The organism is Rathayibacter sp. AY1B8 (genome assembly GCF_002932775.1).
In the GTDB taxonomy this organism is placed as follows: Bacteria; Actinomycetota; Actinomycetes; order Actinomycetales; family Microbacteriaceae; genus Rathayibacter.
Window position 1 is genome coordinate 1 of the sequence record NZ_PSWJ01000006.1, and the last position, 57,671, is coordinate 57,671.

Genomic DNA, 57,671 nt, shown 5'->3' on the forward strand with positions numbered 1-57,671 from the left:
TGGCCCGTCCGCCCCGCCGCCCCTCCGCTCCCGGGAGCGGAGGGGCGGCGGGGCGGACGGGCCATGGGCGGGTGCCTCCTCGATCGCGGCGGGGGAAGTGGAGCGGCCCCGGCGCCCGCACCGAGGTGCTGGGCTCCGGGGCCGCTCCGGCGTGCCGAGACTACGCGGAGAAGCGCGGGAAGGCGGAGCGACCCGCGTAGGTCGCCGCACCTCCCAGGATCTCCTCGATGCGCAGCAGCTGGTTGTACTTCGCGACGCGGTCCGAGCGGGCCGGGGCGCCGGTCTTGATCTGGCCGCCGTCCACCGCGACCGCGAGGTCGGCGATGGTGGTGTCCTCGGTCTCGCCGGAGCGGTGCGAGAGGATCGCGGTCATGCCGTTGCGCTGGGCGAGGGCCACGGCGTCGAGCGTCTCGGTGAGCGTGCCGATCTGGTTCACCTTGACCAGGATCGAGTTGCCGGCCTTCTCGGCGATGCCGCGGGCGAGGCGCACCGGGTTGGTGACGTACAGGTCGTCTCCGACGAGCTGCACCTTGTCGCCGATGGCCGCGGTGAGGTGGGTCCAGCCGGCCCAGTCGTCCTCGTCCAGCGGGTCCTCGATCGAGACCAGCGGGTAGTTGGCGACGAGGTCGGCGTAGTAGGAGGAGAGCTCCTCGGCCGAGAGCTTCTTGCCCTCGAACGTGTAGGCGCCGTCCTCGTAGAACTCCGAGGAGGCGACGTCGAGCGCGAGCCCGATGTCCTTGCCGGGGGTGAATCCGGCGGCCTCGACGGCCTTGAGGATGAAGTCGAGCGCCTCGCGGTTGGTGGGCAGGTCGGGGGCGAAGCCGCCCTCGTCGCCGAGGCCGGTGGCGAAGCCGGCCTTCTTCAGCTGCGCCTTGAGCGCGTGGTAGATCTCGACGCCCCAGCGCAGGCCCTCGGAGAAGGACTCGGCGCCCAGCGGGACGGCCATGAACTCCTGGATGTCGACGCCGGTGTCGGCGTGCGCGCCTCCGTTGATGATGTTCATCAGCGGCACGGGCAGGGTGTGCGCGTTCGGGCCGCCGACGTAGCGGAACAGGTCGAGGTCCGACGACTGCGCGGCGGCCTTGGCCACGGCGAGGCTGACGCCGAGGATCGCGTTCGCGCCCAGGCGGGACTTGTTCTCGGTGCCGTCGAGCTCGATCAGCTCGGCGTCGACGAGGCGCTGGTCGGTGGCGTCGAAGCCCTCGATGGCCGGGCCGATCTCGTCGATGACGGCGTCGACGGCCTTCTGCACGCCCTTGCCGAGGTAGCGGTCGGAGTCGCCGTCGCGGAGCTCGTACGCCTCGAACGCGCCGGTGGAGGCGCCGGACGGGACGGCCGCTCGCGAGGACGCGCCGTCCTCGAGCAGGACCTCGACCTCGACCGTGGGGTTGCCACGGGAGTCCAGAATTTCTCGGGCGACGACTGCCTCGATAAGGGCCACAACTATCTCCTCTTGACGGGTGGGCTCCCGGAGACGGGAGCGGTCGGGAAGGAGTCTACTGACCGCCTCCGAAGCGCAGGAGACCGCGGCCGGTCGTAGACTCCCAGGGCCCGATCGCCGGACGGCCCGGGCGCACCCGCCGACCCGGAGGTTCCCCGTGACCACGACCGCCGCCGACCACGTCGACCGTCTCACCGCCGTCGTCCCGGACTTCCCGAGCCCGGGCATCCTGTTCCGCGACCTCACGCCGGTCTTCGGCGACGGCGAGGCCCTGCGGGCGGTGGCCGACGCGCTGATCGAGCCCTACCGCGGACGGATCGACGCGATCGCGGGCGTGGAGGCGCGCGGCTTCCTGCTCGCCGCGGCGGCCGCCTACTCGGCCGGTCTCGGCGTCGTGACCATCCGCAAGCCCGGCAAGCTGCCGCGGGCCGTGCTGCGCGAGCAGGCGACCCTCGAGTACGGCGAGACGATGCTGGAGGTGCACGAGGACGCGGCGCCCCGCGGCGCGCGCCTGCTGCTGGTCGACGACGTGCTGGCGACCGGGGGCACGCTCGACGCGAGCCGCCGCCTGATCGAGCGCGCCGGGTGGAGCCTCGAGGGGATCGCGGTGGTCATGGAGCTCGACGGGCTCGGGGGCCGCGAGATGCTGGCCGGCCACCGCGTCGACGCGATCGTCACCGTCTGACCCGGCCCCGTCGCTCCGCTCCCCCTGCCCTCCCCCTTCCCGCGAGACACCACCGGGGTATGCGACCCACCGGGCGAGCCGCACTCGAATGGCGTCCCGCGGAAGGGGGAAGCGACGGGGTCAGGTGAGGGAGAGGGACATCCGGGAGAGGACGAAGGTCTCGAGCACTTGCACGAGCATGTAGAGCACGAGCGAGACGCCGGTCACGAGCACGACCGCCGACCAGACGTCCGCGAACCGGGCCTGGGCGGACCAGGCGTTGATCGCCCCGCCGATGCCCGCACCGGTGGAGAGCCACTCGGCGAGCAGCGCGCCCGTGATCGCTCCGGGCACCGAGATGCGGATCGCGGCGAAGAGCGAGGGCAGCGAGCCGGGGATGGCGACCTTGCGGATCGCGGTGAGGGTGCTGCCGCCGTAGACCGCGACCACGTCGAGCATCTGCGGGGAGGCGTTGTTGAGGCCGAAGGCGATCGTCACCAGCGCGGGGAACAGGACGACGATCCCGCCGATCACCGCGACCGAGGCGATCGAGCCGGTCCCGAAGACGAGGATGATCAGCGGCGCCATCGCGATCAGCGGCACCGAGCGCAGCAGCATCGCGAACGGCATCAGCGCGTGCTCGATGCCCTTCGACAGGCGGAACAGGATCGCGCCGAGGATCGCCACGACCAGGCCGGCCGCGAAGCCGATCAGTGCGTCGCCCATGGTCACGGCGAAGAGGCCGCCCAGCTCGGCGCGGTGCTCCGCGGCCTTCGCATCGGTCACCAGGTGCTGCCAGACGTCCCACGGGCCCTTGACCACGTAGGGCGAGACCCCGCCGAAGAGGACCACACCGATCCAGATCGCCAGCACGATCACGATCGTCGACAGGGCGACGAGCAGGCTCTTGCGCAGGCTCTTGAGAGTCGCGCCGAGGGCGGCCGTGCGCAGCTGGCGCCGCAGCTCGTCGACCGCGAGGATCGACGTGGCCGTGGACTGCTCCGTGCGGTCGGGGACGGTGGTCGTCATGGTCATGCCCGCTTTCCGGAGGACCAGGGCGCGATGAGGCGCCCGATCAGTCCGACGATGCCGTAGCCGAGGAGCGCGACGCCCGCGCAGAGGAGGAAGAGCGCCCAGACGCGGGGCGAGTTCAGCGAGACCTGCGCCGCGACCAGGATCGGGCCCACGCCCGTCTCGATCTTGCCGAAGTACTCGCCGAGGATCGCGCCGAGGAAGGCCGCGGGCACCGCGATCTGCAGCGCCGACAGGATGTTGGGCAGCGCCGCGATCAGACGCACCTTGCGCAGCTGGGTGAAGCGCGAGCCCCCGTAGACCGTGACGACGTCGAGCGCCGCCTTGTCGGCCGCCTTCAGCCCGAGGAGGCTGCCGACGACCGTGGTGAAGAACACCGAGAGGCCGGCCAGGAAGATCGCCGTCGCGCTCGCCTTCCCGGGAGCGTCCGCACCACCGAGGATCAGCAGCACGATCGCTCCGATGGCGACGATCGGCACGCAGTAGGTGATGACCGCGAGCTGCGAGACGACCCCCTCCAGCCAGGGCAGGACCAGCACGAGCGCCGAGAGCACCAGCGCGAGGAGGTTGCCCCAGAAGTAGCCGACGGCCGCCTCGCCGATCGTGACGGAGAAGTTGCGCCAGTAGAAGCCGGCGCCGTCCTCCATCGCGGTCTGCACGACCTGCACGGGAGTGGGGACGGGCGCGTAGGTCGCGGCGCCGGTGGGCGCGGTGACGAGCGCCACGATCCACCAGACGGCGACGATCGCGGCGACGCCGATCAGCCCGGTGAGCCACGGAGGCAGGGACAGGGTGCGGCGCGGGGCCGCGGGGAGCGTGGTGGCCACAATGCCTCCTAGACGCGGTCGTCCGCGGCCGCGCCGCCGTCGCCGAACAGCAGCTCGGAGGCCTGGTCGACGTAGGCGTGGAACTCGGGGGTGCGCTGCATCTCGGGGGTGCGCGGGCGGGGGAGGTCGATGTCGATGATCTCCTTCACCCGTCCCGGGCGCGGGCTCATGACCGCGACGCGGTCCGAGAGGAAGATCGCCTCCGAGATGCCGTGCGTGACGAGGAGCGTCGTGGCGGGCTTCTCGGTCCAGATCCGCAGCAGCTCGAGGTTGAGCTTCTGCCGCGTCATGTCGTCGAGGGCGCCGAACGGCTCGTCGAGCAGCAGGACCTCGGGCTTGAGGATCAGGCACCGGGCGATCGACACGCGCTGGCGCATGCCGCCCGAGAGCTGGGCCGGCTTGGCCTTCTCGAAGCCGCGGAGACCGACGAGGTCGATCAGCTCGTCGATGTAGGACTGGTCGACGCTCTTGCCCGCGATCTCGAACGGCAGGCGGATGTTCGCCATGACGCTGCGCCACGGCAGGAGCGCGTGGTCCTGGAAGGCGATGCCGAGCTTGTTGTCACGGCGCAACTCCTGGGGAGTGCGGCCGTCGACCCGGATGGAGCCGGACGTCGGCTCCTCCAGTCCCGCGAGGATGCGCAGGATGGTCGACTTGCCGCACCCCGACGGGCCGAGCAGGGCGAGGAAGCTGCCCTGGTCGGTGTGGAGATCGGTGTCCTGCAGCGCCGCGACGCTGCGCGAGCCCATCCGGAACGTCTTCGACAGGCCGTGGATCTGGATGCCGGTGCCGCCGGCACCCTGGTCGCGCAGGGTGTCGGCGTCGGTCGTGTCGGTCACGAGTGGTGCCCTTCGTGGATCAGGATCAGGCCGCGTACTTCATCAGCTCGGGGTTCTCCTCGTAGACCTCGTCGAGGAGGGTCAGATCGAAGAGGTCCTCGGCCGTGACGTCGATCCCGGCGCCCGCGAGGGACGCGATGGTCTCGGACTGCAGCGTCTCGGAGATGGTGAAGAGGCCGTTCGAGACCGTCTCGTCCGAGACGACCAGTTCCTCGGCCTGGATGGTGGCGCCCTTCTTGGAGGACTCCTCGTTGAGGCCGAGGTCCTTGCCGTAGTTCTCGACGGCGAGCATCGCGCCCGCCTCCGGGTCGTTGACCGCGTCGGTCCAGCCCTTGATCTCGGCGACGAGGAACGCCTTCAGAGCGTCGCGCTTCTCGGCGATCGCCTGCTCCGACACCGAGAAGGTCTCGGCGACGAAGGGGAGGCCGTTGTCGGCGAAGGGCAGGTTGACGACCTCGTAGCCCTCGGCCGCGACCGTGATGGCCTCGTTCGTCAGGTAGGCGATGAAGCCGTCGACGGTGCCGTTGACGAGGACGGAGGGGTCGTACTCGACGGGGACGACCGTGAGGTCCGACTCGGAGAGGCCGTTCGCGGCGAGCAGCGCCTGGAACAGGGAGGTGTTCGAGGCCTGGACGCCGATCTTCTTCCCGGCGAGGTCGGCCGGAGTGGCGATGTTCCCGGCGGTCTTGATCGAGAGGACCGTGAAGGGGTTCTTCTGGTAGGTCGCGCCGATGATCTTGAGCGGGGCCTCCTGCTGGGCGATCGCGGTGCCGATCGAGACGGCGTCGCTGAGCGCGACGTCCGCGCTGCCCGAGAGGAGCTCGGCCACGCCCGTCGAGGGGCCGGGGGTGAGCGTCACTCCCGCCAGGCCGGCCTCGGTGAAGTAGCCCTTCGAGTCGGCGAAGAACTCGCCCGCGAACTCCTCGTTCTTGATCCAGGAGAGCTGGACCTTGAGGGTGCCGAGGTCGCCGCCGTCCGCGGCGGACGCACCGGAGGAGTCGGAGGCGCAGGAGGCGAGGACGGAGGCGCCGCCGATCGCGAGGCCGGCGACACCCGCCAGGCGGAGGAGGCTGCGGCGGTCGAAGGCCGGGAGGGAGCGGAGGGGCGACAGGGTCAAGGGGACTCCTCGGGTGGGGATCGTCAGGGCTGCTGCGGTGGGGTGCGCGGGGTCGCGACGGGGTGCCCGTGCAGGCGCGCCAAGCCGCGCCGATCGGGTGCCTCGACGCTATCCGGGGGAGATTTCTCGGGTGTGTCCGCAGATTTCGCGGGTATTAAGGCTCTCACGGATCCGACAAGGATCCGACCAGATCGGCATGATCCCCTGACGGATCGGCTGAGACCCTGTTCAGGCCCGACAGGACGGCCCCGGCCCCTCCCGCGGACATGGCCCAGCGCCGGCAGCCGGCGACGCTCATCCCGAACAGCCGGTGCAGCTCAGCCGAGGTCCTTGAAGGAGAGGTCGGCGGCGGAGGCGGCGTCGCGCGGGACGAGCGCGAAGCGGGTGAATCCCGCGGCGGCCGCGCGGTCCAGCAGCGGGGTGAGGTTCTTCGCCCGGCGCTCGAGGCGCACGCGCGAGCCCCGGGCGATCAGCTCCTGCTTGAGCGCGAGCAGCAGCTCGGGCGCCGCGTCCCGCTCGTGGACGAGGACGACGGCGTCGGGACGCTCGACGACGGCACCGCCGATCAGCTCGACGATCCGCTCGAAGCCGATCGAGAAGCCGCAGGCCGGCACGTCCTGACCGAGGAAGCGGCCGATCATCCCGTCGTACCGCCCGCCTCCGCCGACCGAGGAGCCCGAGGACGGGTGCGCGATCTCGAAGATCGTGCCGGTGTAGTAGCCCATGCCCCGCACGAGCGTCGGGTCGAAGCGGAGCGAGACGCCGGCGGGCAGCGAGCGCAGCGACCGGGCCAGGGTCTCGAGCGCGAGCACCGCCTCCGGGTCGATGCCCTCGGGCAGCACGTCGAGGATCGCGGACTGCTCGAGCGCCACTCCCCCGGCGGCGACCGCCTGCTCGATCCGCGCGAGGTAGCCCCCGAGGACCGCGGCCGCGTCCGGCCCGTCGGCCTCGAGCTCGGCGACGACACCGGTGGCGCCGATCTTGTCGAGCTTGTCGATCGAGATCAGCGCCGGGCCGAAGCGCTCGGGGGCGAAGCCGCAGTGCTCGAGGATTCCGGTGAGGATGCGGCGGTCGTTGATCCGGATGGTGCAGTCCTCGAGGCCCAGTGCGTCGAGCGCCGCCGCGGTCGCCGTGATGAGCTCGACCTCGGCCAGCTGCCCGGGCTCGCCGACGATGTCGATGTCGCACTGCACGAACTGGCGGTACCGCCCCTTCTGCGGGCGCTCGGCGCGCCACACCGGCGCGATCTGCACCGAGCGGAAGACGGCCGGCAGCTCGGCGCGGTGGGAGGCGTAGAAGCGGGCGAGCGGCACCGTGAGGTCGAAGCGCAGGCCGAGGTCGGCGAGGGCGGACGCGTCGTCGACCGCCGCCAGGTCGTCGCGGGTGAGCCCGCGGCGCAGGACGCTGAAGGCGAGCTTCTCGTTGTCGCCGCCGAGCCCGGAGTGGAGGCGGTCGAAGTCCTCGACCACGGGCGTCTCGATCTCGTCGAACCCGTGGGAGGCGTACACGCGGCGGATGACGCCGAGCGCGTGCTCGCGCTTCGCCTTGTCGGCGGGGAGGAAGTCGCGCATGCCGCGGGGCGGGGTGATCGGGGAGGCCATGACGGCGATTCTCCCAGATCGGCCGGGGCGGGCCCGCGGGCGCCTCAGTCCGCGCGCCGCTCCTGCTCCACCGCGCGGATCTCGTCCTGCAGGTCGCGCGTCGCGGTGCGGAGCGCACGCTCGGCGTCGAGCCCCTGGGCGCGGGCGGAGGCGACGATGGCCAGCAGCAGCGGGCCGAGGTCCTCCTCCGACTCGATGGGAAGCGGGCCCTGGCCGGCGTCCACGACGCCCAGCGAGGTCGCCTTGCCGATCACCTTGTCGGCGAGCGCGAGGGCCGGCATGCCCTGCGGGATCCCGTCGAGCACGCTCGTGCGGTGCGGCTTCTCGGTGCGCTTGAGCTCGTCCCACACCGCGATGACGTCGTCGGCCGTCTCGGCCGTGGCGTCGCCGAACACGTGCGGGTGGCGGCCGATCATCTTGGCGTTCATGTGCGCCGCGACGTCCTCGATGGTGAAGGGCTCGGCGCTCTCGGCGGCCAGGTCGGCGTGGAAGAGCACCTGGTAGAGGACGTCGCCGAGCTCCTCGATCAGGTCGGCCCGGTCCCCCGCCTCGATGGCGTCGACGAGCTCGTGCGACTCCTCGATCAGGTAGCGCACGAGCGACTCGTGGGTCTGCTCGGCGTCCCACGGGCAGCCGCCCGGGGCGCGGAGGACGTGGACGGTGCGGATGAGCTCGTCGAGCCGGGGATGCGCGGTCACCCCGCCATCCTCGCATCCGGTCCGGCCGCCGCCGCGGACATCCGGGCGGCGCGGGCGCCCGGGAGCCTCAGGCCCGCGCGAGACGCCGCCGCGCGACGAGGAGGCAGCCGCCGGCGACGAGCGGCACCGCGGCGAGGAGACCGGGCGACGCCGCGACGGACACCGCGGTCGAGGCGCTGACCAGTGCACCCGCCAGGTTCCAGAGGGCCACCGCGACTCCCGCGCCGTCCCCGATCGGGAGCGGCACCGGGCTGAGCAGCTGCGGCGGCAGCGGACCCCGGGTCGCGTCCATCGCCCGCGCGGCGACGGCGGCGACGGCGGTCGCGGCGGCCACCGGCACCGCCGCGCCCGGGAGCAGCAGCGAGGCGGCGAGGGCGCCGAGCATCGCGACTCCGACCGCGAGCACCAGCGGGAGGACGGCGTGCAGGAGGAGCAGCTCGAACGGGCCGGGCGCGAGGAGCGCCGGCTGTCCCGCGGTCGCGGCGGCGTGGCGGAAGCCGTCGCTCCAGACGCCGGCGCCGAGGTAGGCGAGCACGCCCGCCGCGGCGGCCGGGAGCGCGAGGAGGGAGGACGGCACGACCGCGGCGAGCACGGCGGCGGCGCCGGCGGCGGCCAGCGCGACGACCGCGACCGCCGAGCGTCCGGGAGTGCGCAGCGCGCCGATCGCGTCGCGCACCGGCACCGCGAGAGCGAACGGGGAGAGGCGGACCGCTCGGAGCCCCCGCCCGACCGCCGGGAGGGCGCGGTACCCGTCGAGCGACTCGGCGAGGTCGCCCGTCGCTCCGAGCCGGGCGGTCGCCGACCACTGCCGGGCCTGGGCGAGGAGCCGAGATCCGCGCGCGGCGTCGAGCAGCCGGGGCGCCGCGGCCAGGAGGACCGCGGCCGACGCGAGCAGCACGGTCGCGGCGCGCACCTCCTCCGTTCCGCTCACGGCCGAGGCGAGGAGGCCGCCCGGCGTGGGCGCACCGGGCACGAGGGCCCCGAGGACCGCGAGGGAGACGAGGAGGCCCGCCGCGAGCGCGGGGAGGCGCGAGGGCAGGCACTGACCGGCGAGCCAGGCGACGGCGAGGAGGCCGGCGAACGCGGCGCCGCCGAGGACGGCCGCGAGGAGCGGCGCGGAGGCGGCGAGGGCGAGGAGCGACGCGCCGGCGGAGCAGCCCGCCACGAGACCGGCCGACGCCCGGACCACGGGTCGGCGGAGCACCGACCAGCGGCGCAGATCGGTCGCGAGCAGCACGGCCGTGGTGTGCGGCTCGCCCACCGCGGGTCCGCGCACCCGGCCCAGGAGCACGGCGGCGGGCAGGGCGAGACCCGCGGCGAGGGCGATCAGCGGCTCCGGCACGGCTCCCGCCTCGGCGGCGAGGAGCGCGAGGGCCCGGGCGACGGGGAGGACGACGACGAGGACGGTCATCGCGGCGAGGTAGCCCGCGTAGGCGCGCGGACTCGGCGGAGCCGCGGCGCGGTGCCGATGCAGAGCCCGCACCTCGGCGACGCGGGCCCCCTCCGTGCGCGTCACGCCCGCTCCAGCTCGACGACCCGCGCGCCCAGACCCTCGATCAGCACGGGGCTGTGGGTCGCGACGACGAGCGCCCGGGACGCAGCTGCGCGCCGCAGGACCTCCGCGACCAGCGGCACCCGCTCGACGTCGAGCCGCTGCTCCGGCTCGTCGAGCAGCAGCACCGCGGAGGGGCGGGCCAGCACGAGCGCGAGGGAGAACAGCTGCGTCTGCCCGGAGGAGAGCTCGTGCGGGAAGCGGCGGGCGAGCGGAGCGAGCGCGAGCGCGTCGAGACCAGCTGCGGCCTCGCGGCGGGCGTCGGCGACCGGCGCCCCCCACGAGACGGCCACCATCGCGAGGTGCTCCTCGAGGGTCAGATCCCGCTCGAAGGGCGGGGTGCCGATCAGGGCGGCGACGGCGCGGCGGTGGGCGGCGGAGCGCTCCTCCGGGGCGCGCCCGGCCACCGCCACGACTCCCTCGCTCGGAGCGGTGAGGCCGGCGATCACCCGCAGGAGCGTGGTCTTGCCGGTGCCGTTGCGGCCCGTCACCGCGACGCGCTCCCCCGCCTCCACCTCGAGCGAGCACGGGGCGAGCAGCTCGACCCCCGAGGCGCGGACCGCGACCCCGCGGACGGCGACCAGCGGGCCGGCGAGCGGCTCCGGCTCTCGAGGACGTCGGGCGGCGAGGAGCGGCATGCCCTCCATCCTGCCAGCGCGCCCTGCCGCAGCGGCGACGGCCGCCGGAGCGGGGCGGCGCGCCACCGGGGAGCGCCGCCCCGAGGACCTCAGACGGTGACAGGCTCCGGGAACAGCGAGTCCAGGAGCGACGCCACCCACTGGATGAGCGCCCGGTCGCCGAGCGGGACGCCGTCGAGCACGGGCATCGGCACGACGACCGCGTCGGCCTGCTGCAGGTACTTCGCGGTCGGGTACATCCGGCGCAGGCGCACCTGGACCGAGTCGGGCAGATGAGCGGGAGCCACGCGGACGTTCGAGCCCATCGCGACCACGTCGCTCAGGCCCGCCTTCTGTGCGCGCATCCGCAGCCTCGACACCAGGATGAGGTTCTCGACCGCCTCGGGCAGCTCGCCGTAGCGGTCGGTCAGCTCCTCGACCACGAGGTCGATGCTCCCCTCCTTCGCCGTCGGCGACGACGCGGCCGACAGCTTCTGGTACGCCTCCAGGCGCAGCCGCTCGCTGTCGACGTACTCCTCCGGGATGCGCGCGTCGACGGGCAGCTCGAGCCGCAGCTCCGTCTGCCCCTCGGCGACCTCGCCGCGGAAGGTGTCGACGGCCTCGCCGATCATCCGCAGGTAGAGGTCGAAGCCCACGCCCTGGATGTGCCCGGACTGCTCGCCGCCGAGGAGGTTGCCCGCACCGCGGATCTCGAGGTCCTTCAGCGCGATCTGCATGCCGCCGCCGAGGTCCGAGTTGGCGGCCAGCGTCTGCAGCCGGTCGTACGCGGTCTCGCTCAGCGGCTTCGTCTCGTCGTAGAGGAGGTACGCGTAGGCGCGCTCGCGGCCGCGGCCGACCCGCCCGCGCAGCTGGTGCAGCTGCGAGAGACCGTACTTGTCGGCGCGGTCGACGATCAGCGTGTTGGCGTTCGGGATGTCGAGGCCGGTCTCGACGATCGTCGTCGACACCAGGACGTCGAACTTGCGCTCCCAGAAGTCGACGATGATCCGCTCGAGCTGCGACTCACTGAGCTTGCCGTGCGCGACCGCGATCCGCGCCTCGGGCACCAGCTCGGCGAGCTGCGAGGCGACGCGGTTGATCGTCGAGACGCGGTTGTGCACGAAGAACACCTGGCCCTCGCGCAGGAGCTCCCGGCGGATCGCGGCCGACACCTGCTTCTCGGAGTAGGGGCCGACGAAGGTGAGGATCGGGTGGCGCTCCTCCGGCGGGGTCGCGAGGGTCGACATCTCGCGGATGCCGGTCACCGCCATCTCGAGCGTCCGCGGGATGGGGGTGGCGCTCATCGAGAGGATGTCGACGTTCTTCTTCAGCGCCTTGAGCTTGTCCTTGTGCTCGACGCCGAAGCGCTGCTCCTCGTCGATCACGAGCAGGCCGAGGTCCTTGAAGACGATGTTGTCGCTGAGGAGCCGGTGGGTCGCGATGACCATGTCGACGGTGCCGTCGGCCAGGCCCTCGATCGTCTCCTTCGACTCCTTCGCGCTCTGGAACCGGCTGAGCGCCCGCAGGTGGACGGGGAAGCCGGCGAAGCGCTCCTGGAACGTCTCGAGGTGCTGGCGGACGAGCAGCGTGGTCGGCACGAGCATCGCGACCTGCTTCCCGTCCTGGATCGCCTTGAACGCGGCGCGCACGGCGACCTCGGTCTTGCCGAAGCCGACGTCGCCCGAGAGCAGGCGGTCCATCGGGATCGGCCGCTCCATGTCGGCCTTGACCTCGTCGATGACGGTGAGCTGGTCGGGGGTCTCGGCGAACGGGAACGCCTCCTCCAGCTCGCGCTGCCAGGGGGTGTCCGGCGGGAAAGCGTGCCCGCGGGAGGCCATCCGGGCGGAGTAGAGCTTCACGAGCTCGACCGCGATGTCGCGGACCGCGCGGCGGGCCTTGCTCTTGGCCTGCGCCCAGTCGCTCCCGCCCATCTTGCTCAGCGCCGGAGCCTCGCCGCCGACGTAGCGGGAGAGCAGGTCGAGCTGGTCCGTGGGGACGAGCAGCTTGTCGCCGGGGAAGCCGCGCTTGCTGGGGGCGTACTCGAGCACCAGGTACTCGCGGCGCGTCTTGATCGCGTTGCGGCCCCCGCTGGAGACCTCGCGCTGCGAGAGCTCCACGAACCGGCCGATGCCGTGGGTGGCGTGCACCACGAAGTCGCCGGGGGTGAGCTGCAGCGGGTCGACGACGTTCTTGCGGCGCGACGCGAGCTTCTTCACCGCGCGGGAGTCGTAGCCGACGGTGCGGCCGTAGAACTCCGTGTCGGTGACCAGGGCGAGCTTCGCCTCCTCCACCTCGAAGCCGTGATCGACGGAGGCCTGGACCACGTAGGCCAGACCCGTCTCGAGCCCTGCGGGGAGGTCGGCGACGATGCGGGCGGCGACCTCGTGCTCGGCGAGGACCTGGTCGGTGCGCTCGACCGTGCCGGTGCCGGGCGCGGTCAGGACCACGGTCCAGCCGTCGGCCAGGCGCGCGCGGACGTGGGCGAGGGCGCCCTCGACGCTCGCTCCGAAGCCGGGGACCGGCTCGCCCTCGACGCGGACGGCGAGGATCTCGTCGATCCCGAGCTCCTCCGGCAGCACCTCGGCCTCGCCCGCGGCGGGGCCCTGGCGGAACGTGCTCATCGTCCACCAGGGGTGGTCGGGAGCGTCGGCGCCCGGGGCGCTGAGCTTCACGGAGTCGCGGAGCGCGCCGAGCGAGATGAACTCGCCCGAGGCGAGGTCGATGGGGGCCTCGGCGCCGGCGGTCGCCGCGCTCCAGGCCGCCTGCAGGAACTCGCGGTTCGTCTCGGCGAGGCTGATCGCCCGCGTCGCCACGCGCTCGGGGGCGAGGACAGCGACGGCCGCCCCCTCGGGGAGGTAGTGCGAGATCGGGACCAGCCGCTCCAGCAGCGCGGGGGCGAGCGACTCCATGCCCTCGACCGGGATGCCCTCGGCGATCTTCGCGAGCATCGCCGACAGGCTCGGGAACTCGTGCAGCATCTCGCGGGCCCGCTGCCTCACCGCGGGCACCAGCAGCAGCTCGCGGCTCGGCGGGAGGACCACCGAGTCGGCCTCGCCCGGAAGCGAGCGCTGATCGGCCACGGAGAAGCCGCGGACGGAGTCGACCTCGTCGCCGAAGAAGTCCACTCGGCTCGGATGCTCGGCCACCGCGGGGAAGACGTCGAGGATGCCGCCGCGCACGGCGAACTCGCCGCGGCGCGTGACCATGTCGACCCGGGCGTAGGCCAGGTCGACCAGCTCGGCCGAGATGCGGCCGAGGTCGTAGCCGCGGGCGCCCTTCACGAGTCGGATCGGCTCGATGTCGGCGAGGTTGTCGGCGACCGGCTGCAGCGCCGCGCGCACGGAGGCGACCACCACGAGGGGCCGCTCGCCGGACCACTGCTTCATCCGCCGCAGCGCGTCCATGCGCCGCCCCACGATCTCGGCGCTCGGGCTGAGGCGCTCGTGCGGCAGCGTCTCCCACGCGGGGAACTCGACGACGTCCGCGTCCGGCAGCATGCAGCCGAGGGAGGCGCGCACGTTCTCGGAGTCGCGGCCCGTGGCCGTGACCACCAGCGCCGCCTGCGGGCGTCCCGCCTCCGCGCGCCTCTCGATCAGGCCCGCGAGCAGGGGGACCCGGAGGCCGTCGGCCACCGAGAAGTCGGCGTCCCGCACCGCGTACGCGAGAGCATCGTCGAACGTGGAGGCGCGCGACAGCGCCGAGATGATCTCGTTGAGGGGCACGGGTCCAGTTTACGGCCGCCCCGCGGGCCGACCGCCGAGGGAACCCCGAACCGTCGAGGGAGCCCGGGGCTGCGGTCTCCCTCGCCGTCCGGGGTCCCTCGGTGGAGGGCGGGTCAGGCGCTGGTGTGGAACTTCAGCTGGGCGGCGGAGAGGCCGGAGTCGGCGATGAGCTCGACGGCGTCGGCGGCGTCCGAGACCAGGATCGGGAGCGCCTCGCGCTCCGGGCCGGCGAAGTCCTTCAGCACGAAGTCGGCGGCCTGCTGGCGGCCCGGCGGGCGGCCGATGCCGACCCGCACGCGCAGGAACTCGGCTCCTCCGGTCGCCGCGAGGATGTCGCGGATGCCGTTGTGCCCTCCGTGACCGCCGCCCTGCTTGAGGCGCAGGGTGTCGAAGGGGATGTCGAGCTCGTCGTGCACGACGATCAGGTGCGCCGGGTCGACCGAGTAGAAGTCGAGCAGCTGCGCCGTCGGCCCGCCGGAGAGGTTCATGAAGCTGTTGGGCTTGCCCAGCACGAGCTTCGGTCCGCCCGGGCGGAGGAAGCCCTCGGCGACCACGGCGTTGGCGCGGTTGTGCCGGCGGAACGAGCCGCCGATCCGCGTCGCGAGCTCGTCGAGCACCATCTGGCCGACGTTGTGCCGGTTGCGCGCGTACTGCGCGCCCGGGTTGCCCAGTCCGACGACCAGCCAGGTGTCACCCATGTCGTTCCTCTTTCTCGGGGACGGCGGAGGGGCTCCCCCGCCGGACGCGGAACGGGCCCGCCGCGGCTGCGAGCGGGCCCGTTCCCGGGGTGGTGCGGACTACTCCGCGGTCTCGGCGACGACGTCGCCCGAGGCCGGGGTCTCGTCGTCCTCGCCCAGGTCCTGCTCGACCTCGGCGGTGACGTTGACGATGAGCACCTCGGCGTCGGTGACCAGCGTGGCGCCCTCGGGGAGCGTGACGTCGGCGGCGGTGATCTGCGTGCCGGCCTCGAGGCCCTCGACGGAGACGACGATGTTCTGCGGGATGCGCGTGGCGTCGACCTCGAGCGAGAGGGTGTTCGACTCGATCGAGACGAGGGTGCCGGGAGCGGCGTCGCCCTCGACGTGCACGGGGATGTCCACCTCGACCTTCTCGCCCTTGTTGATGACGACGAGGTCGATGTGCTCGATGATCTGGCGCACCGGGTCGCGCTGGATGTCCTTCACCAGGGTGGTCTGCGCGGCGCCCTCGATGTCGAGCTCGAGGATCGCGTTCGCCTTGCGGGTGAGCAGGAGCACCTGGTGGCCCGGGAGGGTGAGGTGCTGGGGCTCGGTGCCGTGGCCGTAGAGGACCGCGGGGATCTTGTCCTGCGCGCGGATCTTGCGGGCGGCGCCCTTGCCGAACGAGGTGCGGACCTCGACGACGACCTTGTTGGTCAGTTCAGCCATGATGTTCTCCTTGGGCGGCGCGCACGCCACCGGATCGGGTCGTGGCCTGCGGCCACGGACGGTTTGTCGACTCGAACGCATGTCAGCGTGAGGAGAAGTCCGTGGCGCCCCGTGGGGGCCTCGCCTGCTTCCACCGCGTCGATCACGGATGCACGTGCATCCCTCGCCGAAGTTCAGCTGCCGATCCTACCCGGCATCGCGGCCGCCCGCCAGCAGGCGGTCGCGCCGCCGGACTCGGAGCCGGACGTCCAGGCGGACCGCCTACCGTGCGGGTATGACGAGCGACGACTTCGGCTCCTACGTCGAGAAGAACGGCTTCCACCGCGACACGAACTACATCCCGACGCGGATCACCGCCGACGGCCGCGACGGGTACCCGGTGGAGGCCGGGCGCTACCGCCTCGTCGTCTCCCGCGCCTGCCCGTGGGCGAACCGCGCCGTGATCGTGCGGCGCCTGCTCGGGCTCGAGGACGCCCTCTCGATGGGCATCTGCGGGCCCACCCACGACAAGCGCAGCTGGACCTTCGACCTCGATCCGGGCGGGGTCGACCCGGTGCTGGGCATCCCCCGCCTCCAGGACGCGTTCTTCGCCCGCTTCCCCGACTACCCGCGCGGGATCACCGTCCCGGCCCTCGTGGACATCCCGAGCGGCCAGGTCGTCACCAACGACTACCCGGTGATGACGCTCGACTTCTCCACCGAGTGGACCGCGTTCCACCGCGACGGCGCCCCCGACCTCTACCCCGAGGAGCACCGCGAGGAGATCGACGAGATCGCCGAGCTGGTCTTCCACGACGTGAACAACGGCGTCTACAAGTGCGGCTTCGCCGGCTCGCAGCGCTCCTACGACCGGGCCTACGACCGCCTCTGGGCGCGGCTGGACTGGCTGGAGGAGCGGCTGAGCACCCGCCGCTACCTGGTCGGCGACACCATCACCGAGGCGGACGTGCGGCTCTTCACGACGCTCGCCCGCTTCGACGCCGTCTACTACAGCCACTTCAAGGCCAACCGGAACCTGCTGTCGGCGATGCCCGCGCTCTGGGGCTACGCCCGCGACCTCTTCGCCACTCCGGGGTTCGGCGACACGATCGACTTCACCCACATCAAGTCGCACTACTACGAGGTGCAGCGGGACATCAATCCGACCGGCGTCGTCCCCAAGGGCCCGGACCTCTCCGGCTGGCTCGTCCCCTCGCGCCGCGAGGAGCTCGGCGGCCGCCCGTTCGGCGACGGCACTCCCCCGCCGCCGCCGATCCCGTCGGAGCGCGTCCCCCTCGGCCACGGCGCCTGACCGGCTCCGGTCGCGGTCGTCGCGGCGCGCGCAAGACCGTGCGCGCGCCGCACGACCGATGTGCAGCCGGGAGACGGCTCGGACCCGGGCTCCCCGGAGCGACCCGGGGCTAGCCTGGGCTCGCCCCTGAACGCGAACGTCGAGGAGAACCGTGTCTGACAAGCCCACCGCCACAGCCAACATCGGAGTCGTCGGTCTGGCGGTGATGGGCTCGAACCTCGCCCGCAACCTCGCCAGCCGCGAGGGCAACACGGTCGCGGTGTTCAACCGCTCCTACGGCCGCACCGAGACCCTCATCACGGAGCACCCGGAGGCGGGCTTCGTCGCGTCCGAGACCATCGAGGACTTCGCCGCCTCGCTCGCCACCCCGCGCACCGCGATCATCATGGTCCAGGCCGGCCGCGGCACCGACGCCGTGATCGAGCAGCTGACGAAGGTCTTCGAGCCCGGCGACATCATCGTCGACGGCGGCAACGCGCTCTTCACCGACACCATCCGCCGCGAGAAGGCCGTCCGCGAGACCGGCATCCACTTCGTCGGCACCGGCATCTCCGGCGGCGAGGAGGGCGCGCTCAAGGGCCCGTCGATCATGCCCGGCGGCTCGGTCGAGTCCTACAGGACCCTCGGCCCGATCCTCTCGTCGATCGCCGCGGTCGCCGAGGGCGAGCCCTGCGTCACCCACATCGGCACCGACGGCGCCGGCCACTTCGTCAAGATGATCCACAACGGCATCGAGTACGCCGACATGCAGCTCATCGCCGAGGCGTACGACCTGCTCCGCACCGTCGGCGGACACGAGCCCGCCGCCATCGCCGAGGTCTTCGACGCCTGGAACAAGGGCGACCTCGAGTCGTACCTCATCGAGATCACCGCCGAGGTGCTCCGCCAGGTCGACGCCGACACCGGCAACCCCTTCATCGACGTCGTCCTCGACCAGGCCGGCTCGAAGGGCACCGGCGTCTGGACCGTGCAGAACGCGCTCGACCTCGGCGTCCCCGTCGGCGGCATCGCCGAGGCCGTCTTCGCCCGTGCCGTGTCCTCCCACCCCGAGCAGCGCGAGGCCGTGCAGGCCCGCGTCACCTCGCGCCCGACCCCGGTCGAGAAGTACGAGGGCTTCGAGGACGACGTGCGCGCCGCGCTCTACGCCTCCAAGGTCGTCGCCTACTCGCAGGGCTTCGACGCGATCATCGCCGGAGCCGAGAAGTACGGCTGGGAGATCGACAAGGGAGCGGTCGCCAAGATCTGGCGCGCGGGCTGCATCATCCGCGCCCAGTTCCTCAACCGCATCGTCGACGCCTACGACGAGAACGCCGGCATCACGACCCTCCTCGAGGACCCGTACTTCGCCGAGGCCGTCGCCAACGGCGAGACCGCCTGGCGCCGCATCGTCTCGACCGCCGCGCTCTCGGGCGTGCCGATCCCCGGCTTCGGCGCCGCGCTGTCGTACTACGACTCGCTCGCCTCCAAGCGCCTCCCGGCCGCTCTCGTGCAGGGCCAGCGCGACTTCTTCGGAGCGCACACCTACAAGCGCGTCGACAGGGAGGGCACCTTCCACACGCTGTGGTCGGGCGACCGCACCGAGGTCGAGCAGGACCCCTCCACGCACTGACCCGCGTCGCACGGGAAGGCGCCCCCGCCTGCAGGATCCTCGGATCCTCGGGCGGGGGCGCCTTCCGCGTCGGGGAGGGAGCTCCCCCGTCGTCAGCGGAGCCAGGCGATGGCGTCCGGCTCCCCGAGCGGGCGCTCGACGCCCGGGCCGGCTGACCCCTCAGGTCCGGAACGCCCGCGCGATCAGGAGCGCCGCCAGGAGCACCGCTGCGGCGGCCGCCGTGGCCGCCGGGAGGGCGAGCAGGAGCAGCAGCGAGACCGCGGCCGACGCGAGGGCCGGCCCGCTCGCCCCGGCCGCTCCGTGGTCGAGGCGCCGCACGATGGTCGCCACCAGCAGAGCGGCCACGGCGAAGGCGAGCAGCGCGTCGGCGTCGAGGATCACGACCGCGAGCACGGCGACCAGGCAGAGGACGAGCTGGGCCGCCGCCGGCACGCCGGTCCTGCGGTTCCTGGTGGCGAGCACTGCCGGGATCTCCCCCGCGCCGGCGAGACGGACGAGGGCGCGCGCATCCCTCCTCCCGAGGTCGAGGAGCGCGAGCAGGACCGCGATCACCGCGGCGGCCCCGACGAGCCCGGACGCGGGCGTGCCCCGGGTGACAGCGCTCAGGGGGGTCTCCGAGGACGCGAGGACCTCGGGACCGGCCGCCAGGAGCAGACCGGTAGCGAGCGCGGCGGCGGCCGCCGTGGCGATCCCGATGCGCAGCAGGGCTGGGCGGAGAGCCGTCACCGCGCCGGAGCGGGAGGTCGGCAGGAGGATCAGGAGCAGCGCCGCGGCGGTGCCGGCTCCCAGCGGCCCTCCGTCGCGCAGCGGGTCGAGCGGCGCGGGGTCCGGAGGGGACGCCAGCACGAGCACGGCGGCGGCGGCCAGCAGGACGACGACCGCGCCGACGAGGAGCAGGACCGGGCGAGCGGGGAGGCGCCCGCCGCGCAGGCCGAAGAGCGCGACGGCCACGAGCAGCAGGACGGCCAGGGGCCGGGCCGCTCCCCCGAGGACCGACTGGGCCGCGGTCAGGGCCAGCGCGGCCGAGGCGAAGGCGCGCCCGACGATCCCGAGCCACTCGGAGGAGGGGCCGTCGTGGACGGTGCGCCCGGCATCGGCGACGGCGCTCAGGGCCGCGGCGGCCGCAGCGACGGCGAGCCCGAGGAGCAGCCACCAGCCCGCTGCGGCGGCGGCCGGCGACCAGACCAGGAAGACCGCCGCCAGGGCGAGGGTCGCATCCGAACGCTGGGGCACGGCCTCACCCTAGGCGGTGGAGCCGGGGCGGGACCCGGGTGCGCTGTGCAGGGCGCACCCGGGGCGCGGGGTCCTACGCGTCGCCGTCGAACATCGACGTCACGGAGCCGTCGTCGAAGACCTCGTGGATGGCGCGGGCCAGCAGCGGAGCGATGGGCAGGATCGTCAGGCGGTCCCACGTCTTCTCCGCCGGCAGCGGCAGGGTGTCGGTGACGACGACCGAGTCGATGAACTCGGAGCTCAGGAGCTCGACCGCCGGATCCGAGAAGACGGCGTGGGTGGCCGCGACGACCACGCCGATCGCGCCCGCCTTCTTCAGCGCCTCGGCCGCCTTCGCGATGGTGCGCCCGGTGTCGATGAGGTCGTCGACGAGGAGGCAGACGCGGCCCTTCACCTCGCCGACGATCTCGTGGACGGAGACCTGGTTGGCGACCTTCGGGTCGCGGCGCTTGTGGATGATCGCCAGCGGGACGCCGAGCTTGTCGCTCCAGATGTCGGCGACGCGGACGCGGCCCATGTCGGGCGAGACGATGGTGAGGGTCGAGGGGTCGAGCTTCTCGCGGAAGTGCTCGAGCAGCACCGGCATCGCGAAGAGGTGGTCGACGGGGCCGTCGAAGAAGCCCTGGATCTGCGCCGCGTGCAGGTCGACCGACATGATCCGGTCGGCTCCCGCCGCCTTGAAGAGGTCCGCGACGAGGCGGGCCGAGATCGGCTCGCGGCCGCGGCCCTTCTTGTCCTGGCGCGCGTAGGGGTAGAAGGGGGCGACCACGGTGATCCGCTTGGCGGAGGCGCGCTTGAGCGCGTCGACCATGATCAGCTGCTCCATCAGCCACTCGTTGATCGGGGACGTGTGCGACTGGAGGACGAACACGTCGCCTCCGCGGACCGACTCGCCGTAGCGGACGTAGAGCTCGCCGTTGGCGAAGGTGCGCCCCTCGGTCGTGACGAGCTCGGTCCCGAGCTCGGCGGCGACCGCCTCCGCCAGTGCCGGATGCGCCCTCCCCGAGACGAGGACCAGGCTCTTCTTGTTGCTGGCGGTGATGCCGGTCACTGTGCTCCGCTTCCTCCGGTGGGCGCCTGGTCGGATCCGGTGGGATCCGACGCCAGGGCCGCCTCGGCGGCGTCGGCCGCTGCGGTGCCCGGACGGTGGGTCTGCACCCACCCGGCCATGTTGCGCTGCGGAGCGACGGTGATCCCGAGGGCTCCGGCGGGGATGTCCTTGCGGATGACCGTGCCGGCGCCCGTGTACGCTCCGTCACCGATTCTAACGGGGGCGACGAAGACGTTGTGCGACCCCGCACGCACGTGCGAGCCCACCACGGAGGACGCCTTGCTCACCCCGTCGTAGTTGGCGAAGATCGAGCCGGCGCCGATGTTCGACTCCTCGCCGATGACCGCGTCGCCGACGTAGGAGAGGTGCGGGACCTTCGATCCCTCGCCGATGACGGCGTTCTTGGTCTCGACGTAGGTGCCGATCTTGCCGCGGGCGCCGAGCACGGTGCCGGGGCGGAGGAACGAGAACGGGCCGACCTGGGCCTTCGCGCCGATGACGGCGAGCGTCGCGTCGGAGCGCTTCACGACCGCGTCCTCGCCGACCTCGCAGGAGTCGAGCGTGGTGTCCGGGCCGATGACCGCACCGGTGGCGATGACGGTCGGGCCCTTGATCTGCGTGCCCGGGAGGATCTCGACGTCCGGGGCGAGGACCGCGTCCACGTCGATCCAGGTCGTCGCCGGGTCCTGGATCGTGACACCTTCGAGCTGCCAGCGGCGCACGATGCGCGCGTTGAGCTCGAGCGCCGCGTCGGCGAGCTGGGCGCGGTCGTTGATCCCGGCCACGAGCCAGCGGTCCTGCACGGGGACGGCCTCGATCGCGCGGCCGGCGGCCTTGAGCGCGGCGGCGGCGTCGGTGAGGTACTTCTCCCGCTGGGCGTTCTCGGTGCCGATCGCGCCGATGACCGAGCGGAGCGCGGCGGCGTCGAAGGCGTAGACGCCGGCGTTGATCTCGGTGAGGTCGAGCTCGTCGGGGCTCGCGTCCTTCTGCTCCACGATGGAGGCGAAGGCGCCGTCGCCGCCGCGGACGATCCGGCCGAAGCCGGTCGGGTCCTCGAGCACGCAGGAGAGCATGGTGAGCGCGTTCGCCGCGGCGAGGTGCTCGTCGACCAGGCGGCGGAGGGTCGGCGCGTCCAGCAGCGGGACGTCGGCGCTCAGCACGACGACCGTGCCGGCGAAGGACTCCGGGAGCGCCGCGAGGCCCTGCTCGACCGCGCGGCCGGTGCCGGGCGTCTCGTCCTGGTCCACCACCAGCGCGGAGGGGGTGTGCTTGAGGACGGCCTCGGCGACCCGGTCGCGCTCGTGGCGCACCACGGTGACGACGTGCGCCGCGTCGAGCGAGGCGGCCGTGTCGAGCACGTGCCCGAGCAGCGGCCTCCCGGCGAGGCGGTGCAGGACCTTCGGGGTGCGGGACTTCATGCGGGTGCCCTGGCCTGCCGCCAGGATCACGACGGCGAGCGTGCTGTCTGCCATGTTCTTCGCGTTCTCCTCCGTGAGCGCACCGTCCTGGTGCCGCTCCGCCACCAGGATTCGAACCTGGACCGGACAGCTCCAAAGGCTGCCGTGCTGCCGTTACACCATGGCGGACCGCGCGATCGCGCGCCGTCCATCCTGCCACCCCCGCGCCCGAGGCGGGGCCGGGGGCGCGGGCGGCCGTCGCTCGGGCGGACGACGGCGGCCCGGGAGGTCCCCGCCTCCCGGCCCGTCCGCCTCCCGGCGTCCCGCGAGCCGCCCAGCCGCCACAATGGACGGGTGAGTGCGAATGACGAGGTCGACGGGATCGTCGACGCCTGGGTCCGGGAGCGGCCCGATCTCGATTTCACGCCGCTCCAGGTCTTCTCGCGGATGCGCCGGCTGGCCAAGCAGCTCGAGCGCGCGCGCGGCAGCGCCTTCGGCCGGTCGGAGCTCGAGACGTGGGAGTTCGACGTGCTCTCGGCCCTGCGGCGCGCGGGAGCGCCCTACCGGATGAGCCCCAAGCAGCTCCTCCAGGCGACCATGGTCACCAGCGGCACCATGACCAACCGCATCGACCGGCTGGTCGAGCGCGACCTGGTCGAGCGCCTCGACGACCCGAACGACGGGCGCGGCGTGCTGGTGCAGATGACGCCGTCGGGGCTCGCCCGGGTCGACGCGGCGATCACCCGCCTGGTCGACGCGGAGCAGCAGCTGCTCGGCGCGCTCACCCACGCCCAGCAGGAGCGGCTGGCGCAGCTCCTCCGGAAGCTCTCCCTCGACTTCGGCTGAGCCGGTCGGTACGGGCCCGCGACGGCGGCCCGCCCACGCGGTACGGGACAGCTGCCGGTGCCGCGGAGGAGAGCGGCGTCAGCCCTCGAGCTGCTCCGAGAGCTCCAGCCAGCGCAGCTCGAGCTCTGCCGTCTCGTCCTCGTAGCCGCGGAGCGAGGCGTTGAGCGCGAGGATGCCGTCGTAGTCGTCCTGGTCGTGCGTCGCCATCTTCTCGTGCACGGTCTTCGTCAGCTGCGTGAGCTTGTGCAGGCGCCGGTCGATCGCCGACACCTCCTTCTCGGCGGTGCGGCGCTCGGCCCCCGCGAGTCCGCTCGGCGCCGGCGCGCCGGAGGAGGAGCCCGACGAGGCCCCCGCGGGCGCGCCCTTCTCGAGCGCGCGGCGCAGGTCGAGGTACTGCTCGACGCCGCCGGGCAGGTGGCGGAACGCGCCGTCCATCACGGCGTACTGCTGGTCGGTGACGCGCTCGAGCAGGTACCGGTCGTGCGAGACGACGAGCAGGGTGCCCGGCCAGGAGTCGAGCAGGTCCTCGATCGCGGCGAGCATGTCGGTGTCGAGGTCGTTGGTCGGCTCGTCGAGGATCAGCACGTTGGGCTCGCTGAGCAGGATGAGCAGGAGCTGGAGCCTCCGGCGCTGACCGCCCGAGAGGTCCTTCACCGGCGTCGAGAGCTGCGCGCTCGAGAAGCCGAGGCGCTCGAGCAGCTGGCCCGGAGTCATCTCCTTGCCGCCGATGGAGTAGCTGGTGCGCTGCTCCGCGATGATCTCGCGGACGGGCCGGTGCTGGACACCGGTCAGCTCGCGCAGCTGCTGGTCGAGGATCGCGACGCGCACGGTGGTGCCGCGCTTCACCCGGCCGCTCGTCGGCTCCACGCTGCCCGCGACCAGGCCGAGGAGGGTCGACTTGCCGGCGCCGTTCACGCCGAGGATGCCGGTGCGCTCGCCGGGCGCGATCCGCCACTCGATGCGGTTGAGGACGGTCCGCTCGCCGTAGCGGACGGTGACGTCGAGCAGGTCGACGACGTCCTTGCCCAGGCGCGAGACGGCGAGCTGCGAGAGCGAGACCGAGTCGCGCACCGGGGGCTCGTCCTCGATCAGCTGGTTCGCGGCGTCGATCCGGAACTTGGGCTTCGCCGTGCGGGCGGGGGCGCCGCGGCGGAGCCAGGCGAGCTCCTTCTTCATCAGGTTCTGGCGCTTGGCCTCCATGGTCGAGGCCATCCGGTCGCGCTCGACGCGCTGCAGGATGTACGCCGCGTACCCGCCCTCGAACGGCTCGACGAGACGGTCGTGCACCTCCCAGGTGGCGGTGCAGATCTCGTCGAGGAACCACCGGTCGTGGGTGACGACCGCGAGCCCGCCCGACGACGCCGCCCAGCGGCGCTTGAGGTGCTCGGCGAGCCAGGCGATGCCCTCGACGTCGAGGTGGTTGGTGGGCTCGTCGAGGAAGACGACGTCCCAGTCGCCGACGAGCAGCTTCGCGAGGGCGACCCGGCGCCTCTGGCCGCCCGAGAGGGAGCCGACCACTCCGTCCCAGGGGACGTCGCGCAGCAGGCCCGCGATCACGTCTCGGGTGCGCGCGTCGCCCGCCCACTCGTGCTCCTGGAGCCCGCCGACGACGGCCTGGGCGACGGTGAGGTCCTCATCGACCGTGTCGGCCTGGTCGAGCATCCCGAGCGTGACGCCGCGGCGGTGCGTGACGCGGCCGCTGTCCGGCTCGATGCGCTGCGCGAGCAGGCGCAGGAGGGTCGACTTGCCGTCGCCGTTGCGTCCGACGATCCCGATGCGGTCGCCCTCCTCGATCCCCAGGGAGACGTCGTCGAAGATCACGCGTGTGGGGTACTCGAGTCGCAGCGCCTCGGCGCCCAGCAGATGTGCCATAGGGATCCAGCCTAGGCGGTGCCGCCTGAGCGGTCCGCCGCGGGTCGATCACAGTGCGGCCGGGTCGCGGCCCCCGGACCTCAGCCCGCGGGTGCCGGCTCCGAGACGGACACCGAGCGGCGGTGCAGTCCCGTGGCGCCGTCGGGGGCAGGCGGGCGCTCGACCGTGGTCTGCACCGTGCCGTCCGCGTCGGTGGCGCGCACGGTCACGACGTGGTCGCCGACCGTCGCGTCCCACTCGAGGACCCACTGGATCCACGTGTCCGCGGTGACCTGCTCGGCGAGGCGCGCCTCCTGCCAGGCGCCGCCGTCGATCTGCACCTCAACCTTCGCGATGCCGGTGTGCGGCGCCCAGGCGACTCCCGCCACGGCGACCGTCCCCGCCTCGACGGGCTGGCCCTGGCGCGGCACATCGATCCGCGACTCGATCTTGATCGGACCGCGCTCGGTCCAGCCGCGCGTCGACCAGTACGCCAGGTCCTCCGCGAAGGTCGTGACCTTCAGCTCGACGACCCACTTCGTCGCCGAGACGTAGCCGTACAGGCCGGGGACGACCATCCGGACGGGGAAGCCGTGCTCGACCGGGAGCGGCTCGCCGTTCATCCCGACGGCGAGCAGGCTCGCGCGGTCCTCGTCCTGCAGCACGTCGAGCGGGCTGGAGGCGGTGAAGCCGTCGATGCTCCGCGAGAGCACCATGTCGGCGCCGGCGGTCGGCCGGGCCCGGGCCAGCAGCTCGCGGATCGGGTAGCCCAGCCAGAGGGCGGTGCCGATCAGGTCGCCGCCGACCTCGTTGGACACGCAGGACAGGGTGACCAGGTGCTCCTCGAGCGGCAGTGCGAGCAGCTCGTCCCAGGTGATCTCGATCTCCTCCTCCACCATTCCGGTGATCATCAGCGACCAGTCGGCGGGCTCGACCGACGGCACCGAGAGCGCGGTGTCGATCCGGTAGAACGAGGAGTTGGGAGTGACGTAGGAGCTGATGCCGTCGATGTCGTCGAGCACGGCGCCGGCCGGGACGGGCGCGGCGGCCGAGGCGGGAGCCGGCAGGGACACGGCCTCGCGCACGGCCGTAACGGCGGCGGAGGCGGACGTGAGGAAGCGGGCGCCGATGCCGGCGGCGACCGCGGCGACTCCGGCGATCCCGACCAGGCGGAGGAACGACCGGCGGTCCGGGGAGTCGCTCTCGCGCTCCTCCTGCCAGCCGCGGAGGCGGACGGAGGCCGAGCGGAGCACCGCGGCACCGGCCACCATGCCCACGACGCTCGGCGCCGCGTCGATCCCGGACGCGCCCTCGCGGCTGACGGCGGCGAGCGCACCGGCGCCCGCGACGACGGCCAGCAGCAGCACGCCGAACGGCGGGCGGCGGTACTCGAGGACTCCCGCGCCGACGGCCAGCAGCGCGATCGCGAGGCCGATCGAGACCAGCAGCACGAGCTTGTCGCCGGTGCCGAAGAGCGCGATGACCGTGTCCTTCACGCCCGGGGGCACGATGTCGATGACGAAGCCGCCGACCGCGACCAGCGGACTGCCGCCCGCTCCGGTGAAGACCGCGACGACCTCGGCGGCCGCGAGGGCGACGACGGCGGCCACGATCCCGGAGAGGATCGCGAAGAGGGTGGCTCGGCGGGACATGAGCGGCACTCTAAGCCACGACGTCGGAACTTCTCTGCGGACCGTCTGTGGAGGGCGCCGGGCGCGAGGCTCGCGAGCCCCGCTCCGGAGGCACCGCCTCCGCGACTAGGTCGAGAGCAGGCGCGCCCCGTGGACCGGGCCGGAGACCCGCACGGCGCTCAGCCGCGCGGAGCTCAGCTCGCGCTGCAGGTCGGCCGCCGCATCGGCGTCCGGAGCGAGGAACGCCACGGTCGGTCCGGACCCCGAGACGAGGCCGCCGAGCGCTCCGCGGCCCTCGCCGAGCTCGAGGATGCGGGCGAGCCCGGGCTGCAGGTGCAGCGCCGGCGCCTGCAGGTCGTTGTGCATCGCGTCGGCGAGCATGGCGGCGTCGCCGGCGCGGAGGGCCTGCAGCACGTTGGGATCGATGGCGGGGGTCGCCGAGATCGGGCGGAAGTCGTGCAGGTGGCGCTCGCGGTGCCGGTCGAGCTCGCTGTAGACCTCGGGGGTCGACAGGCCCTCCTCCGAGAGGACCAGCACCCACTCGAAGCGGCCCTTGGCGAGCGCCGGGCTCAGCTCATCGCCGCGGCCGACCCCGATCGCGGTGCCGCCGGTGAAGGAGAAGGGGACGTCGGCGCCGAGGCTCGCGGCGATGCCGAGCAGCTGCTCCCTCGTGCAGGCCGTGCCCCAGAGCGCGTCGCAGGCGAGGAGGGTCGCGGCAGCGTCGGCCGAGCCGCCGCCCATGCCGCCGGCGATGGGGACGTTCTTCTCGATCTCGAGGTGCACGCCGCCGCGGTAGCCGGTCGCCCGGGCGAGCGCCCGAGCCGCCTTGATCGCGAGGTTGGAGCCGTCGACGGCCAGGCGGGAGGTGTCGATCGAGCCCGAGAAGGAGACCGAGAAGTCGGCCGCCTCCTCCGCGAACACGTCCTCGTAGAGGGAGAGCGACTGGAACGCGGTGGCCAGCTCGTGGTACCCGTCGTCGCGCACGGCGCCGACCTTGAGGAACACGTTGATCTTGCCGGGCGCCCGCGCGTGGACCCGGTTCGACGTCGCGCGGTGGGCCATGCATCCACGCTACAGGGTGGCGGAGGCGCCCTCGTCCGCACCCGGGACGGGCTCCCCGTCGCCGTCCGCGTCGTCCCCGTCGGTCTCCGCCAGCGACCCGTCGGGCACCGCCGCGCCGCGCACGGGGACCCTCGCCGGATCGAGCTCGCGGCCCAGGCGGACGAAGGCGGCGACGTCCAGCTCCTCGCCGCGCGCGGTCTGCGGGACGCCGGCCCGCTCGAGCGCGACGATCGCCGCGGCGCTGTCGCCGAAGAGGGTCGCGAGCGACTGGCGGAGCATCTTCCTCCGCTGCGCGAACGCCGCGTCGACGACCGCGAAGACGGCGCGGCGCAGGGTCTCGTCGCCCGGCTCCTCGCCGCGGTCGAACGCGACGAGCACGCTGTCGACGTTCGGCACCGGCCAGAAGATCTGACGCGAGACCGCGCCGCCCGTCGTCCAGGAGCCGAACCACGCCGCCTTGACGCTCGGGCCGCCGTAGACCTTGGAGCCGGGACCGGCGGCGAGCCGGTGCCCGACCTCGGACTGCACCATCACCACTCCGGACCGGATGCTGGCGAAGTGCTCGAGGAAGTGCAGGAGCACCGGCACCGAGATGTTGTACGGGAGGTTGGCGACGAGCCGGACCGGCTCCCCCGGCAGGTCGAGCACCTTCATCGCGTCGGCGTGCACGACCGCGAGATCGGCGCCCGGCGCCATCAGCTCGACGGTGCGCGGCAGCTGCTCGGCGAGGCGCCCGTCGATCTCGACGGCCACGACCTGTGCGCCCGCCTCGAGCAGGCCGAGGGTCAGCGATCCGAGGCCGGGGCCGATCTCGACGACGGTCTCCCCCGGGCGCACCCGAGCGAGCTTGACGATGCGGCGGACCGTGTTGGCGTCGTGCACGAAGTTCTGGCCGAGCTTCTTGGTCGGCGTGACGTCGAGGAGGCCGGCGAGGTCGCGGATCTCGGCCGGGCCCAGCAGGCGCGGGATCGCGGCGGCCGTCGGCTCGGCGGCGTGGCGGCCGCTCATGCGAGGGGTCCGACCGGCTCCGTCGGCTCGGAGCCGACCTCGCCGCCCCACTCGCCGTACACGGCCTCCGTGTTCGAGGCGATCGTCGCGGCCAGGTGGCCGACGTCGGTCTCGAGGGTCGCGGCCATCGAGCGCAGGGTGTGCGGGAGGAGGTAGGGCGCGTTCGGGCGGCCGCGGAAGGGCGACGGAGTGAGGTACGGCGCGTCGGTCTCGACCAGGATGAGGTGCCGCGGGGTCGCGACGAGCGCCTCCCGCAGCGGCTCGGCGTTCTTGAACGTCACGGTGCCGGCGAAGGAGAGGTACCAGCCCTCGTCCGTGCACATCCGCGCCATCTCCGCGTCCCCGGAGAAGCAGTGGAAGACGGTGCGCTCGGGGGCTCCGACGCGGCGCAGGGTCTCGATGACCTCGCGGTGCGCGTCGCGGTCGTGGATCTGCAGCGCGAGGTCGTGCTCCTTCGCGATGCGGATGTGCTCCTCGAAGGAGCGGAACTGCGCGGCGCGGCCGCTCTCGCCGGTGCGGAAGAAGTCGAGCCCGGTCTCGCCGATGGCGCGCACCCGCGGCTGCTCCGCCAGCTCGGCGATCACGGCGAGGGCGGCGTCGAGCTCGCCGCGCTGCTCCAGCTCGGGCGCCTCGTTGGGGTGGATCGCGACGGCGGCCAGCATGCGCGGCTCGCTCGCCGCCTGCTCGGCCGACCAGCGGCTCGTCTCGACGTCCGTGCCGACCTGGACGACGCCGCGGACCCCGACGGTGGAGGCCCGGTCGAGCTGCTCGCGGTGGTCGAGCGGCTCGAGGCCGTCGGCGATCTCGAGGTGCGTGTGGTTGTCGTAGACGGGGACGACGAGCGCCTCGGGCAGCGGCGGGTACGTCAGGTCGCGGCCGGACGAGGCCTCGCGGGAGCGGACGTGCTGGCTGTCGGTCATGCGCTCCAGGCTACCGGGAGGGCTCGCGCGGGCCGGAGTCCCGGGTGGACGAGGGCCGAGAGGCGGCCGCTGAGGCGCCCTGAGCGGATCGGGTCAACACCCGATCGGATCGGGACAGCCCGCCTCCCGCGCCGCCGGGAGGCTGGAGCCATGACAGACACCGAGCTCCTCGCCCACTCCGCACCCGGCTCCCTCGCCGGGCGCCACGCCCTCGTCACCGGATCCTCGAGCGGGATCGGCGCAGCCATCGCCCGCCGGCTCGCCGGGGCCGGCGCTCACGTCCTCGTGCACGGACGCGACCCCGAGCGGGTCGGGTCCGTCGTCCGCGGCATCCGCGCCGACGGGGGCACCGCCTCCGCGCTCGTCGCCGACCTCGCGGGCACGCCGGAGGAGACCCGCGCCGTCGCCGAGCGGGCGCTGACCCTCCTCGACGGGCGGATCGACGTCCTCGTCAACAACGCCGGAGTGTTCCCGGTGGGGCCGACCGCCGACCTCAGCGACGCCGATGTCGAGTCCCTCCTCACCACGAACATCCGCGTGCCGCACCAGCTCGTCGCGGCGATCGCCCCGGCCATGGCCGAGCGCGGGAGCGGAGTGGTCGTCAACATCACCTCGTGGATGGGACGGGTGGGAACGCCGGGGACCGCCCTCTACCCCGCGACCAAGGCGGCGCTGGAGCACCTCACGCGGGCGTGGGCGGCCGAGTACGGCCCGAGCGGCGTGCGCGTGGTCGCCGTCGCGCCCGGCGCGACTCTCACGCCCGGCAACGAGCACGCCGCGGCGATCCTGGAGCAGATGACCGCGTCCGCCCCCGCCGGCCGGCCCGGACGTCCGGACGAGATCGCCCTGGCCGTGCGCTGGCTCGTCTCGGACGAGGCCTCGTACGTCCACGGCACGACGCTCGACGTCGACGGAGGCATCGTCGGCGCCCGCGTCTGACGCCGCGGCACGCGCCGCTCGGAGTCCCCGCGACAGCGCCCGCCGCTCAGTGGATCTGGACGAGCGGCCCGGGGTGGAGCGCGGCGTCGGCCGTGGGGGTCGTCTCGTAGGCGCGGCGGTAGTCGCGCCCGAAGTGCGACGCGCTCGCGTAGCCGACCGCGGCCGCGGCCTGCGCGGCGGTGTCGCCCCGGACCAGGAGCAGCCTCCTGGCCTCCCCGAGGCGGAGCCGCCGCAGGTAGCCCAGCGGCGACATCCCGGTCAGCTCGCGGAAGCGGCGGGTGAGTGTGGGCACGCTGGTGCCCGCCTCCGCGGCGAGCGCGCCGAGGGTCCAGCCGCGCGAGAGCGACGCGCTCATCGCCTCGACCGCGCGGGAGACGGCCTCCGAGCGGACGGTGCTGGACGCGGCCAGCAGCCGGGGCGCCTGGTCCGTCTGCAGCAGCCGCAGCACGAGCTCGCGCGTGATCGCGGGGGCGAGCACCGGGATGTCGGCGGGGGCGTCGAGCAGACGGAAGAGTCGGCGCAGCGAGTCGGCCATCTCCTCCGTGACCGTGCCGATCCGCGGGGCGGGAGCCCGCGGGGCCGTCCGGGGGGCGAGCGCCGCGATCTCGGCCACCACGAGCGGGTCGAGACGCCAGTTGGCCGACAGGAAGTCGCCGCGGTCGCCGGTCTCCACGACGGCCGCGACCACCGGCAGATCGACGGGGGTGATCAGGAAGCGGCCGGCGCCCCACCGCTCGTCGGAGTCGCCGACCACCGAGCGCTTCCGGCCGGCCAGCACCAGGCTGAGGGTCGGCGGGAACCGGGTGTAGACGAGCTCGGTCGGAGCGGTCACCCGGTGCAGGCGCAGGGCGAGCGCGGCGGCGCGCTCGGGGTGCCCGACGTGGCGCCGGGTGAGCTCGGCCGCCTGCCCGAGAGCGTCGAGGACCTCGCGCGTCATCTGCGCCCCCACGGAGCGGCGGGCCGTTCGCACCCGGCCCCTCGCGTTCGGATCGCGGTCATCGTGCACTCCCCTGCGGATCCTCCGCCGGCGACTCCGGGCCGCTCGGCTGGTCGGTCCACGGGTCGAGGCGCGGCCGTCAGGACGCGGGAGCCTCGATGCGCGGGAAGAGCGCGGCGAGCGTGCCGACGGTGGTGCCGACGGGGAGGACTCCCCACCGGCCCGCCTCGCGGATCGGCTGCGCGGTGAGGGCGCCCAGCGACTCCGTCACGCCGAGCGCCTCCCAGAGGGACGCCGTCGCGCGCGGCACGACCGGCGAGAGCAGCACGGCCAGGGCGCGGAGCCCCTCCGTCGCGGTGTAGAGCACCGTGCCGAGGCGCTCGCGCTCCTCGCGCTTGGCGAGTGCCCACGGCTCCTGCTCGGTGATGTAGCCGTTGAGCTCCTCGACGATGCTCCACACGGCGGTGATCGCGTCGTGGATCGCGAGCGCGTCGATCGACCGGTCGGCCGACGCGGCGGCCTCGGCGACGATGCGCTGCACGCGCTCCTCCGCCTCGGTCGGCTCCCCCGGCGCGGGCACGACGCCGTCGTAGTAGCGGTGCAGCATCGCGACGACCCTCGAGGCGAGGTTGCCGAAGCCGTTCGCGAGCTCGGACTGGTAGCGCGCAGACAGGTCCTCCCACGAGAACGAGCCGTCCTGGCCGAAGGTGATGGCCCGGAGGAAGTAGTAGCGGAAGGCGTCGGAGCCGAAGGTGTCGGTGATCTGCTCGGGCGCGATGCCGGTGAGCTTCGACTTCGACATCTTCTCGCCGCCGACCAGCAGCCAGCCGTGGCCGAACACCTGCCGGGGGACCTCGAGGCCCGCGGCCATGAGCATGGCGGGCCAGATCACCGCGTGGAAGCGCAGGATGTCCTTGCCGACGATGTGGGTCGCGGGCCAGCGGCGCTCGAACTCCGCCTCGTCCTGGCCGTAGCCGACCGCGGTGATGTAGTTGAGCAGCGCGTCGAACCAGACGTAGACCACGTGCGAGTCGTCCCACGGGACCTTCACGCCCCAGTCGAAGCTGGAGCGGGAGATCGACAGGTCGGCCAGGCCCTGGCGGACGAAGCTCACGACCTCGTTGCGCGCCGACTCGGGCTGGACGAAGTCGGGACGCTCCTCGTAGAGCGCGAGCAGCCGCTCGGTGTACTCGCTCATCTTGAAGAAGTAGTTCTTCTCCTTCAGCAGCTCGACCGGCTTCGAGTGGATCTTGCAGACGTACTGGCCGGCGTAGTCGCCGGTGCCCTCCTCGAGGTCGGACAGCTGCTTGTACTCCTCGCAGCCCACGCAGTAGTAGCCCTCGTACTCGCCGGTGTAGATCGCGTCCTCGTCGTACAGCTTCTGCAGGAACTTCTGGACGTTGACCTCGTGCCGCGCGTCCGTGGTGCGGATGAAGTCGTCGTTGGCGATGTCGATGGTCTCGAGCAGCGGCTGCCAGGCGGTCCTCACGAGGCGGTCGGCCCACTCCTGGGGGGTCGTGCCGTTGGCGGTGGCGGTGCGGAGGATCTTCTGTCCGTGCTCGTCGGTGCCGGTCAGCAGCCAGGTGTCGTCGCCCGCCTGGCGGTGCCAGCGGGTGAGCACGTCGGCGGCGACCTCGGTGTATGCGTGCCCGATGTGCGGGACGTCGTTCACGTAGAAGATCGGGGTCGTGAGGTAGAAGGAGGCGCCGTCGGACATGGCGACCATCCTATTCACCGCGCGGCACCGCTCCCGGCGTGTGACGGACGCTGTGGACGACCGGCCGCGATCGCCGCCGGGGAGGGAGCCTCAGCCGCGGCGGGAGGCGAGCGCCGCCTCGTAGAGCGCGCGGCGGGAGAGCCCGGTGATCTCGGCGACCTCGGCCGACGCCTCCTTGAGCCGCGATCCGGCCTCGACGCGGGCCAGCACGTCGGCCAGCGCGTCCTCGAGCGACGCCTCCCGCGCGGGGGCTCCCTCGACGACCAGGCAGATCTCGCCGCGCAGGCCGTCGGCGGCCCACTCGGCCAGCTCGGCCGCCGTGCCGCGCCGGACCTCCTCGAACATCTTGGTGAGCTCGCGGCAGACGACGACGCGCCGCTCCGGGCCCATCGCCTCGACCAGGTCGGCGAGCGCGTCGCCGATCCGGTGCGGGGACTCGAAGAAGACCATGGTGCGCCGCTCGTCGACGAGCGCCCGGAAGGTCGAGACCCGCTCGCCGTGCCGGCGGGGCAGGAACCCCTCGAAGCTGAAGCGGTCCGTCGGGAGCCCGGACACGGCGAGCGCCATGAGCACCGCCGAGGGACCGGGCAGCGCGGTGACCGCGACTCCCGCCGCCACCGCCGCCTCGACCAGGTGGTAGCCCGGGTCCGAGACCGTGGGCATGCCAGCATCGCTCAGCACGAGCAGGTCCTCCTCGCGGGCCAGCTCCACCAGCTCGGCGGCGCGCTCGCGCTCGTTGTGGTCGTGCAGCGCGTAGAGGGCGGGCCGGTTCTCGACGCCCAGGGCGCGCATCAGCTGGATGGTCACGCGCGTGTCCTCAGCGGCGACGTGGCGGGCGGAGCCCAGCGCCTCCACGAGCCGGCGGGAGGCGTCGCCGAGGTTTCCGATGGGAGTGCCGGCGAGGATGATCATGCCGCCAGTCTCCCAGGCCGGGTCCGGGGCCTCCCGCCGCGGATCGCCGCCGTCCCGGGAGGAGGCGCCCCGTTAGCATGGCCAGGTGACGGACCGACCGCAGCGCGACTTCGACGACCTGCTCCTGGACGCGGCGGGATCGGCGCGCTCGGTCCCGGTGGAGCCCGCCGAGGCGTCCGCACCGCGCGAGCGCACCCCGCTCCCGGACGTGCCGCGCGGCTCCTGGTTCGACGACCTGCACACCCGGCTCGTCGCCTCCCCCGCGCGCCGCCGGCTGTACGAGCTCGGACTGCCGCTGCTGGTGGTCGCACTGGCCGCGGTGCTGCGGCTGTGGAACCTCGGCCACCCGCGCTCGCTCGTGTTCGACGAGACCTTCTACGTGAAGGACGCCTGGACCCTCTGGAACCTCGGGTTCGAGGGCGCCTGGCCCGAGAACCCGGACCCCGGCTTCGCGGCCGGCGACGTGGACACCTTCACGGGGGCGCCGTCCTTCGTGGTGCATCCGCCGCTGGGCAAGTGGATCATCGGGCTCGGGATGGGCGTGTTCGGCGCGGACGACAGCGTCGGCTGGCGCGTCGCGACCGCCGTCGTGGGGATCCTCGCCGTCGCGCTGGTGATCGTGATCGGCCGCCTCCTGTTCCGCTCCACCCTCCTCTCCTCCTTCGCGGGGCTGATGCTCGCGCTCGACGGCCACGCGATCGTGATGTCGCGGGTGTCGCTCCTGGACGGGATCCTGATGTTCGTCGCGCTCTGCGGGGTCGCGGCGGTGCTGCTGGACCGGCGCTGGGCCGAGCTGCAGCTGGCGCGGAAGGTGGCGGCGGGAGTGCTGCCGAGCTGGGGGCCGGTCCTGTGGTGGCGGCCCTGGCTGCTCGCGGCCGGCGTGCTCTTCGGCCTGGCCGCGGGCGTGAAGTGGACGGGCGTCTACTTCCTCGCGGCGTACGGCGTGTACGCGGTGGTCGTCGACGCGCTGATGCGGCGCCGTGCGGGCGTGCCGTTCTGGGGCAGCGGCGCGATCCTCAAGCAGGGTCTGGTCACCTTCCTCCTGGTCGTGCCGATCGCCCTGATCGCCTACCTCGTCACCTGGACGGGCTGGCTGCGCACCTCCGGCGGATGGGCCCGGCAGTGGGCGTCGGAGGCCCCCGGCAACGCCTGGACCGGGGCTCTCGCGTGGGTGCCGGACTGGGCGCAGAGCCTCTGGCACTACCACGTGCAGATGTACGACTACTCGATCAACCTGCGGGCCTCGCACCCCTACGAGGCGAACCCGCTCACCTGGCTGCTCATGCTCCGACCGACCAGCATGTACTTCGTCGACCAGGCGACGGGCGTCGACGGCTGCACCGCCGCACGCTGCGACGAGGCGATCACCTCGGTCGCCAATCCGCTCATCTGGTACGCCGGAGTCCTGGCGCTGGTGTACCTCCTCTACCGGCTCGCGCGGTACCGGGAGTGGCGCGCCGGCTTCGTGCTGATGGGGATCGTCGCGGGCTACCTGCCGTGGCTGCTCTACCTCGACCGCACGGTGTTCCAGTTCTACTGCGTCGTCTTCGAGCCCTACATGATGCTGGCGCTGGCGCTGACGGCCGGGATCGTGATCGGGAGTCCGGGCGACGAGCGGAGGCGGCGCACCCGGGGCGTCCTCGTGGTGCTCGTCTTCGCGGTGGCGGCGGCCGCGCTGACGGCCTACTTCCTGCCACTCTGGATCGGCGCGCAGACGTCCTTCCCCTTCTGGCAGGCCCACATGTGGCTGCCCTCGTGGGTATGATCCGGCGGCTGGGCCCGGGAGTCGCGGCCTGCGCCGTCGCGGCGGTGATCGCGGCCCTGCTGCACGCGACGGTGCCGGCAGTGCCGATGCTGACCGCGGCGGTCGCGCTCGGGATCCTCGTGGCGCAGCTGCCCGCGGCGCGCCCCCTGCTGAGCGGGGCGCTGGCGCCGGGCCTGAAGTTCTCGTCCCGCTCGCTGATGCGCGCCGGCATCGTCCTGCTCGGGCTGAAGCTCTCTCTGATCGACATCGCTGCGCTGGGCTGGGGCGCGATCCTGGTCGTGGTCGGGATCGTCCTGGCCACCTTCGGCCTGACCTGGGCGCTGGGCCGGGTGCTCCGGCTGCCCGGGCAGGAGCCGCTGCTGCTCGCGGCGGGCTTCTCGATCTGCGGGGCCTCGGCGATCGGCGCGATGGCCGGAGCGACCCGGGCGAAGGAGCAGGAGCAGGCGACGCCGGTCGCGCTGGTGACGCTCTGCGGCACGCTCGCGATCGCGGTGCTCCCCGCCCTGCAGCAGCCGCTCGGGCTCTCCGACGTGCAGTTCGGGCACTGGGTCGGCGCCTCGGTCCACGACGTGGGCCAGGTGGTGGCGACGGCCCAGGTGGCCGGTGCGTCGGCGCTGGCCGTGGCGGTCGTGGTGAAGCTCACCCGAGTGGTCATGCTGGCGCCGATGGTCGCGGTGGCGGCGGCGGTCACGAGGCGCCGAGGCGGGACCGGCGGGACGCGCCCGGCGATCGTGCCGCTGTTCGTGGTCGGGTTCCTCGCCGCGGTGCTGCTGCGCACGCTCCTCCCCCTGCCGGAGGGACTGCTCGCCGCCGCCGACACCGCGCAGACCTGGCTCCTCGCCGCGGCCCTCTTCGCGCTCGGCAGCGCCGTCCGGGTGCGCGCGCTCGTGACGACGGGGTGGCGTGCTCTCCTCGTCGCCCTGGTGTCGTGGGCGGCGATCGCGGCGATGGGACTGGCCGCGGTGCAGCTGGCGCTCTGATCGGCGCTCCGATCCGCTCGACCGCTCTGTCGCGCACGGTCGCTCTGCACTGCGGGGCCGCTCTGTTACGCGATGCGTCGCTCCAGCGCGGCGGTGTCGGCGGCTCCCGCTAGCGTCGATCGCATGGCAGATCGTGAGTACGGCTTCAAGACGCGTGCGATCCACGCGGGCAACATCCCCGACGCGGTGACGGGCGCCCGCGCTCTGCCGATCTACCAGACCAGCGCCTTCGTCTTCGACGACACCTCCGACGCCGCGGCCCGCTTCGCGCTGCAGAAGTACGGCAACGTCTACTCGCGCCTGTCGAACCCCACGGTCGCCTCCTTCGAGGAGCGCGTCGCGAGCCTCGAGGGCGGCCTCGGCGCCGTCGCCACGGCCTCCGGGCTCTCGGCGCAGTTCATCACCTTCGCGGCGCTCGTCGGCGCGGGCGACCACGTGGTGTCCTCCGCCAACCTCTACGGCGGATCGATCACCCAGCTCGACGTCACGCTCCGCCGTTTCGGAGTGGACACCACCTTCGTCCGCTCGAGCGACCCGGCCGACTACGCGGCGGCGATCACCGAGAAGACCAAGGTGCTCTACGCCGAGACGATCGCGAACCCCTCCGGCGAGATCGCCGACATCGAGGGCCTCGCCGCGGTCGCGCACGCCGCCGGCATCCCGCTGATCATCGACTCCACGGTCGCCACGCCCTACCTCGTCCGCCCGATCGAGTGGGGCGCCGACATCGTCATCCACTCGGCCACCAAGTTCCTCGGCGGACACGGGACCACGCTCGGCGGCGTCGTCGTCGAGTCGGGGCGCTTCCACTACTCCCCCGAGAAGTTCCCGCTGCTGCACGACCCGGTGGCCTCCTACGGAGACCTGTCGTGGGACGGCAACTTCGGGGAGTACGGCTTCCTCACGCGCCTGCGCGCGGAGCAGCTGCGCGACATCGGGCCGGTCCTCGCTCCGCACTCCGCGTTCCTGCTCGCCCAGGGCGTCGAGACGCTGCCGTACCGGATCCAGGCGCACGTCGACAACGCGCGTCGCGTCGCCGAGTGGCTCGACGCCGACCCCCGCATCGAGGCGGTCTACTGGGCCGGGCTCCCCGCGCACCCGCACCACGACCGCGCGCAGAAGTACCTGCCGAAGGGACCGGGCTCGGTCTTCAGCTTCGTGGTCAAGGGCGGCCGCGCCGTCGGCCAGACCTTCATCGAATCGGTCGACCTCGCCAGCCACCTCGCCAACATCGGCGACGCGAAGACGCTGGTGATCCACCCCGCCTCGACCACCCACGCCCAGCTCACCGAGGACCAGCTCCTCCACGCGGGCGTCCTCCCCGGACTCGTCCGCCTCTCCGTCGGCATCGAGGACGCGGACGACATCATCTACGATCTCGACCAGGCGCTCGCCCGCGCGGTCGAGGAGCACGGCACCCCCGACGCTCCGACCGAGCTCCCCGAGGACACGACCACCACCCTGCACACCCCGGCCGTGGAGGTCTGAGCATGAGCACCACCGACACCGCCGACACGGTCGTCCAGCTGTCCAACGGGCTGAGCTGCTCGGTCCCGGCGAACTCGCCGCTGGCGAGGATGCTGCGCTCGCAGCGCACCTGGGTGGGCCCCGACGCCCGCAGGCGACTCGACATCCTCCGCCGCGCGAGGACCGTGGCGATCGTCGGCGCCTCGCCGAACCCGGCCCGCTCCTCCTACTTCGTCGCCACCTACCTGCAGCAGTCGAGCGACTACGAGCTCTACTTCGTGAACCCGAACGCCACCGAGATCCTGGGGCAGCCGGTCTACCGCAGTCTCGCCGAGCTCCCGGTCGTGCCCGACATCGTCGACGTGTTCCGCAAGGCGAGCGACATCCCCGCCGTGATCGACGACGTCCTCGCCGTCGGCGCGCCCACGGTCTGGGTGCAGCTGGGGATCTGGAACCAGGAGGCGGCCGAGTACGGCGAGTCGAAGGGCCTGACCGTCGTGATGGACCGCTGCATCAAGGTCGAGCACGCCCGCTTCCACGGCGGCCTGCACCTGCTCGGCTTCGACACCGGCCAGATCTCGGCGCGCAAGACGCTGCGCTGACCCGCCGCAGACCCTCGTCGACGCCGGATCTCCGTGACTCTTCGTCGCGGGCGCGGCTCGGGCGGCGCACTCCGCCGGCCCCGGCGTAGTCTCGGTGGATGAGCGCCTACGTCTCCGTCCTCGACCTGTTCAGCGTGGGGATCGGCCCGTCCAGCTCGCACACCGTCGGACCGATGCGCGCCGCCCTCGCCCTCGCCGAGCGGATCCGCGACGCCGGGCTCCTCGGCCGCGTGAGCCGGGTGGGATGCACCCTCTACGGCTCGCTCGGCTCCACCGGGATCGGCCACGGCACCCCCGACGCAGTGGTCGCCGGTCTCGCCGGCCTGGACCTCGAGACGTGCGACCCGGCGCTGGTGCGCGGGGCCTGGCAGCGCCTCGACGCGGAGGGGACGATCCTGCTGGCCGGCGAGCAGGGCCTCGCGATGACGCGCGACGACGTCGTCTTCGAGCCGCGCACGAGGCTGCCGGAGCACCCGAACGCCCTCACCTTCAGCGTCTGGGTCGGCGACGACGCGCTGCCGGTGTGGGAGGAGACCTACTACTCGATCGGCGGCGGCTTCATCCGGCGCGCGGGCGAGCGCGCCGAGCTGGCTGCGCTGGCCCCGCACCCCTACCCCTTCGTCTCCGGGCTCGACCTGCTGGCGACCTGCGATCGGACCCGCTCCGGCATCGCCGAGATCGCCGCCGCGAACGAGCGCGCTCTGCACCCCGGGGTCGACATCGACGCCCGCCTCGACGCGATCTGGGACGCCATGGCCGCCTGCGTCGAGCACGGCCTGGCGACCGACGGCGTGCTGCCGGGCGGCCTGGGCGTCCGCCGCCGCGCCTCGGTGCTGCGCGAGCGGCTCGAGGCCTTCGAGGAGGACCCGCTCGACCGCGCCCGCGCGACCTCGGTGGAGTGGCTCCACGCCTTCGCCCTCGCGGTGAACGAGGAGAACGCCGCGGGCGGGCGCGTCGTGACGGCTCCGACGAACGGAGCGGCGGGCATCATCCCCGCCGTCGGGCACTACTACCTCCGCTTCGTCCCGGGCGCCGACCGCGCGGGGCTGCGCCGCTTCCTCCTCACCGCCACCGCGATCGGCTCGCTCTGCAAGACGAACGCCTCGATCTCCGGTGCGGAGGCGGGCTGCCAGGGCGAGGTCGGCTCGGCCTGCGCGATGGCCGCCGGAGCGCTCTGCGCGGTGCTCGGCGGCACTCCGCGCCAGGTCGAGAACGCGGCCGAGATCGCGATGGAGCACCACCTCGGACTGACCTGCGACCCGGTCGGCGGCCTCGTGCAGATCCCGTGCATCGAGCGGAACGCGATCGCCTCCTCCACCGCGGTGAGCGCAGCCCGCCTCGCGCTGCACGGCGACGGCGACCACCGCGTCTCGCTCGACGCGGTCATCGAGACGATGCGCCAGACCGGCATCGACATGTCGTCGAAGTACAAGGAGACGAGCGAGGGCGGCCTCGCGGTCAACGTCATCGAGTGCTGAGCGCCCGTGGCGTCCGTGACCGTGCGTGACGCACGGGGGGCGCACATGTCGGCGGTCGCGCCTAGCGTGGGGCGGGTGAGCACCTCCTCCGTCCCGTACCTCGCCCGGCCGATCGTCTCGACCCAGTGGCTCGCCGACCAGCTCGGCCGCGAGCACCTCGTCGTCGTCGACGCCAGCGTGCTGCTCGTGCCCGGCTTCGACGGGCGGCCCGGCTACCTGAGCGGCGACGAGCAGTACCTCCTCGAGGGGCATGTCCCCGGCGCCGTGTTCGGCGACCTGCTCGAGCAGCTGTCCGATCCGGCGGCTCCCCTGCCCTTCACCCGGCTCGACCCGGAGCGCTTCGCCGCCGCGACGGCCGCGCTCGGCATCGACGACGACTCGGTGGTCGTCGTGTACGACTCCGCGGTCGGCCAGTGGGCCTCGCGCCTGTGGTGGCTGCTGCGCTCGGCCGGGCACGACGCCGTCGCGGTGCTCGACGGCGGGCTCCCGGCCTGGCGGCGGGAGGAGCGCCCGATCGAGACGGGGCATGTCGAGCCCGCCGTGAGCGGCGGCATCAGCGTGCGCGAGGAGCGGCCGCTCTGGATCGACAAGGCCGGCGTCGAGAGCGTCGTGCGCGGCGAGGCTCCCGGGGCGCTGGTCTGCGCGGTCCCGCCGAAGGAGTTCACCGGGGAGGAGGGGCGCCGACCCCGCCTCGGACACCTGCCGGGCTCGCGGAGCGTCCCCGCCGGGCGGCTCGTCGACCGGGCCGACAACACGCTCCTGCCGCCGGAGCGGCTGCGGTCGCTGTTCGGAGACGCTCTCCAGGCCGAGCGGATCGTCCTCTACTGCGGCGGCGGGATCGCCGCGACGGCCGATGCGCTCGCACTGGCGGTGCTCGGAGTCCACACGGCGGTCGTCTACGACGGCTCGCTCAACGAGTGGGCCGCCGACCCCGAGGCGCCGCTGGTGGTCACGGCCGCGTGAGCAGCTCCTCCGGGAGGCGGGTCGTCGGCAGGGCGCAGACGAAGGCCTCGCAGGAGTAGGCGGTCGGCAGCCCCTCCCGCGAGATCCGCCCCTCGAACAGCTCGAAGCCCGCGTCCGCCCAGTCCCGGGCGCCCTCGTCGGACACGCCGACCAGCACGCCGATCCCGGCGGACCGGGCGCCCTGCACCGCCTCCGCCGCTCCGGGGCCCACGACGACCATCTGCCGCACCGGGCGAGCCAGCCGCGAAGCGAGCCCGAGCACGGCGCCGAAGCCCATCGGCCGGCGGACCGCGCCCGGAGCGATCGAGGCGACGACCGCCTCGGCCGCCTCCCGGTAGCGCTGCGATCCGGTGAGCAGGTACAGCTCGTGCGCCGCGTCCGCCGTCGCCGACAGACCGGAGGGGTAGGCGCCCTCGGAGGGGTCGGCCGCGAGCAGGAGTCCCCGCGCGGTCAGCGCCGGGTCTCCTCCCCCGGGCAGCGCGAACGGCAGCGGGCCGTCGGCCGCGTCGAGCGCGCCGTCGATCAGGGTGCGCGCCGCGACCGCGTAGCGCGGGCGGCCCTCCGCCAGGGCGAGCTCGAGGAGCCCGCCGGCCAGCATCCCGAGGTCCTCCAGCGCCGGGCGGGCCGCGGAGACGGCACCGTCGAGGGAGGCGCGCACCGCGACGCGGCCGTCGACGAGGTGCCGCTGCAGCACCGCGTCCGCCGCGCGCCGGGCGGCGTCGATCCACTCCTCCCGTCCGAGCACGCGTCCGGCGCGGGCGAGCGCGCGGATCGCCAGGCCGTTCCAGCCGGTGACGACCTTCTCGTCGAGAGCGGGAGGCGCGAGGCGGGACCGGTCCTCGGCGAGGTAGTAGCCGCCCTCCGAGCGCTGGCCGTCGACGATGCTCTCCGAGTCCTGCGCCGATGCGAAGCCGCCGCCCGGCCGCTCGAGAGTGGTCAGGAGGAACGCGGCGACGCCCTCCGCGATCCCGGTCAGCTCCTCCACCCGGGCGCCGTCGTGCCCGAGCAGGACGGCCGCGACGTCGAGCAGCTGCGCGTTGTCGTACAGCATCCGCTCGTAGTGCGGATCGCTCCAGTCGGCCTGCATCGCGTAGCGGAAGAAGCCCCCGTCGCGGTCGCGGAGCGGGGACGCGGCCAGCGCGAGCAGCGTGCGCTCGGCGAGCGCCGCTCCCGAGGGCCGCGAGGCCAGGAACCCGAGCACGGGAGCCACCGGGAACTTCGGGGCGCCGCCGAAACCGCCGTGCACCCGGTCCTCCTCGTCCTCGAGTGCGCGGACGGCGCCGTCGAGCTCGGCGTCGCCGGGCAGCGCGGCATCGGCGGGCAGCGCCGCGGTCGCCTCGCGCAGGGCCGCGGCCAGGCCGCCCGCCGTCGCCTGCACCTCGTCGCGCCGCAGCCGCCACGCCTCCGAGACCGCGTCGAGGACGTCCGAGAAGGCGGGCACGCCGCCGACGGCGCGCGGCGGGAAGTAGGTGCCGGCGAAGAAGGTCTCGCCGGCGGGGGTGGCGAAGGCCGTCAGCGGCCAGCCGAGCTGTCGGGTGAACGCGCTCGCGGCCGTCAGGTAGGCCGTGTCGACGTCCGGGTGCTCCTCGCGGTCGACCTTCACCGCGACGAAGTCCGCGTTCAGCCGCGCGGCGAGCACCGGATCCGAGAACGACTCCCGCGCCATCACGTGGCACCAGTGGCAGGTGGAGTAGCCGATCGACACCATCACCGGGACGTCGCGGCGCACCGCCTCGGCGAACGCCTCCTCGCCCCAGGGGAACCAGTCGACCGGATTGTCCGCGTGCGAGCGGAGGTAGGGGCTGACACTGGAGCGCAGACGATCGGCCATGCGCTCCACGCTAGACGCGGGCGGAGCCTGCGGTCAGGGGGTTGCCGCGGGACGGAGGGTCAGGAGGTCCGCGGGGCGCCGACGTCCGCGGGTCTCCCCCGCCGCCGGGCCGCCCGCCCGCTCAGCGCTCGAAGAACCAGCCCGACGGCCGCTCCGTGCCGCGCACGACCGTGCCGCCTCCGCCGCTCCCGCCGCGACGGCCCACCGCCAGGTAGGCGAGGCTGCCGATGAACGGCGCGATCACGATGAACGCCACCCAGGAGACCTTCGCGACCTTCGAGAGCCTCGGGTTCGACAGCACGCCCCGGATCGCGAAGAGCAGCAGCACGATGTTCAGCACGACCAGCAGGGACTGCGGATTCATCGGGGTGCTCCACGGGATCGTGCGCCGAGGTCGACCGGCGCCGGAGCGCCCGACCGGGCAGGGTGGCCCGCGATGTTTCACGAGACAGGGCATTGTCGCACGCGGCGTAGGATGGAGGGCTCATGTCAGACGTGCTCAGCATCCGCTACCCGCCCGAACTCCCCGTGTCGGCGCGGCGCGAGGACATCGCCTCCGCGATCCGCGACCACCAGGTGGTCATCGTCGCCGGCGCGACCGGATCGGGCAAGACGACCCAGCTGCCGAAGATCTGCCTGGAGCTCGGCCGCGAGAGCATCGCGCACACGCAGCCCCGGCGCATCGCCGCGCGCACCATCGCCGAGCGCATCGCGGAGGAGCTCGACGACGAGGTCGGCGGGCTGGTCGGCTACCAGGTCCGGTTCACCGACAAGGCGTCCGCCTCGACGCGGATCAAGCTGATGACCGACGGCATCCTGCTCAACGAGATGAACCACGACCGGATGCTCAGCCGGTACGACACGATCATCATCGACGAGGCGCACGAGCGCAGCCTCAACATCGACTTCCTCCTGGGCTACCTGCACCGCCTGCTGCCGCAGCGCCCCGACCTGAAGGTGATCATCACCTCGGCGACGATCGACCCGCAGAGCTTCGCGGCCCACTTCGCCGACGCCGCCGGCGAGCCCGCGCCGATCATCGAGGTCTCCGGCCGCACCTACCCGGTCGAGATCCGCTACCGCCCGCTGGTCGCCGAGGAACCGGAGGAGGACGACGACACCGACGTCCCCGACGCGACGAGCGGCAGCCGCGACCTGATGACCGGCATCGCCGACGCCCTGGCCGAGCTGGCGCTCGAGGATCCGGGCGACGTCCTGGTGTTCCTCTCGGGCGAGAACGAGATCCGCGACGCCGAGGACGCCATCCGGGGCCGGAACCTGCCGGGCACCGAGGTGCTCCCCCTCTACGGGCGCCTGTCGGCGGCCGATCAGCACCGCGTCTTCGAGAAGGGGCGCACCCCCGGCGTCCGCCGCCGCGTCGTGCTCGCGACGAACGTGGCGGAGACGAGCCTCACCGTCCCGGGGATCCGCTACGTGATCGACGGCGGCACGGCCCGCATCTCGCGCTACAGCGCGCGCTCGAAGGTGCAGCGGCTGCCGATCGAGGCGGTGTCGCAGGCCTCCGCGAACCAGCGCTCCGGCCGCTCGGGACGCACCAGCGCGGGCATCGCGATCCGCCTCTACTCCGAGGAGGACTACCTCCGCCGCCCCGAGTACACCGATCCCGAGATCCTCCGCACGGGCCTGGCCGCGGTCATCCTGCAGATGATCTCGCTCGGACTGGGCGACATCGCCTCGTTCCCGTTCCTCACTCCGCCCGACTCCCGCGGCATCAAGGACGGCCTCGACCTGCTCACGGAGCTCGGCGCCCTCCGCGTCCCCGGCTCCCCCTCCGCCGCCTCCGCCGCGCCGCGAGACGCCGCTCCGGTGCGCGGCACGCCGCCGAGCGCGCACTCGAGCGGCGTCCCGCGCAAGGGGGCGGAGGCCGCGCCGCAGCTCACGCGCATCGGGCGCGACCTCGCGCGGCTCCCCATCGATCCGCGCTTCGGCCGGATGGTGATCGAGTCGCGCCGCCACGGCGTCAGCCGCGAGGTGATGGCGATCGTCGCGGGCCTCACGATCCAGGACGTCCGCGAGCGCCCTCTCGAGCGCCGCGCGCAGGCCGACCAGCAGCACGCGCGCTTCGTCGATCCCACCAGCGACTTCCTCACCCTGCTGAACCTCTGGAACTACGTGGAGGAGAAGCAGGAGGAGCTCTCCTCGAGCGCCTTCCGGCGCCTGTGCAAGGCCGAGTACCTCAACTACCTGCGCGTGCGCGAGTGGCAGGACGTGTTCCGCCAGCTGCGCCAGCTCGCGCGCCCCCTCAAGCTCGAGCTGGGCGAGCCGAAGGTCGACCCCGACGGGATCCACCGGAGCCTCCTGGCCGGCCTGCTCTCGCACCTGGGCATCAAGGACACCACCTCGCAGCAGGCGCAGCGCGCGGCGAAGAGCCGCGAGCGCCAGAACGTGCAGTACATCGGCGCCCGCAACGCGAAGTTCTCGATCTTCCCCGGCAGCGCCCTGGCCAAGAAGCTCCCCGACGCGGTGATGAGCGCCGAGCTGGTCGAGACCAGCCGCCTCTTCGCCCGCTCGAACGCCGCGATCGATCCGGCCTGGGCCGAGGCGATCGCGGGCGACCTCGTGAAGCGGCAGTTCAGCGAGCCGCACTGGGAGAAGTCGCAGGGCGCGGCCGTCGCCTACGAGAAGGTCACGCTCTACGGCGTGCCGATCATCGCCCGCCGCCGCGTCCAGTTCGCGCGGATCGACGCCTCGTACGCCCGCGAGCTGTTCATCCGGCACGCCCTCGTCGGGGGCGAGTGGGAGTCGCGCCACGCCTTCGACCGCAAGAACCGGGCCCTGCGGGCCGAGCTCGAGCGGCTGGAGGAGCGCACGCGCCGTCGCGACCTGCTCGTCGACGACGAGGCCGTGTTCGACTTCTACGACCGCCGACTCCCCCGCGACATCACCTCGGTGCGCTCGTTCGACTCCTGGTGGCGGACGACCCAGCACGACGAGCCCGACCTGCTGACGATGACGCAGGAGACGCTCCTCCCCGAGGACGCGGAGCAGATCGACGAGACCGCGTTCCCCACGCAGTGGCGCCAGGCCGACCAGCGCTTCCGCCTCTCGTACCGGTTCGAGCCGGGGACGGAGGAGGACGGAGTGACGGTGCACGTGCCGCTCGCGCTCCTGCCCCGCGTGACGCCCCTCGGCTTCGACTGGCTGGTGCCGGGACTCCGGGCCGAGCTGGTCACCGCGATGATCAAGGCGCTGCCCAAGCACCTGCGCCGGAACGTGGTGCCCGCGAACGACTGGGCGCGCAAGCTCACCGCGTCCCTGCCGCACGACGTGCCGAACCCGCCGACGGAGTCGTTCGCGGCGACCCTGGCCGGAGCGATCCGCCGCGAGGCCGGCGTGGTGGTGCAGCCCGAGGACTTCGACCTCGAGCGCATCCCCTCGCACCTGCGGGTCACCTTCGCCGTCGCCGACGAGCGGGGGCGCACGGTCGCCGCCGGCAAGGAGCTCGCCCCGCTGGCCGAGCGCCTGCGCGGTCGGGTCCGCGACGAGGTCGCCCGCGTGGTCGAGGCCCGGGTCCCCGACGCGCTCGAGCGCCGGGGCCTGAAGACCTGGGACATGCCGGAGCTGCCCCGCGTCACCGACACCCGGCAGGGCGGGAACACCATCCGCGCCTACCCCGCCCTGATCGACGACGGCGACTCGGTCTCGATCCGCCTGCTGGCCACGGCCGAGGACCAGGCGCGCGAGCACCCGAGAGGCGTCCGCCGCCTCCTCCTGCTCGCGACGCCGAGCCCCGTCGCCTACGTGCAGCAGCACCTCACCTCGAACGAGAAGCTCGTGCTCGCGCAGAGCCCGTACCAGAACACGACCGCGCTCTTCACCGACTGCCTGCTCGCCTGCGTCGACGCGGTCCTCTGGCGGATGAAGCCCGACGGGATGCTCTTCCTCCGCGCCGAGTTCGACGCCGTGCGCGACCGGGTCTCGGCGAGCGTCATGGACGCGATGTTCGAGACCGTGAAGACGGTCACGACGATCCTCACCACCGCCCGGGGCGTCGAGAAGGCGCTCAAGGCCTCGACGAGCATGGCGCTCCTGCCCGCCCTCACGGATGCGCGGGAGCAGCTCTCCGGCCTGGTCTACCCGGGCTTCGTCTCGGCGACCGGAGTGGAGCGGCTGCGGCACCTCCCGCGCTACCTCGGCGGGATCACCGAGCGCTTCGGAAAGATCGCCGAGAACGTCGGGCGCGACCGCGTCTGGCTGAACGAGGTGCAGGCGGCCCAGGAGCTCTACCGCTCGGCAGGCGGCGTCGTGCCGCTGCCCGCGCACGCCCCGGAGCGGATCGCGCGCGCCCGCTGGATGATCGAGGAGCTGCGGGTGAGCTTCTTCGCGCAGTCGCTCGGCACCGCCGAGAGCGTGTCGCTGCAGCGGATCCGCAAGGTGCTGGCCGGCTGACGCGCCCCTCCGCCGAGGGAACCGCGACCCGTCGAGGGGCCCTCGGGCAGCGGTCTCCCTCGACGAACCGCAGTCCCCTCCGGAGCGCTAGTGTCGTCCGGTGGGCAGCTACACCGATCTCCTGAAGACCCCCGGGGTGGGGCGCATCATCCTCGCGCAGCTGACCGCGCGCTTCCCGTTCGGCATGCTCTCGCTGGCGTTCCTCCTGCACGTGGAGCGGGTGCACCACTCCTACGCCGCCGCCGGCCTGGTGCTCGGCTCGATGTCGATCGGGCAAGCCATCGCCGGGCCGCTGACCAGCCGCCTGATGGGGCGGCTCGGGATGCGCCGCGTGCTGACGATCACCCTCGTGGTCTGCGCGGGCGCGATCATCGCGATGGCCGTGCTCCCGCTCGAGGTGTGGCAGTTCGTCGTGATCGGGTTCGTCGCCGGCCTGAGCATGCCGCCGGTGCAGCCGGCCGTGCGGACCATCTACCCCAAGATGGTCACCAGCTCGCAGCTGACCCCGCTCTTCTCGCTCGACGCCTCCGCGCAGGAGATCATCTGGGTGCTCGGCCCGGTGCTGGCGACGCTCGTGTCGATCCAGGTGTCGACGGTCGCGGGCATCCTGACCGCCGCCGCGTTCCTGATCGGCGGCGGGATCTGGTTCATCGCCTCGCCCGAGGTGGGCCGCGTCCGCATCCCGCGCTCGAAGCGCCGCCTCGGCGTGGTGCTCACGAAGCCCCCGGTGCTGCTGGCCACGGTCGTCGGCTTCCTCCTGATCGGCGCCTGCTCGGCGGTCGAGGCGGGCGTCGTCGCGGTGTTCGGCGAGGGCGGAGTCGAGTCGGGCGTCGTGCTCGCCGTGTTCGCGGCGGGCTCCCTGGTCGGCGGCCTCGCCCTCGGCCACATCCCGATCAGCCGGTGGGCGACCGCGCGGCGGATGCTGATCGTCACGGTCGGCATGGGCCTGGCGGCGGTCTCGACCGACTTCTGGTGGCTGTGCGTCACGCTGTTCCTCGCCGGCATCGGCATCGCCCCCGCTCTCGCGGCGCTGTTTGCGATCACCGCCTCGAGCGTGCGCTTCTCGGACACGGCGGAGGCCTACGGCTGGGTCGGCACCGGTCAGCTGATCGGCGCGGCGCTGGGCTCCGCGATCGCCGGCGTGCAGATCGACCAGGCCGGGCCGACCGCCGCCATCGTCGTCGCCGCTGCCTTCGCCCTGGTCGGCTTCCTGGTGCCCCTGCTCGGCCGCCGGTACCACCCGGATCTCCGCGGGCGCGACGCCAGCCCGCTGCCCGACACCGAGCCGGTCACGTTGCCCTCCTAGGCCGCCACCCCGGTTGTCCGGCGCCTGTCGGGCACCCTAGGGTGAAGGCCCACGACGACGAGGGGACGGCATGGGACTGCGGGAGGACGCGGAGGAGCTGGTGCGCGAGCACCGGCGCGCCGCCGCCCGGACCGACCTCCTCGACCCCTGGTCCGATCCGGAGACCCCGGAGTGGTGCACGGAGCTCGCCGCCGCGCTCTGGCAGGGGTCCTTCCGCCCGAGTCCCGTCTACTTCCGCCGCGAGGAGTCCTCGCACGCCTGGCGCGGCCCGCACTCGACCCGCCTGCACCACCTCGGCTACGGGTGGCAGCTCACCGCGCACCGCGAGCAGCACGGGGTCGTCGCCTCCGAGACGGCGGTGGTCCTCGAGACGGGCTCCCTCTGGCGCGGACTCGGCGTCGGCCGGCGCCCCGTGCGCGCGCTCCGAGGCCGGCTCGGCGTCGAGGGCCTGCAGGCGGGCCACGACGTGCACTTCGCCGTGCGTGGAATCGACGAGCGCAGCGACGCGGAGCGCGCCGAGCGGCGCCTCCTCTTCGGGGTGGCCGGTCTCGCGGCGCTGATCGAGGACGACGTGCACGTGGGACCGCACGGCGAGCTCGACTGGAGCGTCTGAGGCGCATGCCAGCATGGGAGGCATGAGCGTCCCCCTGATCCCCCTCAACGACGGCCGCGCGATCCCCCAGCTCGGGCTCGGCGTCTACAAGATCGGCGACGAGGAGGCGGCCCGCACGGTCGCCGTCGCCCTGGAGGCCGGCTACCGGCACGTCGACACCGCCACCCTCTACGGCAACGAGCGCGGAGTCGGCGAGGGGATCCGCGCGAGCGGCCTCCCCCGCGAGCAGGTCTTCGTGACGACCAAGGTGTGGAACGACGACCACGGCTTCGACGAGACGCTCGCCGCCTTCGACCGGAGCCTCGAGCTGCTCGGCACCGACTACGTCGACCTCTACCTCGTGCACTGGCCGATCCCCTCGCGCGACCGCTACGTCGACACCTACCGTGCCCTCGAGCGCCTGCAGAGCGAGGGGCGGGCCCGCTCGATCGGCGTCTCGAACTTCGCCGAGGAGCACGTGCAGCGCCTGCTCGACGAGGCGGGAGTGGTGCCCGCGATCAACCAGGTCGAGCTGCACCCGCGGCTGCCCCAGGAGGAGCTGCGCGCCTTCGACGCCGCCCACGGGATCGTCACCGAGGCGTGGTCGCCGCTGGCCCGCGGGCGCCTCCTCGACGAGCCGGCCCTGGCCCGCGTCGCCGCGAAGCACGGCGTCTCGCCGGCGCAGGCGGTGCTGCGCTGGCATGTGCAGCTCGGCGTCGTCGTGATCCCGAAGTCGGTGACGCCGGAGCGGATCCGCGAGAACCTGGACGTCTTCGGCTTCGCCCTCGACGACGAGGACCTCGCCGCGATCGCCGGGCTCGCGACCGGTGAGCGCACCGGGCGCGACCCGCGCTTCGACTGAGGCTCCGGCGATGACGGCGGGCAGGGTCCTGCTCCTGCACGGCCTGGGCGGCTCGGGCCGCACCTGGTGGCGGCTGAGCCGCGAGCTGACCGCGGCGGGCTGGAGCGTCTCCGCTCCCGACCTGCGCGGACACGGCGACGGGCCGCGCGGCGGCTCCGCCCGCCACGACGCCTACGCCGACGACGCCCTCGCGCGGGGACGGTTCGACCTCGTCGTCGGGCACTCGCTCGGCGGAGCGGTCGCGGTGCGCGCCGCCGCCCGCGAGTCCGGCTGGGCGGGGCGCCTGGCGCTGCTGGACCCGGTGCTCCGGCTCGCCCCGGAGCAGCGGGCCGCCGTCCGCGCGGGCGAGCTCGCCGGTCTCGCGGTCTCGGCCGAGGAGCTCGCTGTCGCGCAGCCGCTCTGGGACGAGCGGGACCGGGCCGAGAAGCTCGCCGCGGTGCGGGCCGCCGATCCGGCCGCGGTGGCGGCGACGATCGACGACAACGACCCGTGGGACCTGCTGGCGGACCTGCCGGGCCTCCGCCCGCCGGTCCTCGTGCTGGCCGGCGACCCGCAGGTCGAGACGCTGCTCCCTCTCTCCCTCGCCGCCCTGGTGCTGCGCGCGAATCCGCGCATCCGGTACGCGGTCGTGGCGGGCGCAGGTCACAGCCCCCACCGCGACCGTCCGGAGGAGACGCTCGCGATGCTCCGCGAGTGGGCCGAGAGCCCGGCGACGGCCTGACCGACCCGCCGGCCCGGTCCGTGTTTCGTCCGGATGAAATCTGGCAGGGGGGACTGGGCCGCACCGTTTCCTGTGAATACCCTCGCAGAGGACGCGATCCCCTCCCAGTCTTCGGGAGGTGCGCGTCGGGGCCGCCGACGCGGCGGCCCGTTCTCGAGGAGAGGGAGCCCCAGTGGCGCGAACCACCACGAACACCCCGAGCGTCCGCCGACGCCGCTCGCTGATCGGCTCGAGCGCGATGATCGGAGCGGGCGCCCTCGTCGCCGGCTTCGCCTTCGCGCCGACGGCGAGCGCCGTCGAGCCGGTCGACTTCGCCGACACCGTCACGGTCGACGGCATCATGACCCACCTGGAGGCGCTCCAGTCGATCGCGGACGCCAACGGCGGCACCCGCGCGATCGGCACCCCGGGCTATGAGCTGAGCGGCGAGTACGTGGAGAAGGTCCTCGCGGGCGCCGGCTACACGACGCAGCGCCAGGACTTCACCACCGCGACGCAGACGATCGACGCGTTCACGCTGACCACCGGGACCGGCGCCGTCGGCACCCCGATGGAGTTCACTCCGTCGACGCCCGAGGGCGGCGTGACCGGTGAGCTCATCGCCCCCGTCGATCCGCTCGGCTGCACCACGGACGCCTGGACCGGCCTCGACGCCACCGGGAAGGTCGCGCTCGTCAGCCGCGGCTCCTGCAGCTTCCTCGAGAAGTCGGTCGCCGCCGGTGCCGCCGGCGCCGCCGCGATCATCATCTACGACAACGCGCCGAGCGACGCCCTCAACGGGACGTTCGGCGGACAGGACGAGGCCGCCGTCCCCGGCGTCGGCGTCACGCAGGCCGAGGGTCAGGCGCTGCTGGCGTCGCTCCCCGCGAGCGTCTCGGTCCTCATCGACCAGACGACGACCGAGGTGGAGACCTTCAACATCGTCACGGAGACCCCGGGCGGCGACCACGACAACGTGGTCATGCTCGGCGCGCACCTCGACAGCGTGCCCGCCGGCCCCGGCATCAACGACAACGGCTCCGGATCCGCGACGCTGCTCGAGACGGCCGTGCAGCTGGCCGCCGCGGGCGACACGACCAACGCGGTCCGCTTCGCCTGGTGGGGCGCCGAGGAGGTGGGCCTGGTCGGCTCCTACACCTACGTCGACTCCCTGACGGAGGAGGACGCCTCGAAGATCGCGACCTACATGAACTTCGACATGGTCGCCTCGCCGAACTACGTGATCTCCGTCTACGACGCGGACCAGTCCACCTACGAGGCCCCCGTGGACGTGCCCGCCGGCTCGATCGCGACCGAGAAGGCGTTCACCGACTACTTCGACTCGATCGACCAGCCCTGGATCGACACCGCGTTCGACGGACGCAGCGACTACGACGGCTTCATCTCGGTCGGCATCCCGTCCTCGGGCGTCTTCACCGGCGCCGACGACGTCAAGACGGAGGAGGAGGTCGCGCTGTTCGGCGGCACCGCCGGCATCACGCACGACCCGAACTACCACTCCGCCGCCGACGACATCGACAACATCAACCAGGAGGCGCTCGGCATCACGTCGAAGGCCATCGCCTTCGTGACCGCCTCGTTCGCCGCGGACACCTCCGCGATCGACGCCGAGAAGGACCCGACCACGCCGACCCCGACGCCGGAGCCCACCGTGGCCCCGACCGCCGAGCCGACCGTCGCTCCGACCGCGCAGCCGACCGTCGCCCCGACGACCGCGCCCACCACCGCGCCGACGGCCGCTCCCACCCCGAGCAGCACGCCGACCGCCGTGGCGCCGCACCCCGGCGGCCGCCCGCCCCTGGCCTCGACGGGAGCCGACGTCGGCCTGCCGCTGGGCCTCGGCGGACTGCTGATCACCGGCGGCGTCGGCGGGCTCCTGCTCGCCGCGCTGCGCCGCCGGCGCGCCGAGCGCGCCTAGCCGCCACCGCCCCGGTGCCGTCCGGCCGTCGCCCCGCGCGACGACCGGACGGCACCGTCGTTCCGCCCTGGGGGGACCCCGGACCGTCGAGACCACCCGCTGCAGCGGGTCCCTTCGACGGTCGGGGGCTCCCTCGCGTCCGACAGGGCTTCCGGCGGCCGGGGGACACGGTGTTCACTGGGCGCATGCGAGCCATCTGGAAGGGCGCGATAACCTTCGGCCTGGTCAACGTGCCGGTGAAGATCTACAGCGCGACCGAGGACCACGACATCCCGCTGCACCAGGTCCACGACAAGGACGGCGGGCGGATCCGGTATCAGCGCAAGTGCGAGATCTGCGGCGAGGTCGTCACCTTCGACCACATCGACAAGGCCTACGACGACGGCGAGCGCACCGTGGTCCTGTCCAAGGACGAGCTCAAGGCGCTGCCGGAGGAGCGCGACCGCGAGATCGACGTCGTGCAGTTCGTGCCCAGCGAGCAGGTCGACCCGATCATGTTCGACCGCGCCTACATCCTGGAGCCCGACTCCTCCTCCCCCAAGGCCTACGTCCTGCTGCGCCGCACCCTCGAGCAGACGGACCGCACCGCGATCGTCGAGTTCGCGCTGCGGCAGAAGACCCGCCTCGCCGCGCTGCGCGTGCGCGGCAAGCTCCTGATGCTGCAGACCCTGCTCTGGGCGGACGAGGTGCGGGAGGTCGAGTTCCCGTCGCTGGAGGGCAGCACCCGGATCGCGGCGCGCGAGCTCGAGATGTCGGCGCACCTGGTCGACTCCTACTCCGAGGACTTCGACGCCGCGAAGTTCCACGACGCGTACCAGGAGGAGCTGCGCACGCTGATCGACGCCAAGATCGAGCAGGGCGACGCCCTCGACACCGCCGCGACCTTCGGCGAGGCGCCGGAGGAGGAGGGCGGCGGCGAGGTGCTCGACCTGATGGAGGCGCTCAAGCGCTCGGTCGAGCGCAGCCGCGGGGCGAAGGGCGCGCCGGCGGAGGAGGCTCCCGCCGAGAAGAAGGCCGCGACGAAGCCCGCCCCGAAGAAGGCGGCGAAGACTCCGGCGACGACCGCCGCGAAGAAGAAGCCCGCGGCGAAGAAGGCCGACACGGAGAAGGGCGCCGACGCGCCTGCGAAGAAGCGGACCCCGAAGAAGACCGCGGCGGCGGAGAAGGCGGCGTCCTAGCCCCGCCGGATGCGGAGGGTCGGGGTCGGACGGAGCCTCAGGCCCGCTCGGCCGCCCGGTCGGGCTCGTCGGCCGCGTCCAGCTCGTCCACGTCGTCGAGGTCGACCGCGACCGAGCTGACCAGCGCGAGCAGCGCCTCCGCGTAGGCGTTCTCGGCCGCCGCGTCCTCGAAGGTCCGCGCCCGGCCGCCGAGCTCGACCTCGACGGCGAACCGCGTCTCCGGCTCGGCGAGGCGACGGAGGGAGCGGAAGGTCCCGCGGAGGAGCTCGCGCAGCTGGTCCTCCCGCGGCAGCCAGAGCGAGTCCTCCAGGGAGACGGAGTCGAGCGCCCATTCCGTGGTGCCGTTGAAGCCGAGGACGGTCCCGCTCGGGTACTCGTGCGCCTCGATGGTCATGTCGCTGACGGTGAAGACGTCGCCGTCGAAGCCCTCCCGCTCGATGCGGAAGCGGTCACCGGTGCGGGGCGTCCAGCGCACGCCCGCCGTGCGCAGGGCACGGGCCAGCTCGAAGGAGATCATCCGACGAGTGTGGCCCGCGAAGCCGCGAACGCGCCGCGAGCGGCACCCGCGCGCCCCGATGTCGGTGGATGAGTTTACGTTCATGAAACGTCCGGTTCACAGGCCGGGCACCCGCACTGCATAGCGTGACCATGCGTGCCCCTTCCGGGGGTGCGCCGGCCGCGCCGCGCGACGACGCTGCGACCGCTCTTCCGAGCGGCGATCGAGAGGACCACCATGCCCGACTCTCCCACCCCGCCCGACCGCCGCCGGAGGCGCGGGCTCGGCCTGGCGGCCCTGACCGGACTGGCCCTGGCGGCCGCTCCGCTGGTCGCGACCTCCGCCGCGGCCGCGCCCTCGGGCGACGAGCTCGTCATCAGCGAGGTCTTCGCCCGCGGAGGCTCCGCCGGTGCCGCGTTCAGCAACCGCTACGTGGAGCTCTACAACCCCACCGCCGCCGAGATCGCCCTCGGCGGCCTCTCGATCCAGTACCGCTCGGCGACCGGCACCGCGAACCCCACCACGACCGTGCCGCTCACCGGCTCGGTGCCCGCGGGCGGCCACTTCCTGCTCGCCGGCGCCAGCAACGGCACCAACGGCGCGGCCCTGCCGACGCCCGACCAGAGCGCGAACGGCCTCAACATGGCCGCCGCGGGCGGCACCCTCTTCCTCGTCGACGGGACCTCGGCGCTCGTGGCGCCGCCCACCGGCGCCGCCGCCCAGCCGGACGCGGTGATCGACCTCGTCGGCTACGGCACCTCGAACACCTTCGAGTCGTCCGTCGCCACGGTGCCCTCCCTCACCCAGACGATCGCCCGCGCAGACACCGCCACCGGCGACACCGACGTCAACTCGGCCGACTTCGCGCTCGGCGCACCGACCCCGCAGGCCGCGGGCGGAGGATCCGAGCCCGAGCCCACGACGCCGCCGACGACTACCCCGCCGACCACCCCGCCGGCCGAGATCCCGGCCGTCTCCATCGCGGAGATCCAGGGCACCGGCGACGCGTCGCCGCTCGTCGGCAGCACCGTCACCACCTCCGGCGTCGTCACCGCGCGCTACCCGTCCGGCGGCTACAACGGCTACGTCATCCAGACCCCCGGCACCGGCGGCGAGAGCTCGCGCACGGCCTCCGACGCCGTCTTCGTCTTCTCCTCCGCCTCCGTCGGGTCGGTCGCGATCGGCGACCACCTGCGCATCACCGGCGAGGTGAGCGAGTACAACGGCCTGACCGAGCTCACCCCGACCTCGGCCGCGACCGTCGTGAAGCTCGACGACGCCGCCGCAGCGCCGGTCCCGGCCGCCGTCGCGCTCCCCCGCACCGCCGCCGAGCGCGAGGTGCTCGAGAGCATGCTGATCGCTCCGCAGGGCGCCTACACGGTCACCGACACCTTCGACCTGAACAGCTTCGGCTCGGTCGGCCTCGCCGCCGGCACGTCCCCGCTGCTCACGCCGACCGAGGTCGCCCGCCCCGGCTCGCCGGAGCTCGCGGCCGTCGTCGCCGACAACGCCGCCCGCGCGATCACCCTCGACGACGGCGCCTCGATCAACTTCCTCGGCGCCGCCGCGAACAAGGCGATCCCGCTGCCCTACCTCACCACCACCGCGCCGATCCGCGTGGGTGCTCCGGCGACCTTCACCCGCCCCGTCGTCCTCGACTACCGCAACGGCGGCTGGGCCTTCCAGCCCACCACGCAGCTGACCGTCGAGAACGCCGGCGACGTGCAGCCCGCGACCTTCGCGAACACCCGGACCGCGAAGCCCGAGGCCGTCGGCGGCGACCTCTCGATCGCGTCCTTCAACGTGCTCAACTACTTCTCCACCACCGGCGACTCGATCACCGGCTGCACCTTCTACACCGACCGCGACGGCGACCCCGTCACGGTCAACAGCGGCTGCGACGCCCGCGGAGCGGCGAACGCCGATGACCTCGAGCGCCAGCAGGCCAAGATCGTGACCGCGATCAACACCCTCGGCGCGGGCGTCGTCTCGCTCGAGGAGATCGAGAACTCGGCCAAGTTCGGCAAGCCGCGCGACGAGGCCCTCGCCAACCTGACCGCCGCGCTGAACACGGCGGCCGGCTCCGAGGTCTGGGCCTACGTACCCTCCCCCGCAGCGCTCCCCGCGCTCGCGGACGAGGACGTCATCCGCACCGCCTTCATCTACAAGAAGGCCGTCATCGAGCCGGTCGGCGAGTCCGTCGTGCTCAACGACACGGTGAACTTCTCGAACGCCCGCAAGCCCCTCGCCCAGGAGTTCCGCCTCCTCGGCGACAGCGCCAGCGAGTTCGTCGCGATCGTGAACCACTTCAAGTCGAAGGGCTCCGGATCCGGCGCCGACGCCGACCAGGGCGACGGCCAGGGCGCCTCGAACGCCTCGCGCGTGAAGCAGGCGACCGCCCTCGTCGCCTTCGCCGACCGCCTCCGCACCGAGAAGGCCACCGAGCTCGTCTACCTGCTGGGCGACTTCAACGCCTACTCGAAGGAGGACCCGGTGAAGGTGATCACCGACGCCGGCTACATCGACCAGGGTGCGAAGGACGGCAAGTACTCGTACTCGTTCGACGGCGCGGTCGGCTCGCTGGATCACGTCTTCGCCTCGCCCGCGGCCGACAGGACGGTCACCGGGGTCGACACCTGGAACATCAACAGCGGCGAGTCCGTGGCACTGGAGTACAGCCGCTACGACTACAACGCGACGATCTTCTACGACACCTCGGCGTACCGCTCCAGCGACCACGACCCGGTCGTCGTCGGCCTCGACCTGCCCGAGACCCAGACGGACCCGGAGCCCGAGCCCGTCACGGTCATCGACGTCGCGACCACCGCCTCCACCAAGCGCCTCGCCGTCGTGCGGACGCTGACGGTGTCGGCGGTGAACAACGGCGACGAGACGGTCTCGATCGAGATCACGACGGCGTACGGCAGCAAGACGAAGAAGACGGTCAAGCCCGGCCAGTCGTTCACGGTGAAGACCGTGACCGTCTTCAAGCCCATCAAGGCCGGCACGGCGACCATCGAGGTCACCGCGCCCGACGGCACCGAGCGCGTCTACAAGCAGGCGTACCGCGGCGCCTGATCCCGCGCGACCCCTGACCTCGACGAGCTCCGGCTCCTAGAGTTCGGGGATGCCCGAGGGAGACAGTGTGCACCGTCTCGCCGCCCGCCTCAGGCGGGCGGCGG

At 73.2% G+C, this 57,671-nt stretch carries 46 protein-coding genes and 1 tRNA gene (1 of these 47 running past the window's edge); 20 read left to right on the top strand and 27 right to left on the bottom strand.

Annotation, left to right across the window (positions count from 1 at the left end; genetic code table 11):
* Positions 1-160 precede the first annotated feature (160 nt).
* A complete protein-coding gene (gene eno / locus C5C63_RS05830; RefSeq protein WP_104222361.1) occupies positions 161-1,441 on the bottom strand; it encodes a phosphopyruvate hydratase in 1,281 nt (426 codons plus the stop codon).
* Positions 1,442-1,598: 157 nt separating this feature from the next.
* On the opposite strand from eno, the gene C5C63_RS05835 reads away from it, so the two are divergent.
* A complete protein-coding gene (locus C5C63_RS05835) occupies positions 1,599-2,126 on the top strand; it encodes an adenine phosphoribosyltransferase (protein ID WP_104292313.1) in 528 nt (175 codons plus the stop codon).
* Positions 2,127-2,246: 120 nt separating this feature from the next.
* Here the strand turns inward: C5C63_RS05835 and C5C63_RS05840 are convergent, their stop codons facing one another.
* The 11 genes from C5C63_RS05840 to C5C63_RS05890 all read right to left on the bottom strand — a co-directional run bounded on the left by C5C63_RS05840 (position 2,247) and on the right by C5C63_RS05890 (position 15,516).
* A complete protein-coding gene (locus tag C5C63_RS05840) occupies positions 2,247-3,140 on the bottom strand; it encodes an ABC transporter permease (protein ID WP_104295495.1) in 894 nt (297 codons plus the stop codon).
* Entirely contained in the window at positions 3,137-3,964 is an 828-nt protein-coding gene (locus tag C5C63_RS05845) for an ABC transporter permease (RefSeq protein ID WP_258059477.1), read from the bottom strand. The genes C5C63_RS05840 and C5C63_RS05845 overlap by 4 nt, the downstream gene beginning before the upstream one ends.
* 8 nt (positions 3,965-3,972) lie before the next feature.
* Positions 3,973-4,713 (bottom strand): ABC transporter ATP-binding protein, encoded by a 741-nt coding sequence (locus tag C5C63_RS05850; RefSeq protein WP_104222373.1) that lies wholly within the window; start codon positions 4,711-4,713, stop codon positions 3,973-3,975.
* A 115-nt stretch (positions 4,714-4,828) separates the two neighbouring features.
* Positions 4,829-5,920, bottom strand: coding sequence for an ABC transporter substrate-binding protein (locus C5C63_RS05855; RefSeq protein WP_258059873.1), 1,092 nt, complete (start codon positions 5,918-5,920; stop codon positions 4,829-4,831).
* Positions 5,921-6,237: 317 nt separating this feature from the next.
* Positions 6,238-7,521, bottom strand: coding sequence for a histidine--tRNA ligase (gene hisS / locus C5C63_RS05860; protein ID WP_104325675.1), 1,284 nt, complete (start codon positions 7,519-7,521; stop codon positions 6,238-6,240).
* Between the two features lie 44 nt (positions 7,522-7,565).
* Entirely contained in the window at positions 7,566-8,219 is a 654-nt protein-coding gene (locus C5C63_RS05865) for a MazG family protein (protein ID WP_104222356.1), read from the bottom strand.
* A 67-nt stretch (positions 8,220-8,286) separates the two neighbouring features.
* Complete coding sequence (locus C5C63_RS05870; protein WP_104325676.1) at positions 8,287-9,735, bottom strand: hypothetical protein; 1,449 nt, start codon at positions 9,733-9,735, stop codon at positions 8,287-8,289.
* Complete coding sequence (locus C5C63_RS05875; protein ID WP_104256567.1) at positions 9,732-10,409, bottom strand: ATP-binding cassette domain-containing protein; 678 nt, start codon at positions 10,407-10,409, stop codon at positions 9,732-9,734. Before C5C63_RS05875 ends, C5C63_RS05870 begins: the two co-directional genes overlap by 4 nt.
* 89 nt (positions 10,410-10,498) lie before the next feature.
* Positions 10,499-14,110, bottom strand: a complete 3,612-nt coding sequence (mfd, locus tag C5C63_RS05880; RefSeq protein ID WP_104325677.1) for a transcription-repair coupling factor — start codon at positions 14,108-14,110, stop codon at positions 10,499-10,501.
* A 113-nt stretch (positions 14,111-14,223) separates the two neighbouring features.
* Entirely contained in the window at positions 14,224-14,808 is a 585-nt protein-coding gene (pth, locus tag C5C63_RS05885) for an aminoacyl-tRNA hydrolase (protein ID WP_104233681.1), read from the bottom strand.
* Between the two features lie 99 nt (positions 14,809-14,907).
* Positions 14,908-15,516 (bottom strand): 50S ribosomal protein L25/general stress protein Ctc, encoded by a 609-nt coding sequence (locus tag C5C63_RS05890; protein ID WP_104238997.1) that lies wholly within the window; start codon positions 15,514-15,516, stop codon positions 14,908-14,910.
* Between the two features lie 274 nt (positions 15,517-15,790).
* Here C5C63_RS05890 and C5C63_RS05895 point away from each other — a divergent pair, with 274 nt between their 5' ends.
* On the top strand, positions 15,791-16,807 hold the full coding sequence (locus tag C5C63_RS05895) for a glutathione S-transferase family protein (protein ID WP_104226929.1): 1,017 nt from the start codon (positions 15,791-15,793) through the stop codon (positions 16,805-16,807).
* Between the two features lie 151 nt (positions 16,808-16,958).
* Positions 16,959-18,416 (top strand): NADP-dependent phosphogluconate dehydrogenase, encoded by a 1,458-nt coding sequence (gene gndA, locus C5C63_RS05900; protein ID WP_104325678.1) that lies wholly within the window; start codon positions 16,959-16,961, stop codon positions 18,414-18,416.
* A 159-nt stretch (positions 18,417-18,575) separates the two neighbouring features.
* On the opposite strand, the gene C5C63_RS05905 is transcribed toward gndA, so the two are convergent.
* The 4 genes from C5C63_RS05905 to C5C63_RS05920 all read right to left on the bottom strand — a co-directional run bounded on the left by C5C63_RS05905 (position 18,576) and on the right by C5C63_RS05920 (position 22,286).
* Positions 18,576-19,649 (bottom strand): hypothetical protein, encoded by a 1,074-nt coding sequence (locus tag C5C63_RS05905; protein WP_104325679.1) that lies wholly within the window; start codon positions 19,647-19,649, stop codon positions 18,576-18,578.
* Between the two features lie 73 nt (positions 19,650-19,722).
* Positions 19,723-20,700, bottom strand: coding sequence for a ribose-phosphate diphosphokinase (locus tag C5C63_RS05910; protein WP_104250639.1), 978 nt, complete (start codon positions 20,698-20,700; stop codon positions 19,723-19,725).
* Complete coding sequence (gene glmU / locus C5C63_RS05915) at positions 20,697-22,172, bottom strand: bifunctional UDP-N-acetylglucosamine diphosphorylase/glucosamine-1-phosphate N-acetyltransferase GlmU (protein WP_104325705.1); 1,476 nt, start codon at positions 22,170-22,172, stop codon at positions 20,697-20,699. The genes C5C63_RS05910 and glmU overlap by 4 nt, the downstream gene beginning before the upstream one ends.
* A 42-nt stretch (positions 22,173-22,214) precedes the next feature.
* Positions 22,215-22,286: transfer RNA gene (locus tag C5C63_RS05920), tRNA-Gln, on the bottom strand.
* Between the two features lie 165 nt (positions 22,287-22,451).
* Between C5C63_RS05920 and C5C63_RS05925 the strand changes: the two genes are divergently transcribed.
* A complete protein-coding gene (locus C5C63_RS05925) occupies positions 22,452-22,943 on the top strand; it encodes a MarR family winged helix-turn-helix transcriptional regulator (protein WP_104325680.1) in 492 nt (163 codons plus the stop codon).
* A 78-nt stretch (positions 22,944-23,021) separates the two neighbouring features.
* Here C5C63_RS05925 and C5C63_RS05930 read toward each other — a convergent pair whose 3' ends face one another.
* The 5 genes from C5C63_RS05930 to C5C63_RS05950 form a co-directional block, all read right to left on the bottom strand.
* A complete protein-coding gene (locus C5C63_RS05930; RefSeq protein WP_104325681.1) occupies positions 23,022-24,815 on the bottom strand; it encodes an ABC-F family ATP-binding cassette domain-containing protein in 1,794 nt (597 codons plus the stop codon).
* A gap of 80 nt (positions 24,816-24,895) precedes the next feature.
* A complete protein-coding gene (locus C5C63_RS05935) occupies positions 24,896-26,446 on the bottom strand; it encodes a molybdopterin-dependent oxidoreductase (protein WP_104233690.1) in 1,551 nt (516 codons plus the stop codon).
* Positions 26,447-26,551: 105 nt separating this feature from the next.
* Positions 26,552-27,487: a 4-(cytidine 5'-diphospho)-2-C-methyl-D-erythritol kinase gene (locus tag C5C63_RS05940; RefSeq protein ID WP_104222334.1), complete on the bottom strand. Its 936-nt coding sequence runs from the start codon at positions 27,485-27,487 to the stop codon at positions 26,552-26,554.
* A gap of 9 nt (positions 27,488-27,496) precedes the next feature.
* Positions 27,497-28,495, bottom strand: a complete 999-nt coding sequence (gene rsmA / locus C5C63_RS05945) for a 16S rRNA (adenine(1518)-N(6)/adenine(1519)-N(6))-dimethyltransferase RsmA (protein ID WP_181068370.1) — start codon at positions 28,493-28,495, stop codon at positions 27,497-27,499.
* Positions 28,492-29,415: a TatD family hydrolase gene (locus tag C5C63_RS05950; protein ID WP_104222332.1), complete on the bottom strand. Its 924-nt coding sequence runs from the start codon at positions 29,413-29,415 to the stop codon at positions 28,492-28,494. Before C5C63_RS05950 ends, rsmA begins: the two co-directional genes overlap by 4 nt.
* 150 nt (positions 29,416-29,565) lie before the next feature.
* Here C5C63_RS05950 and C5C63_RS05955 point away from each other — a divergent pair, with 150 nt between their 5' ends.
* Positions 29,566-30,354: an SDR family NAD(P)-dependent oxidoreductase gene (locus C5C63_RS05955; RefSeq protein ID WP_104222330.1), complete on the top strand. Its 789-nt coding sequence runs from the start codon at positions 29,566-29,568 to the stop codon at positions 30,352-30,354.
* A 46-nt stretch (positions 30,355-30,400) separates the two neighbouring features.
* On the opposite strand, the gene C5C63_RS05960 is transcribed toward C5C63_RS05955, so the two are convergent.
* From C5C63_RS05960 to rsmI, 3 genes are all read right to left on the bottom strand, one after another.
* Complete coding sequence (locus tag C5C63_RS05960) at positions 30,401-31,291, bottom strand: AraC family transcriptional regulator (protein ID WP_104325706.1); 891 nt, start codon at positions 31,289-31,291, stop codon at positions 30,401-30,403.
* A 139-nt stretch (positions 31,292-31,430) separates the two neighbouring features.
* Complete coding sequence (metG, locus tag C5C63_RS05965; protein WP_104226924.1) at positions 31,431-33,008, bottom strand: methionine--tRNA ligase; 1,578 nt, start codon at positions 33,006-33,008, stop codon at positions 31,431-31,433.
* Between the two features lie 90 nt (positions 33,009-33,098).
* Positions 33,099-33,920 (bottom strand): 16S rRNA (cytidine(1402)-2'-O)-methyltransferase, encoded by an 822-nt coding sequence (gene rsmI, locus C5C63_RS05970; RefSeq protein WP_104226923.1) that lies wholly within the window; start codon positions 33,918-33,920, stop codon positions 33,099-33,101.
* Positions 33,921-34,005: 85 nt separating this feature from the next.
* On the opposite strand from rsmI, the gene C5C63_RS05975 reads away from it, so the two are divergent.
* The 6 genes from C5C63_RS05975 (at position 34,006) to C5C63_RS06000 (ending at position 41,175) form a co-directional block, all read left to right on the top strand.
* The gene (locus tag C5C63_RS05975; protein WP_258065398.1) at positions 34,006-35,685 is read left to right on the top strand and encodes a dolichyl-phosphate-mannose--protein mannosyltransferase; all 1,680 of its coding nucleotides are present in this window, start codon (positions 34,006-34,008) and stop codon (positions 35,683-35,685) included.
* Positions 35,682-36,665: a YeiH family protein gene (locus tag C5C63_RS05980; RefSeq protein ID WP_104292303.1), complete on the top strand. Its 984-nt coding sequence runs from the start codon at positions 35,682-35,684 to the stop codon at positions 36,663-36,665. The genes C5C63_RS05975 and C5C63_RS05980 overlap by 4 nt, the downstream gene beginning before the upstream one ends.
* 123 nt (positions 36,666-36,788) lie before the next feature.
* Positions 36,789-38,153 (top strand): O-acetylhomoserine aminocarboxypropyltransferase/cysteine synthase family protein, encoded by a 1,365-nt coding sequence (locus C5C63_RS05985; RefSeq protein WP_104226921.1) that lies wholly within the window; start codon positions 36,789-36,791, stop codon positions 38,151-38,153.
* Positions 38,154-38,155: 2 nt separating this feature from the next.
* Positions 38,156-38,734, top strand: coding sequence for a CoA-binding protein (locus tag C5C63_RS05990; RefSeq protein WP_104222320.1), 579 nt, complete (start codon positions 38,156-38,158; stop codon positions 38,732-38,734).
* 98 nt (positions 38,735-38,832) lie between these two features.
* Entirely contained in the window at positions 38,833-40,212 is a 1,380-nt protein-coding gene (locus tag C5C63_RS05995; RefSeq protein WP_104292302.1) for an L-serine ammonia-lyase, read from the top strand.
* Positions 40,213-40,287: 75 nt separating this feature from the next.
* Positions 40,288-41,175, top strand: a complete 888-nt coding sequence (locus C5C63_RS06000) for a sulfurtransferase (RefSeq protein ID WP_181068369.1) — start codon at positions 40,288-40,290, stop codon at positions 41,173-41,175.
* On the opposite strand, the gene C5C63_RS06005 is transcribed toward C5C63_RS06000, so the two are convergent.
* Positions 41,162-43,006 carry a thioredoxin domain-containing protein gene (locus C5C63_RS06005; RefSeq protein ID WP_104292300.1) on the bottom strand — a complete coding sequence of 615 codons (1,845 nt, stop codon included), beginning with the start codon at positions 43,004-43,006 and terminating at the stop codon, positions 41,162-41,164. The genes C5C63_RS06000 and C5C63_RS06005 overlap by 14 nt on opposite strands.
* Before the next feature lie 121 nt (positions 43,007-43,127).
* A complete protein-coding gene (locus C5C63_RS06010; protein ID WP_160033960.1) occupies positions 43,128-43,370 on the bottom strand; it encodes a PLDc N-terminal domain-containing protein in 243 nt (80 codons plus the stop codon).
* Positions 43,371-43,492: 122 nt separating this feature from the next.
* Between C5C63_RS06010 and hrpA the strand changes: the two genes are divergently transcribed.
* From hrpA to C5C63_RS06045, 7 genes are all read left to right on the top strand, one after another.
* Positions 43,493-47,416: an ATP-dependent RNA helicase HrpA gene (hrpA, locus tag C5C63_RS06015; RefSeq protein ID WP_104292299.1), complete on the top strand. Its 3,924-nt coding sequence runs from the start codon at positions 43,493-43,495 to the stop codon at positions 47,414-47,416.
* 100 nt (positions 47,417-47,516) lie between these two features.
* Positions 47,517-48,722 carry an MFS transporter gene (locus tag C5C63_RS06020; protein ID WP_104222308.1) on the top strand — a complete coding sequence of 402 codons (1,206 nt, stop codon included), beginning with the start codon at positions 47,517-47,519 and terminating at the stop codon, positions 48,720-48,722.
* 70 nt (positions 48,723-48,792) lie between these two features.
* Complete coding sequence (locus C5C63_RS06025) at positions 48,793-49,335, top strand: hypothetical protein (protein ID WP_104292298.1); 543 nt, start codon at positions 48,793-48,795, stop codon at positions 49,333-49,335.
* A gap of 22 nt (positions 49,336-49,357) precedes the next feature.
* Positions 49,358-50,176 (top strand): aldo/keto reductase, encoded by an 819-nt coding sequence (locus C5C63_RS06030; protein WP_104292316.1) that lies wholly within the window; start codon positions 49,358-49,360, stop codon positions 50,174-50,176.
* A 10-nt stretch (positions 50,177-50,186) separates the two neighbouring features.
* Positions 50,187-50,897: an alpha/beta fold hydrolase gene (locus C5C63_RS06035; RefSeq protein WP_104292297.1), complete on the top strand. Its 711-nt coding sequence runs from the start codon at positions 50,187-50,189 to the stop codon at positions 50,895-50,897.
* Between the two features lie 172 nt (positions 50,898-51,069).
* Positions 51,070-52,815, top strand: coding sequence for a M28 family peptidase (locus C5C63_RS06040; protein ID WP_104325682.1), 1,746 nt, complete (start codon positions 51,070-51,072; stop codon positions 52,813-52,815).
* Positions 52,816-53,000: 185 nt separating this feature from the next.
* Positions 53,001-53,993, top strand: a complete 993-nt coding sequence (locus tag C5C63_RS06045) for a Ku protein (RefSeq protein ID WP_104292295.1) — start codon at positions 53,001-53,003, stop codon at positions 53,991-53,993.
* 37 nt (positions 53,994-54,030) lie between these two features.
* On the opposite strand, the gene C5C63_RS06050 is transcribed toward C5C63_RS06045, so the two are convergent.
* Entirely contained in the window at positions 54,031-54,510 is a 480-nt protein-coding gene (locus tag C5C63_RS06050; protein WP_244229602.1) for a pilus assembly protein CpaE, read from the bottom strand.
* A gap of 216 nt (positions 54,511-54,726) precedes the next feature.
* Here C5C63_RS06050 and C5C63_RS06055 point away from each other — a divergent pair, with 216 nt between their 5' ends.
* The gene (locus C5C63_RS06055; RefSeq protein WP_104292294.1) at positions 54,727-57,567 is read left to right on the top strand and encodes an ExeM/NucH family extracellular endonuclease; all 2,841 of its coding nucleotides are present in this window, start codon (positions 54,727-54,729) and stop codon (positions 57,565-57,567) included.
* Positions 57,568-57,616: 49 nt separating this feature from the next.
* Positions 57,617-57,671, top strand: partial view of a DNA-formamidopyrimidine glycosylase family protein gene (locus C5C63_RS06060; protein WP_104292293.1) — the 5' end (the start) only. The gene runs 755 nt beyond the window's last position; only the first 55 of its 810 coding nucleotides appear in the window; its start codon is at positions 57,617-57,619; the stop codon falls past the right edge of the window.

What these genes read in the sequence shown, in the direction of transcription:
- C5C63_RS06050 (WP_244229602.1), bottom strand. Translation starts at nt 54,510, where the DNA reads ATGATCTCCTTCGAGCTGGCCCGTGCCCTGCGCACGGCGGGCGTGCGC.
- C5C63_RS05890 (WP_104238997.1), bottom strand. Translation starts at nt 15,516, where the DNA reads ATGGCTGAACTGACCAACAAGGTCGTCGTCGAGGTCCGCACCTCGTTC.
- C5C63_RS05985 (WP_104226921.1), top strand. Translation starts at nt 36,789, where the DNA reads ATGGCAGATCGTGAGTACGGCTTCAAGACGCGTGCGATCCACGCGGGC.
- C5C63_RS06030 (WP_104292316.1), top strand. Translation starts at nt 49,358, where the DNA reads ATGAGCGTCCCCCTGATCCCCCTCAACGACGGCCGCGCGATCCCCCAG.
- C5C63_RS05990 (WP_104222320.1), top strand. Translation starts at nt 38,156, where the DNA reads ATGAGCACCACCGACACCGCCGACACGGTCGTCCAGCTGTCCAACGGG.
- hisS (WP_104325675.1), bottom strand. Translation starts at nt 7,521, where the DNA reads ATGGCCTCCCCGATCACCCCGCCCCGCGGCATGCGCGACTTCCTCCCC.
- hrpA (WP_104292299.1), top strand. Translation starts at nt 43,493, where the DNA reads ATGTCAGACGTGCTCAGCATCCGCTACCCGCCCGAACTCCCCGTGTCG.
- C5C63_RS05995 (WP_104292302.1), top strand. Translation starts at nt 38,833, where the DNA reads ATGAGCGCCTACGTCTCCGTCCTCGACCTGTTCAGCGTGGGGATCGGC.
- C5C63_RS05955 (WP_104222330.1), top strand. Translation starts at nt 29,566, where the DNA reads ATGACAGACACCGAGCTCCTCGCCCACTCCGCACCCGGCTCCCTCGCC.
- rsmI (WP_104226923.1), bottom strand. Translation starts at nt 33,920, where the DNA reads ATGATCATCCTCGCCGGCACTCCCATCGGAAACCTCGGCGACGCCTCC.
- C5C63_RS05960 (WP_104325706.1), bottom strand. Translation starts at nt 31,291, where the DNA reads ATGACGCGCGAGGTCCTCGACGCTCTCGGGCAGGCGGCCGAGCTCACC.
- C5C63_RS06035 (WP_104292297.1), top strand. Translation starts at nt 50,187, where the DNA reads ATGACGGCGGGCAGGGTCCTGCTCCTGCACGGCCTGGGCGGCTCGGGC.
- C5C63_RS05875 (WP_104256567.1), bottom strand. Translation starts at nt 10,409, where the DNA reads ATGCCGCTCCTCGCCGCCCGACGTCCTCGAGAGCCGGAGCCGCTCGCC.
- C5C63_RS05895 (WP_104226929.1), top strand. Translation starts at nt 15,791, where the DNA reads ATGACGAGCGACGACTTCGGCTCCTACGTCGAGAAGAACGGCTTCCAC.
- metG (WP_104226924.1), bottom strand. Translation starts at nt 33,008, where the DNA reads ATGTCCGACGGCGCCTCCTTCTACCTCACGACCCCGATCTTCTACGTG.
- C5C63_RS05940 (WP_104222334.1), bottom strand. Translation starts at nt 27,487, where the DNA reads ATGGCCCACCGCGCGACGTCGAACCGGGTCCACGCGCGGGCGCCCGGC.
- C5C63_RS06010 (WP_160033960.1), bottom strand. Translation starts at nt 43,370, where the DNA reads ATGAATCCGCAGTCCCTGCTGGTCGTGCTGAACATCGTGCTGCTGCTC.
- pth (WP_104233681.1), bottom strand. Translation starts at nt 14,808, where the DNA reads ATGGGTGACACCTGGCTGGTCGTCGGACTGGGCAACCCGGGCGCGCAG.
- C5C63_RS06005 (WP_104292300.1), bottom strand. Translation starts at nt 43,006, where the DNA reads ATGGCCGATCGTCTGCGCTCCAGTGTCAGCCCCTACCTCCGCTCGCAC.
- C5C63_RS05980 (WP_104292303.1), top strand. Translation starts at nt 35,682, where the DNA reads ATGATCCGGCGGCTGGGCCCGGGAGTCGCGGCCTGCGCCGTCGCGGCG.
- C5C63_RS05930 (WP_104325681.1), bottom strand. Translation starts at nt 24,815, where the DNA reads ATGGCACATCTGCTGGGCGCCGAGGCGCTGCGACTCGAGTACCCCACA.
- glmU (WP_104325705.1), bottom strand. Translation starts at nt 22,172, where the DNA reads ATGGCAGACAGCACGCTCGCCGTCGTGATCCTGGCGGCAGGCCAGGGC.
- C5C63_RS05935 (WP_104233690.1), bottom strand. Translation starts at nt 26,446, where the DNA reads ATGTCCCGCCGAGCCACCCTCTTCGCGATCCTCTCCGGGATCGTGGCC.
- rsmA (WP_181068370.1), bottom strand. Translation starts at nt 28,495, where the DNA reads ATGAGCGGCCGCCACGCCGCCGAGCCGACGGCCGCCGCGATCCCGCGC.
- C5C63_RS06025 (WP_104292298.1), top strand. Translation starts at nt 48,793, where the DNA reads ATGGGACTGCGGGAGGACGCGGAGGAGCTGGTGCGCGAGCACCGGCGC.
- C5C63_RS05950 (WP_104222332.1), bottom strand. Translation starts at nt 29,415, where the DNA reads ATGACCGACAGCCAGCACGTCCGCTCCCGCGAGGCCTCGTCCGGCCGC.
- C5C63_RS06045 (WP_104292295.1), top strand. Translation starts at nt 53,001, where the DNA reads ATGCGAGCCATCTGGAAGGGCGCGATAACCTTCGGCCTGGTCAACGTG.
- C5C63_RS05840 (WP_104295495.1), bottom strand. Translation starts at nt 3,140, where the DNA reads ATGACCATGACGACCACCGTCCCCGACCGCACGGAGCAGTCCACGGCC.
- C5C63_RS05850 (WP_104222373.1), bottom strand. Translation starts at nt 4,713, where the DNA reads ATGGGCTCGCGCAGCGTCGCGGCGCTGCAGGACACCGATCTCCACACC.
- C5C63_RS06055 (WP_104292294.1), top strand. Translation starts at nt 54,727, where the DNA reads ATGCCCGACTCTCCCACCCCGCCCGACCGCCGCCGGAGGCGCGGGCTC.